Annotated in this window: 45 protein-coding genes, 1 tRNA gene and 1 pseudogene; 29 read left to right on the top strand and 18 right to left on the bottom strand. The window is 48.0% G+C overall.

Annotation, left to right across the window (positions count from 1 at the left end):
* The first annotated feature begins 357 nt into the window (after positions 1-357).
* On the top strand, positions 358-570 hold the full coding sequence (locus HMPREF1141_RS16255) for a hypothetical protein (protein ID WP_035317348.1): 213 nt from the start codon (positions 358-360) through the stop codon (positions 568-570).
* 569 nt (positions 571-1,139) lie between these two features.
* On the opposite strand, the gene HMPREF1141_RS16250 is transcribed toward HMPREF1141_RS16255, so the two are convergent.
* Positions 1,140-1,622 carry a GNAT family N-acetyltransferase gene (locus HMPREF1141_RS16250; protein WP_009066616.1) on the bottom strand — a complete coding sequence of 161 codons (483 nt, stop codon included), beginning with the start codon at positions 1,620-1,622 and terminating at the stop codon, positions 1,140-1,142.
* Between the two features lie 182 nt (positions 1,623-1,804).
* On the opposite strand from HMPREF1141_RS16250, the gene HMPREF1141_RS16245 reads away from it, so the two are divergent.
* Positions 1,805-1,881 (top strand) — tRNA-Met (locus HMPREF1141_RS16245).
* 815 nt (positions 1,882-2,696) lie between these two features.
* Complete coding sequence (locus tag HMPREF1141_RS16240; protein ID WP_009066674.1) at positions 2,697-4,292, top strand: RNA-directed DNA polymerase; 1,596 nt, start codon at positions 2,697-2,699, stop codon at positions 4,290-4,292.
* A gap of 389 nt (positions 4,293-4,681) precedes the next feature.
* On the opposite strand, the gene HMPREF1141_RS16235 is transcribed toward HMPREF1141_RS16240, so the two are convergent.
* Complete coding sequence (locus HMPREF1141_RS16235) at positions 4,682-5,512, bottom strand: EFR1 family ferrodoxin (protein ID WP_009066648.1); 831 nt, start codon at positions 5,510-5,512, stop codon at positions 4,682-4,684.
* Positions 5,513-6,413: 901 nt separating this feature from the next.
* Between HMPREF1141_RS16235 and HMPREF1141_RS16230 the strand changes: the two genes are divergently transcribed.
* The 5 genes from HMPREF1141_RS16230 (at position 6,414) to HMPREF1141_RS16210 (ending at position 11,524) form a co-directional block, all read left to right on the top strand.
* Positions 6,414-8,057 carry an ABC transporter substrate-binding protein gene (locus HMPREF1141_RS16230; protein ID WP_035317379.1) on the top strand — a complete coding sequence of 548 codons (1,644 nt, stop codon included), beginning with the start codon at positions 6,414-6,416 and terminating at the stop codon, positions 8,055-8,057.
* An 88-nt stretch (positions 8,058-8,145) separates the two neighbouring features.
* On the top strand, positions 8,146-9,135 hold the full coding sequence (locus HMPREF1141_RS16225) for an ABC transporter permease (protein ID WP_009066585.1): 990 nt from the start codon (positions 8,146-8,148) through the stop codon (positions 9,133-9,135).
* Entirely contained in the window at positions 9,125-9,976 is an 852-nt protein-coding gene (locus tag HMPREF1141_RS16220) for an ABC transporter permease (protein ID WP_009066552.1), read from the top strand. Before HMPREF1141_RS16225 ends, HMPREF1141_RS16220 begins: the two co-directional genes overlap by 11 nt.
* A gap of 8 nt (positions 9,977-9,984) precedes the next feature.
* On the top strand, positions 9,985-10,917 hold the full coding sequence (locus HMPREF1141_RS16215; protein ID WP_009066576.1) for an ABC transporter ATP-binding protein: 933 nt from the start codon (positions 9,985-9,987) through the stop codon (positions 10,915-10,917).
* Positions 10,907-11,524 carry an ATP-binding cassette domain-containing protein gene (locus HMPREF1141_RS16210; protein WP_009066607.1) on the top strand — a complete coding sequence of 206 codons (618 nt, stop codon included), beginning with the start codon at positions 10,907-10,909 and terminating at the stop codon, positions 11,522-11,524. Before HMPREF1141_RS16215 ends, HMPREF1141_RS16210 begins: the two co-directional genes overlap by 11 nt.
* Here HMPREF1141_RS16210 and HMPREF1141_RS16205 read toward each other — a convergent pair.
* From HMPREF1141_RS16205 to HMPREF1141_RS16195, 3 genes are all read right to left on the bottom strand, one after another.
* A complete protein-coding gene (locus HMPREF1141_RS16205; protein ID WP_009066641.1) occupies positions 11,505-12,824 on the bottom strand; it encodes a HAMP domain-containing sensor histidine kinase in 1,320 nt (439 codons plus the stop codon). The genes HMPREF1141_RS16210 and HMPREF1141_RS16205 overlap by 20 nt on opposite strands.
* Positions 12,817-13,518 carry a response regulator transcription factor gene (locus HMPREF1141_RS16200; RefSeq protein ID WP_009066781.1) on the bottom strand — a complete coding sequence of 234 codons (702 nt, stop codon included), beginning with the start codon at positions 13,516-13,518 and terminating at the stop codon, positions 12,817-12,819. Before HMPREF1141_RS16200 ends, HMPREF1141_RS16205 begins: the two co-directional genes overlap by 8 nt.
* 180 nt (positions 13,519-13,698) lie before the next feature.
* The gene (locus HMPREF1141_RS16195; protein ID WP_009066597.1) at positions 13,699-14,889 is read right to left on the bottom strand and encodes a YibE/F family protein; all 1,191 of its coding nucleotides are present in this window, start codon (positions 14,887-14,889) and stop codon (positions 13,699-13,701) included.
* Between the two features lie 258 nt (positions 14,890-15,147).
* On the opposite strand from HMPREF1141_RS16195, the gene HMPREF1141_RS16190 reads away from it, so the two are divergent.
* Positions 15,148-16,278, top strand: coding sequence for a YibE/F family protein (locus HMPREF1141_RS16190; protein ID WP_009066613.1), 1,131 nt, complete (start codon positions 15,148-15,150; stop codon positions 16,276-16,278).
* A 699-nt stretch (positions 16,279-16,977) separates the two neighbouring features.
* Here the strand turns inward: HMPREF1141_RS16190 and HMPREF1141_RS16185 are convergent.
* Positions 16,978-17,268 (bottom strand): helix-turn-helix transcriptional regulator, encoded by a 291-nt coding sequence (locus HMPREF1141_RS16185; protein ID WP_009066765.1) that lies wholly within the window; start codon positions 17,266-17,268, stop codon positions 16,978-16,980.
* Positions 17,269-17,320: 52 nt separating this feature from the next.
* Complete coding sequence (locus tag HMPREF1141_RS17750) at positions 17,321-17,527, bottom strand: type II toxin-antitoxin system RelE/ParE family toxin (RefSeq protein WP_242824623.1); 207 nt, start codon at positions 17,525-17,527, stop codon at positions 17,321-17,323.
* Between the two features lie 17 nt (positions 17,528-17,544).
* Here HMPREF1141_RS17750 and HMPREF1141_RS17745 point away from each other — a divergent pair.
* Positions 17,545-17,673 (top strand): annotated as a pseudogene (locus HMPREF1141_RS17745) (IS200/IS605 family transposase); the annotation flags it as partial.
* Between the two features lie 114 nt (positions 17,674-17,787).
* Here HMPREF1141_RS17745 and HMPREF1141_RS16180 read toward each other — a convergent pair.
* From HMPREF1141_RS16180 to HMPREF1141_RS16160, 4 genes are all read right to left on the bottom strand, one after another.
* The gene (locus HMPREF1141_RS16180) at positions 17,788-18,846 is read right to left on the bottom strand and encodes an NAD(P)H-dependent oxidoreductase (RefSeq protein ID WP_035317346.1); all 1,059 of its coding nucleotides are present in this window, start codon (positions 18,844-18,846) and stop codon (positions 17,788-17,790) included.
* A gap of 24 nt (positions 18,847-18,870) precedes the next feature.
* Entirely contained in the window at positions 18,871-20,109 is a 1,239-nt protein-coding gene (locus HMPREF1141_RS16175; protein WP_009066507.1) for a hypothetical protein, read from the bottom strand.
* Positions 20,110-20,187: 78 nt separating this feature from the next.
* Complete coding sequence (locus HMPREF1141_RS16170) at positions 20,188-24,981, bottom strand: hypothetical protein (RefSeq protein ID WP_009066589.1); 4,794 nt, start codon at positions 24,979-24,981, stop codon at positions 20,188-20,190.
* 826 nt (positions 24,982-25,807) lie between these two features.
* Positions 25,808-26,695 (bottom strand): LysR family transcriptional regulator, encoded by an 888-nt coding sequence (locus tag HMPREF1141_RS16160; RefSeq protein WP_009066696.1) that lies wholly within the window; start codon positions 26,693-26,695, stop codon positions 25,808-25,810.
* A gap of 410 nt (positions 26,696-27,105) precedes the next feature.
* Between HMPREF1141_RS16160 and HMPREF1141_RS16155 the strand changes: the two genes are divergently transcribed.
* The 3 genes from HMPREF1141_RS16155 (at position 27,106) to HMPREF1141_RS16145 (ending at position 30,892) form a co-directional block, all read left to right on the top strand.
* Entirely contained in the window at positions 27,106-28,542 is a 1,437-nt protein-coding gene (locus HMPREF1141_RS16155; RefSeq protein ID WP_009066619.1) for an aldehyde dehydrogenase family protein, read from the top strand.
* A 351-nt stretch (positions 28,543-28,893) separates the two neighbouring features.
* Positions 28,894-29,703, top strand: coding sequence for a MoxR family ATPase (locus tag HMPREF1141_RS16150; RefSeq protein ID WP_009066533.1), 810 nt, complete (start codon positions 28,894-28,896; stop codon positions 29,701-29,703).
* A 4-nt stretch (positions 29,704-29,707) separates the two neighbouring features.
* On the top strand, positions 29,708-30,892 hold the full coding sequence (locus tag HMPREF1141_RS16145) for a VWA domain-containing protein (RefSeq protein ID WP_009066501.1): 1,185 nt from the start codon (positions 29,708-29,710) through the stop codon (positions 30,890-30,892).
* A 105-nt stretch (positions 30,893-30,997) separates the two neighbouring features.
* On the opposite strand, the gene aroD is transcribed toward HMPREF1141_RS16145, so the two are convergent.
* Positions 30,998-31,759, bottom strand: a complete 762-nt coding sequence (aroD, locus tag HMPREF1141_RS16140; RefSeq protein WP_035317344.1) for a type I 3-dehydroquinate dehydratase — start codon at positions 31,757-31,759, stop codon at positions 30,998-31,000.
* A gap of 343 nt (positions 31,760-32,102) precedes the next feature.
* On the bottom strand, positions 32,103-33,029 hold the full coding sequence (locus HMPREF1141_RS16135; RefSeq protein WP_009066737.1) for a hydroxymethylglutaryl-CoA lyase: 927 nt from the start codon (positions 33,027-33,029) through the stop codon (positions 32,103-32,105).
* Between the two features lie 481 nt (positions 33,030-33,510).
* Here HMPREF1141_RS16135 and HMPREF1141_RS16130 point away from each other — a divergent pair, with 481 nt between their 5' ends.
* The 6 genes from HMPREF1141_RS16130 (at position 33,511) to HMPREF1141_RS16105 (ending at position 40,799) form a co-directional block, all read left to right on the top strand.
* Positions 33,511-34,317 carry a TIM barrel protein gene (locus HMPREF1141_RS16130; protein ID WP_009066564.1) on the top strand — a complete coding sequence of 269 codons (807 nt, stop codon included), beginning with the start codon at positions 33,511-33,513 and terminating at the stop codon, positions 34,315-34,317.
* Between the two features lie 48 nt (positions 34,318-34,365).
* A complete protein-coding gene (locus HMPREF1141_RS16125) occupies positions 34,366-35,277 on the top strand; it encodes a shikimate dehydrogenase (RefSeq protein WP_009066726.1) in 912 nt (303 codons plus the stop codon).
* Between the two features lie 307 nt (positions 35,278-35,584).
* Positions 35,585-37,051, top strand: a complete 1,467-nt coding sequence (locus HMPREF1141_RS16120) for an Nramp family divalent metal transporter (RefSeq protein ID WP_009066665.1) — start codon at positions 35,585-35,587, stop codon at positions 37,049-37,051.
* 296 nt (positions 37,052-37,347) lie between these two features.
* Positions 37,348-38,265, top strand: coding sequence for a LysR family transcriptional regulator (locus HMPREF1141_RS16115; RefSeq protein WP_009066599.1), 918 nt, complete (start codon positions 37,348-37,350; stop codon positions 38,263-38,265).
* A gap of 82 nt (positions 38,266-38,347) precedes the next feature.
* Entirely contained in the window at positions 38,348-38,887 is a 540-nt protein-coding gene (locus tag HMPREF1141_RS16110; protein ID WP_009066711.1) for a DJ-1 family glyoxalase III, read from the top strand.
* A gap of 85 nt (positions 38,888-38,972) precedes the next feature.
* On the top strand, positions 38,973-40,799 hold the full coding sequence (locus tag HMPREF1141_RS16105; protein WP_009066518.1) for a thiamine pyrophosphate-binding protein: 1,827 nt from the start codon (positions 38,973-38,975) through the stop codon (positions 40,797-40,799).
* Between the two features lie 531 nt (positions 40,800-41,330).
* On the opposite strand, the gene HMPREF1141_RS16100 is transcribed toward HMPREF1141_RS16105, so the two are convergent.
* Positions 41,331-42,140, bottom strand: a complete 810-nt coding sequence (locus HMPREF1141_RS16100) for an enoyl-CoA hydratase-related protein (protein WP_009066554.1) — start codon at positions 42,138-42,140, stop codon at positions 41,331-41,333.
* An 810-nt stretch (positions 42,141-42,950) separates the two neighbouring features.
* Positions 42,951-43,547, bottom strand: coding sequence for a helix-turn-helix domain-containing protein (locus HMPREF1141_RS16095; protein WP_009066681.1), 597 nt, complete (start codon positions 43,545-43,547; stop codon positions 42,951-42,953).
* A 411-nt stretch (positions 43,548-43,958) separates the two neighbouring features.
* On the opposite strand from HMPREF1141_RS16095, the gene HMPREF1141_RS16090 reads away from it, so the two are divergent.
* The 10 genes from HMPREF1141_RS16090 (at position 43,959) to HMPREF1141_RS16040 (ending at position 56,073) form a co-directional block, all read left to right on the top strand.
* Positions 43,959-44,873, top strand: coding sequence for a glycyl-radical enzyme activating protein (locus HMPREF1141_RS16090; RefSeq protein WP_009066548.1), 915 nt, complete (start codon positions 43,959-43,961; stop codon positions 44,871-44,873).
* A 43-nt stretch (positions 44,874-44,916) separates the two neighbouring features.
* Positions 44,917-47,289, top strand: coding sequence for a trans-4-hydroxy-L-proline dehydratase (gene hypD / locus HMPREF1141_RS16085; protein WP_009066783.1), 2,373 nt, complete (start codon positions 44,917-44,919; stop codon positions 47,287-47,289).
* 69 nt (positions 47,290-47,358) lie between these two features.
* Positions 47,359-48,153 carry a pyrroline-5-carboxylate reductase gene (gene proC, locus HMPREF1141_RS16080; protein ID WP_035317343.1) on the top strand — a complete coding sequence of 265 codons (795 nt, stop codon included), beginning with the start codon at positions 47,359-47,361 and terminating at the stop codon, positions 48,151-48,153.
* 28 nt (positions 48,154-48,181) lie between these two features.
* Positions 48,182-48,982, top strand: a complete 801-nt coding sequence (locus HMPREF1141_RS16075) for a threonine/serine exporter family protein (RefSeq protein ID WP_009066516.1) — start codon at positions 48,182-48,184, stop codon at positions 48,980-48,982.
* The gene (locus tag HMPREF1141_RS16070; RefSeq protein ID WP_009066667.1) at positions 48,979-49,473 is read left to right on the top strand and encodes a threonine/serine exporter family protein; all 495 of its coding nucleotides are present in this window, start codon (positions 48,979-48,981) and stop codon (positions 49,471-49,473) included. Before HMPREF1141_RS16075 ends, HMPREF1141_RS16070 begins: the two co-directional genes overlap by 4 nt.
* 135 nt (positions 49,474-49,608) lie before the next feature.
* The gene (gene pruA, locus HMPREF1141_RS16065; protein ID WP_009066631.1) at positions 49,609-51,237 is read left to right on the top strand and encodes an L-glutamate gamma-semialdehyde dehydrogenase; all 1,629 of its coding nucleotides are present in this window, start codon (positions 49,609-49,611) and stop codon (positions 51,235-51,237) included.
* Between the two features lie 27 nt (positions 51,238-51,264).
* Positions 51,265-51,573 carry a pyrimidine/purine nucleoside phosphorylase gene (locus HMPREF1141_RS16060; protein ID WP_009066723.1) on the top strand — a complete coding sequence of 103 codons (309 nt, stop codon included), beginning with the start codon at positions 51,265-51,267 and terminating at the stop codon, positions 51,571-51,573.
* A 575-nt stretch (positions 51,574-52,148) separates the two neighbouring features.
* On the top strand, positions 52,149-53,642 hold the full coding sequence (locus tag HMPREF1141_RS16050; RefSeq protein ID WP_009066535.1) for an oligopeptide:H+ symporter: 1,494 nt from the start codon (positions 52,149-52,151) through the stop codon (positions 53,640-53,642).
* 102 nt (positions 53,643-53,744) lie between these two features.
* Positions 53,745-54,944 carry an amidohydrolase family protein gene (locus HMPREF1141_RS16045; protein ID WP_009066523.1) on the top strand — a complete coding sequence of 400 codons (1,200 nt, stop codon included), beginning with the start codon at positions 53,745-53,747 and terminating at the stop codon, positions 54,942-54,944.
* A gap of 40 nt (positions 54,945-54,984) precedes the next feature.
* Complete coding sequence (locus tag HMPREF1141_RS16040) at positions 54,985-56,073, top strand: Xaa-Pro peptidase family protein (RefSeq protein ID WP_009066687.1); 1,089 nt, start codon at positions 54,985-54,987, stop codon at positions 56,071-56,073.
* Positions 56,074-56,084: 11 nt separating this feature from the next.
* Here HMPREF1141_RS16040 and HMPREF1141_RS17610 read toward each other — a convergent pair whose 3' ends face one another.
* The 3 genes from HMPREF1141_RS17610 to HMPREF1141_RS16025 all read right to left on the bottom strand — a co-directional run.
* Complete coding sequence (locus tag HMPREF1141_RS17610; RefSeq protein ID WP_009066502.1) at positions 56,085-56,399, bottom strand: hypothetical protein; 315 nt, start codon at positions 56,397-56,399, stop codon at positions 56,085-56,087.
* Positions 56,400-56,454: 55 nt separating this feature from the next.
* A complete protein-coding gene (gene sdaAA, locus HMPREF1141_RS16030; protein ID WP_009066703.1) occupies positions 56,455-57,348 on the bottom strand; it encodes an L-serine ammonia-lyase, iron-sulfur-dependent, subunit alpha in 894 nt (297 codons plus the stop codon).
* The coding region (locus HMPREF1141_RS16025; RefSeq protein WP_035317342.1) for an ACT domain-containing protein at positions 57,321-57,671 on the bottom strand (351 nt) is incomplete at its 5' end. The genes HMPREF1141_RS16025 and sdaAA, both read right to left, overlap by 28 nt.

Below are 57,671 nucleotides of genomic sequence, written 5' to 3'. Positions count from 1 at the left end.
TTTTTGTTTGTCAACAAGGTTTTCAAAAAAAATTCGACAATTTTTCTTTCGCCTCTCTTAATTCGACATTCGTGCAAAAGAACCCCGGAACGAATGCGGCCTAAGAGCATCTCAGAAAGAAAAGGATAAGATCAAAATCTTTGATTTGGCGAGAATTTTCGCTATCGATTCGTGGCACATTTTGGCAATTTCGGCATTCTTACCGAAAGGATTACAAATAAGCGCCTGATTATTCATAAAACCTCCATTTTTAATCAATTCAGGAAATAAACGTATATTTTGACAAGATTCACCATATGCATGCGCTATAATTAAAAACAGAAAATGAGTGATAAATAGAAAGGATGTATAACACTGATGAGAATAATGGTAACAAAAGAAGAGCTGGAACGCAAACTGACTCAAGTCAGTCATAATGATTTAATTGAGTTATGCATTGTACCGGCGCAAAAAGATGGAGCGGAATATAACCCCGCATTTTTGCATCTCGGTTTCATACATAATGGACAATATTATGATTTGGAATCGATCGATGCTTACTTCAATCAGGAAGGAATCAAAACCGCCTGATTCAAGAATCTGCCATCACATAAGTATCATTTAAAGTGACTGAACCATCCCCAAGATATGATTGTAAAAACCAAATATCCTAATCACCCGAAAGGGCCCGTCTGTAGAAAGACGGGCCCTTTCGGGGGTTCATTACATAGTAATATGGGAAAAGTGTGGCGTAAGCATCGGTAAGGCCGTTCTGCAGCCAGTGAAAGGTTCGCTGGCGCGTTGAGCAGCAAGGGAGGGTAGTTGTTCCGAAGTGCTGCCAAACCCTAAGAAATTCGGTTAAGAATCCGTCAAAGCAGCGTGCGTCCGGAATCTATGTGAATCATGAGTCATGTATTTTCCAGCCATTGAAATAACTTATTTGCATTCTATCACGTTGTTATTTTTTAGTCAATCTAATTTTTAGAAATAATTTGATTTTTTTTGAAATATTTCTACTTTCTGGCATTCAGAAAAAGACGTCATAAGCTCTTTCAGCCATGGAAAGCCGAAAGACAAATCCACAATCCTATAATAAAAATCCTCCTCTGTGCTTCGGTGATCCACAAAAACACAGGGGAGGAGAAAATGATTTTCCGTTTTTATAAAGTATGATAGAATAAGACAATATCCTGATAAGTACCGTCTTTCATCAAAAAACCGTGGGGAACGGTTCCGATTTCGATAAAGCCCAGCCTGCGGTATAAACGAATTGCATGTACGTTGCTTTTTACCACAGCATTGAATTGTAAAAGCTGAAAACCAAGGGCCTTGCTCTTTTCCAGTGAGTGCTTTACCAAAAGCTCCCCAATGCCCTTTCCTCTGGCCAAAGGCCGGATCATGTACCCTGCATTGGCCTGATGCCCGCATCGCCCTACGTTATTGGGGTGAAGAATGTACAAACCCACCACTTCACCATCTTCTTCTGCAACCGCGGTAAAGCTCTGCTGTGCAAAAAACTCTTCTGCCTGCTCCGGCGTCAGAAAGTCTGTTTGCGGAAATGTATTTCCCTCTTCGATGATAGTGTTCCATATCTCTGTCAACGCGGGAACGTCCTGTTTTTGATATTCTCTGATGATCGCCATCGTGCACTTCCTGTCTGCGGTTTTGCGCTGTATTGATTGAGAAAAGTATAGCACAAAGCAATTTTCCTGACAAGAAAACAGCTTGCCTTTCACATTAATTTACAATAAAATGTAAAAAAGTATTGACTTTTTCAAATGCCGGTGTTATTATAGTTAAGCGCTCTTGAAGAGCAACAAAATATCGCGGAGTGGAGCAGTCCGGTAGCTCGTCGGGCTCATAACCCGAAGGTCGTAGGTTCAAATCCTGCCTCCGCAACCAAACTTCTTAATACTCCGGCAAGCTCATAGCAATATGGGCTTGTTGCAGTATTAAGACAAAATTATATATAATGGGCGAAGACAACTGGAATTGAGATCGCCCTTATATACATCTTCTTTGAGTGTCATTAATAATCGGGTCTGGTCTGTCCTATATCTAGCTACTCTCACCAGATACGTATTTGCTCTTTCCTGCTATGCAGGACAGGCGCGCTCGCTTAACAGGTTCCAACTGTTAAGGTCGTGGCTGCACTATCTACCATAAGAGTATTACTACACCCTATACCGATTTTGGCATTTAGTTTTAAGGGGATCGCTACATCCACGATCTCATTCTTTTGTTGCAAGGCAAAAAAACAAGACCCTAGACGCAGCCGGTAAACTGTACGTCTAAGACCCTTGACAAGAATATGATAACCATGCTACCATTAGGTAACACAGAAAACCAACCCTGTTAATGACATTTAGTCTTCAAACGTACTTCGATTACGTTTTGATTAGTGTAAGAAATCTACCAAATTTCTTACAGCTAATGTGTTGTTAATGGGGTTAAATTATGTTTTTTCTTAAATTGTACCAATTGAGTGATTGGAAAGCAATAAAAACTTTAACTACTTAGTCATTATATATTTCAGTCGGACATTTTGTTCGACTGATTTTTTATTTATTTTAAATGGTAAAATTTCGTTCAATAATGATACTTACGAAGCTATAATGGGAGTAAATAGTAAATTTCTATTATAGCAATAATAGGAAATCGAAAAGGTACATATTCTATTACAACAGGTATTCAATGCAGAAGTAGGGGTGATAATTATGGAGGTTGAAAAAGCAATTGCACTGTCTATTAAAAATATCATTAAAGAGGGCTTAACGGATATTTTTGATAGGCCTTTTGAAGTTGACTTGTTATCGAAGAATCCAGAGTTTCAAAAAAAAATTCAAGATAATACCACCACTTGTATTCGCTCGGGATCTGTTCTGGGTCTGGGAATTAGTCCAATAGATTATATTCTAATGCCGAAAAACACTGCATTTAATTTCAGGAAATGTGCTTTGATTCAACCGCATGATACGATTAAGTATCTCGCAATTGTTTTGATTATTGCAGATACTATCGAAAAAGCGCGTATTCCCATATCACAAAAAAGAGTTTTTTCTTATCGCTTTAGGCCAAATGAGGGATATCTTTTTAATAAAAACTATACTATCACCAGCTTTAGATCTTATGTTTCAGAAAGGGCAAAACGTAAAAAAGTTAATCTAATCGTTTCATGTGATATCGCGAATTATTATGAGCGCTTAAATTTACACAGATTACAAAATACTCTCTTATCCATTGATTGCAATCGAAATATTGTAAATTTAATTAATGAACTTTTGCTTTTTTGGTCAAATAGAGACTCGTATGGATTGCCTGTTGGATCTAATGCTAGTCGTATTCTATCTGAGGCTAACCTGATTAGAGTTGATAATTATCTACTGTCAATAGGAGTCGATTTTATCCGCTTTGTAGATGATTATCGCTTTTTTGCCCCAGATGCCAGTACAGCACATTACTGGCTTACTATTCTTATTGATAGACTTGGACAGGAAGGGCTCTCTATTAATATGAGTAAAACCAAAATTGAGCCTAGTGAACGTTATAAAAATGATATCAAGAATCCGAACACAAATCGCAAATTGAAAAAAGACAAAAATCCCTTTGTAATCAAAGCTGGATATGGCGGTACGGTACCTACACGTTTTCGTGCATTATCAAACGGTGAAAAGGATAAATTGGTATCCTTGGACATTATGCATTCATTAAGTAAAGCAGATAAAGATAATTTAGTCGATGCTTCAGAGTTTATAAATATTATAAAAGCCTGTATTGCCCAACAGAAGTATTCTTTATTATTGAACATGCTTCCTATTATAGGCAAGTATTTACAGCTATCACCTTACTATATTGATGCGCTAACCAAATGCTCGGAATACTTTTCTGATGAAGAAATAGAAAAAATTAAGCATCACTTTTCTGAAAAGCTTAAAAGTAATAGATTTTTGCCTGAATATCTTAGAATCTCCTATATCAGACTGCTTGGAAGCAAACTATTTAATGACAAAACCTTGTTACTTGAGTGCTTTAGAAATTTGCGGCGAGACTCAGGAGCCTATGTTGGACGTGTTTTACTGGATTCTCTGTATGAATTAGTGGGTCGAGAGGATGTACTGGAAATTAGAAAGGGATTTTCTCGTTCTGATCTATGGGAAAAGAGGCAAATAATCAGAATTGTGAATAAATCCCTTTTAGAAGAGGAAAAAAGGCCTTGGATTAAAAATGTTCATCAATTAGATTCGAGAGAACTTTTCTTATTGGAGGTTGCAGAACCCACAAAATCTACTAAACTTAAGAAAAAGAAAAAATAACTTTTGTTTTTCCTTATAGTTGATGAAACGTGTGAACTCTTAAAGCTAGTCAATGCGGATGATTCCTTTTATAATTTATAACAGGTTGCACATTATGTTTATTAGTAGAATTGCTTTAAATCATTATATATCTAATAAATCGGACAATTGTTCGATTTATTAGATTTTTGGGGAAGATCAATCCGTATTTAGCGTTTGTTTTGTAGTGTACAATGCATCTGTTTTTCTTTAAATTATCGCCAGAGATATCCAAAATAGCTTCTACCATTGAAAAGGAAAAGAAATTACAGGGAGGGGTGGCACAATGCCATCACTCCCTGTAATTTCCTTGTCAATCCTGATGCCATATCAGGGAATGAACCATAAAATTAAAGAATTTGTTTTGACTACTATATAAAGAATAAAGGTTCTGCCCGTCGGGCGAAATCTCTTTCCAGCATTAATTTATGTGATGTGAATTGCTCATCGTCAAAATATTTTGCATCTTGTGGACACCATTTTACACAGGCATGACACTTAATGCATATTCCAATTATGTCGGAAGGGTCATTTGGATTGATAGACCCCATCGGACACCGGCGAATGCAAATACCGCAATGATTACACTTTTCCATATCGGTCTTTGGCTTGGCCTTCAAAAAGACCGTAGGCTTTCCATCAAGTCCTTTCGGAGTATAGTACACTTCTGGAGGGTTGGTGCCTTTTACGTCAATAGGCTGTGGTAGGGTTTTGAGTGTGTCGACCTTTTCAGCTATTTTTGTTGCAAATTCCTCAATCTTCTCCATATCGGTCTGATCCGGCCGACCGGCTGCCAGAACCGTTGAAAAAGCATGCTGAGCGGCTACACCAGCCCCTGCAATCGTATGAAATCCATTGGCTTCTAAAACATTTCGAAGTTCAATCAGAGCATCATCAAAGCTGCGGTTACCGAATACAGCAACAGGTACAGCGAGGGCATCATTTCCGATAAAGTGACTCTGTACATAAGGTAGCAATTTATTTGGTATTCTTCCTGCATAAACAGGGGTTCCCCATATAACCAAATCCGTTTTGTTAAAAGTATTCATTGCTTCCCTTGCAGCTGGAAGAGTATAGTCTAGCTTTTCCACTGGAAGATTTAGTTTTTCTCCGATGGCAGCTGCAAGAGAAACAACTGTTTTTTCGGTGTTTCCAACGGGGCTAAAATATACTGCCCATACCTTATTAATTTCCACTTTCATTTTCTCTCCCTTTAATGATAATTATGTAAATTATATCACACTACCTATATCTCACGAACTGATTTAAAGAAATATCAAAACAAACTGCTTTATAGGTAGACAATTAAACAAGCGTGATATTTGAGCATATTTAATACACTAAGAATCTTTGCTTTTCTCATTTCGAAGCTGCCAAACATTGATTTTATATCTCTTAATTTTGTTATAGCGGTTACTATGAGAAATATTAAGATGAGTTGCTGTCATAGTCAAATTAAGGTCACATTCCAGAAGAGCATCTTTGATGATTGATTTTTCATAATTTTCTACCATCTGTATTTCTGCGGCCCGGTGCTCAATATGGATGGACAGTTAAAATGAAATTAACAAAGAGTTTGCCAAAAATATTGTTGCAATACTTCGAATTTCATTGAGTTTGGCAGATGAATTCATTGGAGGTGCACTTTTGTCACAAGAAAACCTGTTTCCTCCAGAAGCTACATTCTGCCTTAAAATAATAACAGGACAAAAAGTTAAAGAATTTAAAATATCCTCCGACACTCGATGATTTGCCCAAAGCAATTTATAGTGTTTTCTGCTGTACGTGAAAAGCACCACACGTTGAGAATTAAAATCCAAAGTTAAGTAAGTAATCTTGTGTAGACCATATATCCGGGTTAGGACGATCTGAAATTTTACAGCGTTATGCAAGCAAAGTCTGTGTTTAAAAAATTAATTTCTGTGCCAAAGTTAGAAAGAAAAATATTTCCATCTGAAAGTCGGATAGGATTTCAAGAAAGAATCTTAAATAATCTGAAATTTGCTTGCTTAGTATTGTGATAACTGCATGATAATATTATAATTTCCAACGGGGTTAGAGAATGCTAACTACTTTTTTAATGGAAAGGTAGATTGAATGTCTATGAAAAAACGATGGAATAAAATAAGATTAGCTGCGGGGCTGATGAGCATCTTGTTGCTTGCTGCTGGTTGTTCCGCACAACCACAATCGAACTCATCGCAATCGTCCGCCAATCCAGCTACAGATGTAGCTGCAAAAGATGAAGTAATTGTTGCGGTTGGCGGGGAGAAGGAATCCGGATATGATCCCTGCACGGGATGGGGGAGCAGCGGTACTCCCATCTTTCAAAGCAAGCTGCTGGATACGGATACAAACAATCAGTTGAAAAATGACCTTGCCACCGAATATAGCGTCAGCGAGGACGGCCTTACCTGGACGTTCAAAATTCGCGATGATGTGGTTTGCCATGATGGTGAGAAACTCACCGCAAGCGATGTAGCCTTTACATACAACAAGACCAAGGAAAACGGCATTTCCACCATTGATCTGACGCTGTTGGACAAGGCCGAGGCAACTGACGACACAACGGTCGTGTTCCGCATGAAGTCTCCTATGTCCACCTTTATTTATCAGACGGCTGCCTTGGGGATCGTGCCAGAGCATGCTTACAGCGATCCGACAGCTTATGCACAAAAGCCTATCGGTTCCGGCCCTTATAAATTTGTACAGTGGGATAAAGGACAGCAACTGATCGTAGAAGCAAACGAGAATTATTACAATGGCAACCCTCCTTTTAAACGCCTTGTACTTTTGTTCCTCAGCGATGACGCGGCATACGCGGCACTGCAGGCCGGACAAGTTGATGTAGCAAAAATTTCAGAAAACCTCGCGGTAAAGGGAATGTCCGGCTATAATTTGGTGGATTGCAAAACCAACGATTTCCGTACGATAGCGCTGCCTGTCCAAAAGCCTGGTGAAACCAGCAAAGAGGGATACGCAATCGGCAACGAAGTGACCAGCGATCTGGCGATCCGCAGGGCACTGGCGAATGGCGTCAATCGCCAGAAGATCATCGACACGGTGCTTAACGGTTACGGCGAGGTTGCCTACACCATTTCCCAGGGTCTGCCATGGGATAATAAAGAGGTAATTCTCACCGACGGCAATGTGGAAGCGGCAAAGAAAATTTTGGATGATGCCGGCTGGGTGGATACCGATGGTGATGGGATCCGCGAGAAGAACGGCAGGAAAGCAGAGTTCAGTTTGATTTATGCTTCCGACGATTCTACCCGTCAATCGATTTCCATGGCATTCAGTGAGCAGGCAAAGACGTTTGGCATCAATGTGATTACCGAAGGTCTTTCCTCCGCAGACCGTAACCCCCGCAAACACAAGGACGCCTTTATGTTGGGTGGCGGTGACTATAACCCCACTCCTGTTTACAATGCGCTTTATGGTGCTTACGCAGCAAAAGGCGGCTGGTATAATATTGTAGCGTATAAAAACCCAACGGTTGACAAGTATCTTGAAGCAGCCATAGCGGCAACCACGCAGGAAGAAGCCAATCAGTACTGGCAAAAAGCGCAGTGGGACGGAACGACCGGTGGCAGCATTCTTGGTGATGCGCCTTATATTTACGTGGCAAATATCAGCCATCTTCATTTTGTCCGGGATGGAATCAGCATAGGCGAGCAGAAGATTCACCCTCACGATCATGGCTTTGCGGTATTGGGCAACATCATGGACTGGAGCGCTGTAAAATAGTCTGAATTCAGTATCAAGGTAAATGCGGCCATACCCGGTTGTGGTTTGGCCGCATTTTGCATGAAAAGAAGGGAGAAATGAGAGTGCGATGAAAAAAGGTGTAGCAAAAATAATCGCAGAAAATTTTTTACGCGGTGTCACATTGCTGATTGCAGTGGTCATCGTCACCTTTCTGCTGGCAAATGCATCACCCATCGATCCAATTAGTGCTTACGTCGGATCGGAAAGCGCAATCAGTGAAGAGCAAAGGGCGGCGATTGCCGAATACTGGGGCCTTAACGAGCCTCCGGCCGGCCGGCTCGTTAGCTGGTTAAAGGCGCTTGCAAATGGTGATATGGGCAGATCCTACTACTTTCAACAGCCTGTAACCGCAGTAATAGGGGAACGTTTCGCGCAATCCATTATGCTAATGGGGGTTGCATGGGTGCTGTCGGGAATTTTCGGATTTCTGTTGGGGGTCATTTCAGCGGCTTGCCGCAATAGTCCGATCGATAAGGCGATTAAGGCAATTTGCCTGCTGCTGTCCTCCAGCCCGGCATTTTGGCTGGGACTATTGCTGATGATGGTATTCGCGGTAAAGCTTGGGTGGTTTCCGCTGGGGCTTTCCGCACCGATCGGTAAGCTGGCGGGCGAGGTGACAATCTGGGAGCGGCTGCATCATTTGGTATTGCCGGCAGTCACGCTTTCCATCACCGGAGTGTCCAACATTGCGCTGCATACCCGGCAGAAGCTGATTGACATTATGGAAAGCGACTTTATGCTCTTTGCACAGGCACGAGGAGAGGGAAAATGGCAGGCGATCCGCCGTCATGGATTCCGCAATATTCTTTTGCCGGCTGTTACCCTGCAGTTTGCGGCGATCAGCGAGCTGTTCGGCGGCTCGGTGCTGGCGGAGAATGTTTTTTCCTATACCGGCATCGGACAGGCCGCCGTGCTTGCAGGAACTCACGGGGATACACCGCTGCTGATGGGAATTGCTTTGTTCAGCGCATTGTTTGTCTTTTGCGGAAATATGATTGCCAATCTGCTTTATCCCGTGATCGATCCTCAAATCAGGGAGGTAGCACATGCCAAGTAAAATCGTTGCAGTAGGAAAACCTTTGATCAATCGCCGCACATGGACTTTGGCGATCGTCATAGCGGCAATCGTGATTTTGATTGGTGTGGCGGCAGCAGGTGTTTTTATGCTGCCGGATGCCTATGCCACCAATTTTGAAAACAAGAATCTGCCGCCGTCATTCTCGCATCTGTTCGGCACCGACTGGATGGGCCGCGATATGCTTGCGCGCACAGTAAAGGGACTTTCCACCAGTATCCTCATCGGCGTATTGGCGGCAGGCATCAGCTCTGTGATAGCGGTCATTCTGGGTACCCTTTCGGCCGTTATGGGGAAAAAAGTGGATCAGGCTGTCTTGTGGCTGATCGATATGGTGCAGGGCATTCCTCACCTGATTCTGCTGATGCTCATCTCTTTTATGCTCGGCAAGGGCCTGCAGGGCGTTATGGTAGGTATCGCAGTCAGCCATTGGCCCAACCTGGCACGCGTTGTCCGTGCGGAGGTTCTGGCGGTAAAGAACGCACAGTTTGTACAGGCGTCCCGCAAGATGGGGCGCAGCCGGTTGTTTATCGCCGTGCGGCATATCCTGCCCCATGTAGTTCCACAATACATTGTCGGATTGATTTTATTATTCCCACATGCTATTTTACATGAAGCCTCCATCACTTTTCTGGGGTTTGGGCTGTCTCCGGAGGAACCGGCGGTCGGTGTCATTTTGTCTGAATCCATGCGGTATCTGACCTCCGGATTTTGGTGGCTTACGGTACTTCCCGGCGCGGCGCTTTTGTTGATTGTACTGCTGTTTGATGCGATCGGGGACAATTTACGAACCATTATAGATCCATACAGCGCACAGGAATAGGAGGAATTATGTCACAGAAAAAAGAAAAGCCTCCGGTTCTGGAGGTAACAGATCTGTCTATTTGTTTTCGGATGTATGACCGCGGATTGAACCAGAAGGAACTGAAGGTCATATCCAGCTTGAACATTGCTATTAATACGGGCGAAATTTTGGCAGTAGTAGGTTCGTCCGGAAGCGGCAAAAGCCTGCTTGCCCACGCCATTTTAGGAATATTGCCCCACAACAGCTCCTACTCCGGCTCCATGAAGTATTGCGGCCGGGAGCTGACCCCCCACCTGCAAAAAAAGCTGCGGGGAAAAGAAATCGCGCTGGTTCCGCAGTCGGTGGGCTATTTAGATCCCATGATGCGCGTCGGCAAGCAGGTCATTGGAATTCACGGAACGGAGCGGCAGCAGCAAGAGGTGTTCCGGCGGTTCAACCTTTCGCCGGAAACCGCACAGAAATATCCCTTTCAGCTTTCCGGCGGCATGGCACGCAGGGTTCTGGTATCTACGGCGGTCATTACGGACGCACACCTGATCATTGCGGACGAACCTACTCCGGGACTTAATCCGGAAGTGGCGGAGGAAACCATGCGCTATTTCCGCGAGATCGCCGATGCCGGAAATGCCGTTATGCTCATCACACACGACATTGATCTGGCACTCAGCATTGCCGATAAAATTGCTGTTTTTTACGCGGGAACAACCGTAGAAATCGCACCGGTACAGGATTTTCTTGAAGGAAAGGAGCGCCTGCGCCATCCATATACAAAAGCGCTGTGGGATGCTTTGCCGCAGAACGATTTTGTTCCCATTTCCGGGCTGCAGCCTTATGCGGGCAGCCTGCCCAGCGGGTGCCCCTTTGCGCCGCGCTGCCAGTACCGCACCGACGACTGCTCGGGAGAGGTGGAGATGCGTAAAATGCGAGGAGGAGAGGTGAGGTGCAAGCATGCTACTTGAGGTAAAAAACGTAAGCTTTGGATATTCCCCCAAAGAGCTGATATTAAAAAATGTGAGCTTTTCGGTAGACAAAGGCGAACGTGTGGGCCTAGTTGGCCCTTCCGGCTATGGAAAAAGCACGCTTTCGAAACTCTTAGCAGGCTACCTGGTGCCTACAGAGGGCGAAATCCTGTTCGAAGAGAAGCCCTTGCCTACCACAGGCTATTGCCCGATACAGCTTATTTATCAGCACCCTGAAAAAGCGGTAAATATACGGTGGAAAATGCGCCGGATTCTGGAGGAATCCTGGGCTCCCGACGATGCGTTCCTACAAAAGATCGGAATCGAAAAGCAATGGCTGGATCGCTGGCCCAACGAACTGAGCGGTGGCGAAATGCAGCGCTTTTGCATCGCACGGATCCTCGGGCCAAAAACCAAATTCCTTCTCGCTGATGAAATCAGTACCATGCTGGATGTCATTACACAAGCGCAGATTTGGCAGCTGGTGCTTTCGATCGTAAAAGAGCGCGATATGGGGATGATCGTGGTAACCCACAGCGAAGCGCTGGCTCAAAAGGTCTGTACGCGCATCATCGATCTTCCGGCTCTCAACGCAGCAGGGCGTTAGGGATTTCCGGTATCCAGAGAGTACATTGGAACAAATCGTCGCGCTTATCGATACGCAAGCATCCGCCGTTCCGTCTGATTAACTCATCGACACTTTTCAAACCGATACCGGCGCTGGAAACAGCGCCGGTCTTTTCTTGCCGGATATGATTGCCAAAGGATATTTCCATACGATCTTCCAGTTTGTGGCAGGATACCTCTATGACAAAAGCGGGATCAGCATATTTGAGTAGATTGGAGAAAATATTATCGAATATCCGCTGTAAAGAAGCTTTGCGAATAGAAAAGAACGTGAGTTCTCCTTCATCCCTTGAAACCGAGCATTGAAATAAATGTGATTCCAGAAGAACAAGCCCATCATCGATGAAGAGGTCTATGATAGAGCTGTCGCAAAAAACATCTTCTGATTTGAATTCATCCATACTGGTCAAAAAGTGATTGAACATATTTTCTGAAAGAGTCTTTAGTTGAATCGCCTTTTCTTCCGCCTTATAAAGATACTGCTCTCGTATTTCTTTGTTAGGGCAGCGCTTTTGATTCACAATATCCAGGTATCCAATCAGACTGGTAACAGGTGTGCGCAGGTCGTGGGACATGTGCACCGCGAATTGGTCGCGGTCCTTGCGTGCCTTTTGGAAGCGGATAATCTGCCCCAGCAGGGAATGACGCATTTTATTGACATCCTGCGCAAGGGATGAAAGCTCATCGTTTCCCTTTACTGTAATGGGAAAATTGAGATTTCCACTTTCAATGTTTTTTATCTCGTCAGCCAGGTGATGGATATAAACAACTTTTCTGCGTACATAGTAGAGCATAGTCAGAAGAAATGTAACAAAAAATATGGTCAGACAGAGAAGATTCACTCTATCGACATAGCGGTGACGGGCAAATGTACTGACAACGGCGGTTACCTCCGCGTCATAAAATCGCAGAGGATACGTTTTTTGCCATGGCAGGGGAGAAGTTAACCGACCGCTTGATAAATTCCCCGTACGATAAGAAATCGTTGAATCATAAATCAGATGGCTTCCATAATATAAGCACAAGGTCGTAAGCTCGCGCCCTTCTACCCATCTGGATATAAAATGATAATCCAAAGCAGAAACCTTGCTGTTATCGATATGTTCCTGTAGATTTTGTATTTCTAAATCCTGTTGTCGTTCTACAAAGGCAGGATCACTGAACTTGTCCTCGATCCATAGCTCACCGACTTTATGTATTGCTAAAAAAGCAACGGAAGCAATCAAAAAAGCAGATAATGTACAAAGAGCCAATTTTGAACTCAGTTTTATCTTAAACAATTTGGTAGCCCTCCCCCCAAACAGTAAGGATATATTTTGGACGTTGAGGGTCCGCTTCAATTTTTTGCCGCAGGTTTCGAATATGCACCATTACCGTATTGTTGGCAGAAGGGAGATAAGGTTCCCCCCAAAGCTGTTCATAAAGACTTTGCACAGAAAATACGGTTCCTCGGTTTTGTGACAGAAAGGACAATAGCTGGTACTCCTTATGGCGTAAAAGGATTGGCGTACCATTTAAAAAAACTTCTCCGGAAGTGGGATGCACAGCAAGGCTGTTGATCTGAATAAAGTCCTGATTCAAATTTAAGCTGTAATTTTTTCCTCGATAGATCTGGTAGCGGCGCAGGATCGCTTTGACTCTTGTTAAAAGCTCTGCTGGGATAAACGGTTTTGTCAAATAATCATCGCCGCCGGAATCGAATGCGGCTTCTTTATCGGAAATCAAGCTTTTGGCACTCAGGTACAGAATGGGAGCAGTGGTAAATCTGCGCATTTTTTTACAAATCGCAAAGCCGGAGTCCCCGGGTATCATAATATCCAAAATAATCAGATCGATATTGCCACTCAATAAGGACAACGCCTCTTGTCCATTGCAGGCCTGCAGTGTGAAGAACCCCTCACTTTGCAGCAGGGCGGAAATGACTTCACATATATCACAATCATCATCAACAATCAGAATGGTAGATGTCTGCATTTTAAATTGCCTCCAAATTGGTTTAACTTGTATCGGCAGTTAACCTCAATCAGAAAGATAAAAGAAAGCTTTGGACATAACTTATAGATTTGGTTCGCTGATGATGCCGAATGAATTTTATACGGGCACAAACGAATGTGTTTTAATCCAGGTAAGCTATAAATTTCTGAAAGGTTATCATCAGGAGTTTTCTTCTTTTCTCCGGAGATAGATAAGTCCACAGGTAAATACTGTAAATGGAATTGTAAGCATGATAGCCAAACTGCCGATTAACGCTTGTAAAAACTCAACAATGATTACCTCTCGGTTCAAAAGGTGCATGATGGAATTAGAATAAGTAAGCAGTAATATAATGCTTGATAAAGAGCTTCCGATATAGGCCAATACCAGTGTGTTTGCCATGGTACCCATGATATCACGCCCTATACGCATACCGCTTTTTAGTAATTTTTGAAATGTGATATTAGGAGCATGTTCGCATAATTCGAAAAGCGAAGAGGAAATATCCATAGCTACATCCATAATAGCGCCCATTGCACCAATGATAATCGCTGCAAAAATGATTGCAGTAAGATCAATTGGCTTGTCCGGATTGAGAAAAATTAAATAGACGGAGTGTTCATCTACAAATCCTGTGAGAAGAAGTATTTTGCTCATGATATTAGTAGCGATAGAGGCAAAGATGATTCCTGATACACAACCAATCATAGTTGCAAGTGTTTTTTTACTGATTCCGTTAATTAATACCAAAGTCATGACAATAGTGTAGAAGCAGGTAATTGCAGCGCCGATATAAGCGTTAAAACCATTCATAACAGATGGCACAAAAACCAGAAAAACAAATAGAAAGGTAAAAGTCAGTGAAAGTAGGGTGTTAATACCTTTCCCTCGCCCAATCAGTAAAACCAGTCCTGCAAATATCATTCCTAAAATCACAATTTTATCAAAACGATAATAGTCCCCGAACTGCCAGGCGGTGATAGAGGGATCTGATGGGTCTGTTTTGAAAAGCATAATACTATCTCCTGGCTCTACTTCCTTTATCAACTCACTTCCACTATACATACTGTCAATTGATTGTTGTGCATCAACTACCTGATCTTTATAAAGCCCGTTTTTAATCTTACAGGTAAAACGAATGATTGTGTTTGTAGAACTCTCCGTTTCGCCAAACGGCGATTCAACAGATGATCGATCGAGTATATCAATTACCTGTCCCTTAGCAACTTCTTCACCTGATTCATTGAATAATGAAAAGTCTTTCGTAACAATGTGATTGCCAACTAATATAGCTACAATAGAGAAAAACACCACTGATATCCATATGACAGCACCTTTTATGTAAAATTTATGTTCTTTCGTTCTAATCATTAAAACAGACTCCATTTCTCTAACAGATTTCTATACAAGCATTTTATTTCTGGTATACATATTCAGACAAACTCAGCTGTGGAACATAGCTTTTATTTCAATATTTCTACAGCGTTTTGATTTTATAGTCATTCGATTAAATTTCATATTGCTCTCCGCTTAGAACAAAAGTTGTATTTGTACATTCATCATATTTCATTACAATCAATCATAGATTTATAAAACATACCAAAGACAAGCACTCTTTTTGGAGGTAATATGAAAAAAATTGCAATTTGCTTTGAGTACATCATAATATGTGCTTTAGCAGTAATTACGATTTACTATGGGCATCAATATGCTGTGGATAAAATCCATTCAGGGATCATTTATGATAAAGAGACGGAAATAGATTCTATGCTTTATGGTCAAGTTGTTTCTATTGAATCATCTAACGAGAATGTACAAAATCCAGGTCAAATGGAGATCGTCTTTTTAGCTAAAATTTTTGAAGGAGAAAAGCATAAGAATGAAGTCGTTCAGGCGAAACAGATCATCAGCAGCGATGATAAGCAATCCATCCCAATCTCTATTGGTGAAAAAGTAGCGCTTTTATCTTATGGCGATATATATTTGTTTCAGTATTATTATCGATTGGACAAAATCATAATACTCGGAGCCGTATTTACAGTGCTTATCCTGCTAATGGGCGGAAGCAAAGGCTTTCGTACACTGCTGGCACTGGGGTTCACCTGTTTATCTATTTTTTATCTATTTATTCCTTTTGTTCGTGCTGGATATAACGTGTATATTTCTTGCGGACTTACCTGCCTGTACATTATTGCCACAACATATGCGATAGTCTATGGCATAAATCAAAAAAGCATCACAGCCGCCTTTAGCTGCATTGTAGGTGTTTTGGCCTCAGGTCTTATCACTTTTATCATGGATAAAGCAATGAAACTCACTGGATATATAAATGATGAGGCTTTCATGTTGGAAACATTGTTAGGGATTGAGAATGTGAGTGTGAAAGCGATCTTGTTTTCCATGATCACTATAGGAGCTTTAGGGGCTGTTATGGATGTCTCTATGTCTATTATTTCACCACTATGGGAATTGAAAGCCAATGATTCTTACATTACTGCCGGAGCGCTGATACAATCAGGATTTTCAATTGGACGGGATGTAATGGGAACAATGACCAGTACTTTGGTTCTTGCTTATATAGGGGGATCTCTTATTACGGTGCTCATGTACTCTGCATCTAACTATCCGCTGATTAGTTTGTTGAATAAGGAAGAGATTATCTATGAATTCTTACAATCACTTACTGGAAGTTTAAGCTTATTGGCCACAATTCCTGTAGCAGTATTACTTTCCACCGTAACGTTGTCAAAAAGCAGATAAAGGTTAAGACTTTTAATTAATCAATTGATGGAGAAAATCATTTTTTCTTCTCACATAACATAAAAATATAAACTGCCTTGACAGAAAGGCTATTCTTCTGTCAAGCAGTTTTTTTATAAACCCCAATATCTAAATCATTATATTTGCGATACGCGTACAGGTGTGTTCAACAAAAAAAGCATAGACACAAAAAACAAAGCTATAGAGGATCTTAAGAATTGTTTCCACTGAGTGGGCAGGATCGAATCTATGTCTTTCTTTTCTCATTTGTTCCTAACATTTTCACCGGCAATATAATATTAGTAAAATGAATAAATAATTGAATTTCAGTAAATAAGTTGCAACTGTTGTAAATTTCAATTTTGACCTTATTAAAATCTATCTCTATATAGATAAAATCATTTGTATAATTGACCTGCCTATCTTGGTATGGGCAAAAAAACTAAGCACTCAAATGCAAACGATATTCATTTGCGTTTGAGTGCATTATAATATTATTTACATTAAAAGTCAAGATTACACTTTTGAACAATGATATCAAATCTAATTAATAGAGGATCGATGGTTTGTAGAGGCGAAGAGGTAAGGTGGTTCTGATATCGGTCGATAAACTATCCGAATTCATTTTGTATTCTAGCTGGTATTATTAATAAAACTAAAAAGGCAGTCACAAATTGGGTGACTGCCTTTGATTTTTCTTTATTTATTTGTGGTTGGTACAAACTCTATCTTCAATTTCATACCCATACCAGCTGCAAGCCGTTGGAGCGTCCTTAAAGACGGGTTTGCGTTCCCGTTTTCGAGCTTGCTAATATCACCTTGTGCGATACCAGTTATTTCAGCAAGCTGTTTTTGAGTAATACCAGTGCCTTTCCGCGCATCAATCATTGCCTGAATCATCGCAAATTCAGGCTCTAATGCATCATATTCAGCCTTTATTTCCGGATCGCTCAGCTGATCCTTTAAAAAATCGTTAAAATTGGTGTTCATGCTTTAAGCCTCTTTCTCTTCAGGTATCCGGCACGGTACTGTTTTGCTCGTTCTATTTCAGCAGGAAATGTTTTCTGTGTTTTTTAACGAATCCGTTCGTAATAATCACTCGCCGTTCAACAAAAAAGAAATATAAAACGCGGGAAATATCTGAACCAGCCTTAGCACGTAATTCGAAAATACAATCACCCAAAGGCTTAGAATAAGGTTCCCTGAGTTCAGTTCCATTATCGGCCAGTATTGAAATTGTTCTTAACATTTTAGTGCGCATTTTCTTATGTAGATACGGTTGGAAAGAATGCAAAAAGAATAGTAGAATACATCCAAAATTAACTGGAAGAAGATAAGCTAGAGGATCAATTGACATCTAGAGAATATCAGGACCCTTTTAAGGGCAACAAGTAACAAGCCATTGCAAATGTCAGACCGTACCAGTCATTGCAATGGCTACCAGTAATAGCGGGTTATACCCGCTTCTAAAATACCACCGGCTAGTCGGTGGTATTTTATTGTAATAAATTAATCCAGCAGGGTGCTGCGGATTCGGGCCGCAAATTCATCCAGCCGCTCTCCGATCCCTGGCAGGGCCAAAGCTTCGCCGGGGTCGTTGGCCGTCTCCAGCATGGAAAACCGGCCGGGGAGAAAGAACGACTTGTTCATATTCAGTCCGGCAATCAGTTGCCGGGCTACGATATCGCCCCCGGAGTAGCCGGATACCACAATGGAGAAAAGCGCCTTATCGTAAAAGCGTGTCTGGCGAAACAGGGCGGTAAGACGGTTGATAAAAGCGGTCAGGTTGGCGGACAGCGCGTCATTATAATTGGGACAGAGCATCACTACCCCGGCACACCGGCGAACGGCGGGGTAGACCTCATCCTGCATCACGCCGCCGTAGAAGCAGCCCCCTCGTTCGCCAAAGTGGAGGCACATGGTGTAGGGGCAGCCCGAGCAGTCTGAGAGGGTGCCGTTGCGCAGCCCGATTTCGGTCACAGTGAACGCGTCGCCAAGGCGGGACCTGACTTCCTCCCACAGCGCCAGGGTGTTGGAGGTATGGTGGCTGGAGGCGTGGAGCACCAAAAGTTCCGGTTTCTCCGGCTTGGGGAAGATTTCCCGCTCCAATCGGTCGGCCAGTTCCCGTGCGGCCGCGCGGTAGGCTCCCAGAAAATCAGTATTCAGCTGCTTGGCCTGAACCTTAAAGTTGACGAGGGAACCGGTACCCTCTACCAGTGGGCGGCCCAAAAACGCACAGCCGGCCAGATTGGCTGCTAGAGCCAATTCTGCCGCCGCCGACTTGGTATAGAAAGGGGAGGTTCCGTCTACGATCAATCCGGCCGTGCAGCCCTCCAGCAGCCCGGGCTCTCGGCGCAGGCGAGCCAGCAGTTTGACATACTCTATATTTGTGCCGGTATCCCCAAGGGGTAAGGCGAAAAGGAGACGCTCGCCGGCCAGATCGATCAGATCCTCCGCCCGGCGCAAAGTGCGGGTCTCCCGCCCCTCCAGGGCATGATGTAAAATTCCGTCCAGACGCATGTCTGCTCCCTGGGCGTCCGGATAAGGACAGACTACTATCAGGGACATTCCATTAACCTTCTTCTCAAACAGTTATAAAATCTCTTTCAGATGCTGCGCCGCCTCACGAATATGGCCGAACAGGGCGTCCGGCATATGGGGCAGCAATTCGGTTTCGATGCCGGCGGTGGTAAAGCGGTTCTTCACACCCATATAAATGCCGTCCAAAAAAACAGAGCCGCAGTGCCACTCCCCCCGCAGGGCGAGCAACAGGGATAAAGCGCCGGAGGACAGGGCGGGAGCCACATAAGGCTTAAAGCCCAGCTCACGCATCTTTAAATTCGCCGTCACGGTGAGATGCGTCAGCTCCTGAGACAGCGCCTCGTCATAGTTCTGGATAGAGTTGGCAATGAAAAGCCCGGTGCCGTGGGGGCCAAAGGAACGCCCCTCCGACAGAAAGGAAGACAACCGTGCATCCCGCTTGGCATAGTAGGCGGCCCGGGCATTCATTACACCAAGGCCAAAGCCCTGAATCTGTTCGGGGCGCAGACCTTTGCCGTCCCACACGCCGGATTCATCGCGGTTGCTTTCCAAATAGGCGGTTTTGGCCAGGGGATCCACCGGATCGGACACGGCGCACCACAGGCCCTGGAATCGGGCATCGCGGGCCATTCTGGCATAATGCTTCACAATAGAGGCGTTCGCCTCGAACTGGGCCATGCGTACGTCCTTGACCTGAGACCCCACCGGAGGAATGCCTTTCGAAGCCACAAAGACAAACACATCACAGTCGAAGATGTGGTCGGGGGAGACGATCTCCACCTCGGGCAGGGCGTCGTAATCCCAGGGTAGCGCGACCTGACCCATCTCGAATTCCCAGCGGGCAGTGATCTGATCCGACAGATCGCAGATACCGATGGAAGAGATGACGTCCCCTCCCAGCAGCTTCAACCCGGTGAGCAAAGTGGAGCCTACATCCCCGATGGCCAGCAGATTGACCCGCCGCTTGCCAGATTTCGGGGCGGCGGTGAGCAATTCTTCCCATCCGGGACGGCCCGTGTTGACCGCGGTGAGCCGGCCCTCGGCGATGGCGGCCAGGGTAGGGTCGTCGACTTCTGCCTCGGTCAGACGAGAGGCGTCCAGCACCTCCAGCCCATGGGGGGCCAGCAGCTGTCCCGGATGGCCGATACGGAAAGAACCTCTGTCCAAAACCGCGTCCCCGGGAACCGGAGCAAAGAGCCTTCCCTCCGTCACCGGAGCAATGGGCGGGCCGAAGCCGTCCAGAGGGGTGAGAGACACCAGATGAGCGCCCTTGTAACTATAGTAATACATAGCATCACCTTCCAGAAAAATGAATTGTGGACAAACAGACACGAAAAGCGGAGAACAATCCTCTGCGTGCAGCATGATTTATTGATATTCACGCAGCAGCTGCTCCAGATCGTTTTCCAGATAAACGGAAGCGGACAGGTTGGGGTCGTAGCTCAGACAAGTGCCCTTGTCGGGGCACAGGGGCAGGATGACCGCCTCCGGCAGTCGGGACAGAGTCAAATTGCGGCCATAGAGAATCCGGTATTCCTGCTCTAAAGTAGAGATGACGTCGTGGGCGGCCTCCAGGCAGGTTCGGGACAGCTGGAACACCGCATCCCGACCGCACTCAGACAGATTGGAAGGGGCCGCGTAGGGCAGAATGTGGTTGATGCCCGGCAGCAGGCCGGGAACCGGGAAGCTGGGCCTGCGGATCGTGTTGCCGCCGATGAAGGGATACAAAGTGGATTCTACAAACCACTGCCGCAGTCGGGGCAGGAAGTATACACTGTCGATCGGCCGATCCCAGGAATGCATCAGATCCTTGCCATAGCCCGACAGCACGCCCACCAGCACCATGCGGATGGGAACGCCCTCCTCGCGCAGGATGGGATCCAGCACCCCCATACGAAGGCCGGGGTGCATCAGGTCATCTACCAGAATCACCGGCCGGTTAAAGGATTTGATGGTGCGAATCTGGCAGGGAATGGAGGCGTAATAGGGGAAAGCCTCGATGGTAGTCTCGGTTAGATCGGGAGAAAACACCCTGTCGGTGTGAACGGTTTTGGTCACCGTGTTCGGAACGCTTTTGCCCCGGAGCAGCTTGCCGAAAGGCACACACATATTTTCGCCGAGTGTCCGCGGAGTGGTGGACGTGGAAGGTACGTTGTTGTAGGCGGTGATCTTCTCCAGCAGCCGGTGGTGAATGATGTCGGCAGACAGCGTCAGAACCAAAGAGCCCGGATACAGCCCGGTCAGGGCGCGCTGAAGCTGCTCGTGGCCCCGGCGAATGGAGGACAGCACCCGGGAATTGCGGCACAACGGCTCCTGAATCGTAGTTTCCAGGTTTTGAATGAGCACCGTGGGGGCATGCATATCCACCTCCCGGATCGGGGCGTCTCCCTCTCGCGAGACAAAGCCCTGTCGGGACAGCGCGTCCTCCAAAGAGGGGGGCATGCGGCCGTCGTGGGGGCGGAAAACAGCGTAGACGCACTCCTCCTCCAGCGCCCGGGCAAGCAGCTCACTGAGAAGAAGCTGACCGTAATCCTTGTGCCGTTCAGAGGTATCGGCGCTCAGGGTGGTGATAAAAAGCACGTTGCCGGCGGAACGAAGACGAATCCGGTTGGCCAGCTCGTGGTCCTCCAGTGCGGCGAACAGCTGAGAGGTCGTCAGCAGGCGGTAGCTGACAAAGCCCAGATGCTTCTGGTGTCCGGTGCGGCGCAGCAGCAGGATGCGATCCTGCCGGCGGATGATCGCGGCGCAAACCGCTTCTCCGTCCGGCTGCCCGGCAGTCAGGCTGATCAGAAGGGCTGGGGAAGGGGTATCAATCCACTGAAATTCCAGATCCCCGGCATAGAGGAGGGGTTTGTCTGGCGTGTCTCGAAGATAGAGGCCGTTTTGATAGATAAAGTCCTGAATGACCGGGTCAGTAAAGGTAGAGATGTCCCGGTTGAGATCCACATTTTCCCGGATGCGGGTTGAGCTGATGTCCTCCAGATGGGGAGGCAGCTGCAGCTGGATGACCTTGCCGGTGATGGGCAGGCTGCGGGGCAGCTCGGCTTCCCCTGCCCGGCGGAAGATAATATGGTTCATCTGATGGATGGAATAAGGGGCCGGCTGGGCCCGGTAGGAGGAGGCGTTGAGCACCACGTCGCTCCCCACTACTACATAAACCTGCTGCTTTGGGAACAGCTCCGTCAGCCGCCGCAGGTCGGCGGGATTGGCAATGTTGACCGGAATGTCGTCCGGGAACAGGTGAACATGAAAATCCCCGGCCACTGACAAATTGACGATCTGCCGGCGGATCAGATGGGGCTGGGCCTTTTTAGACCAGGAGAACTCGTCTACCGCCAGATAGACTTCAAACCCCATATCCCGAATGGCGTGGACAATGCCTTTATGAGACAGAGTAAAAGGATCGAAGGTACCGGGGAAAAAAGCAATATTCCGGGGCGTGTCAAAGGAGAAAGGACCATGGTCCAGCCGCCGCACAGCAATAAAGCGGTTGATATGGGCGAGGGCGGCAGCCCGGTAGAAGAAGGTCAGGCTGTTGTGGCCCGGTACCTCCTGCATCAGGAAGAGCAGTTTGCGGTAACACAGGGAAAACAGCCGCCCTTTTTCTTCCATGTTCAGCACGGAAGATTCGAACAGCAGCTTGCCAATGACCAGCAAGGCTTCCTGATGCACTTCTTCCCGGTAATGAGCCAGCCCCTGAAGCAGCAGGCCAAGCAGCTCTTGGCGCCGGGCTTCATAGGCGGACTCCGACTCGGAAAATCGTTCCCGATAGGCGGGATAGTGCTGAAGGAGCACCCCGATGGTGTTCAGCGCACCGGAAACGGCGGAGTTGCTGGGGGAACCCAGCAGCCCCTTCAGCCACAGCACCTGCTCATCCAGTTCTTCCGGGTAGAGGTATAGGGCGGTCTTGCCCAAATATTCAGGGATGTATTTGGAAATTTCGTACTGGCCCATTTCCAGACCCTTGCCCAGTTCTACAACTACCTCGTTGCGTTGATCCCGGCGCAGGATTGGCAGAGTACGCACCAGGGCGGAGCCGGCAGTGTGCCGGACCACCACCCGTTCAGATACCTTTACCAGATTGGAGAAGTGGGTGGCAATATGAAGCGTATGCGTTTTCAGACCGTGTTCCACCTGGTCCCGCAAAAGCTCTACGCCGGCCACCTTGACTACCCAGGGAGTGGCGATTTTCAGATTATCCAAAAAGACCTCGCTGGTGATGTCCATGTGGTACAGGGTGTGCTCGAGGGCGGTGACATCCTCTCCGGCCCGGCGCAGAATCTTGTACTGAAGGAAGATGGTGGTCAGCTGATTCGATTCCAAATTCCGGGCGACCTGAACAATGTGGGCCATCTGTGGGTGGCTGCGGGAAAGGGAACGTTCGGCTTCCCGCAGAAACTCCAGAGCGGCGATGATCAGCCGCAATTCTCCGGAAGCGGCAAAATAGGCGGCAAAATCAATCAGTTTGCTCCGCGTTTCCTCCCCATAATATTGGGGGGGCAGATACCGGATGGCGTCCAGCAGAGTGAAGGCGGTATCGGGGACGATTCCCTCCGGCTTGTCATAGTAGTTCAGCAGGGCGCCTAAAAAGCGAGGCACATCTCCGGGCCGGGCGTAATCGAGCATGGCTCCGACCACCAGCTTTAAAGCGTAGCTGATGTGAGAACGCTCTTGGGGAGTGGTCTTATGGTCCGGAAAAATGATTCGATCCAGATATTGCGCCCACAGGGTGAAGGGGACTTCTTCCGCCGGGTCATTCTGAGCGTCGGCGGGAATCTCTTTGCGGTAAACCAGATAAAAGCGGGCGATCAGCTGGCCGATCAGGCTGCCGGCCTGGCGTCGGATATCGCCCTCGCGGTGAACCAGCAGTTCATACAGAAAAGACAGTGCCTGCGTTTTCTGCCGAACGGACAGATAGGTAAAATATTCCTCAAAAACGTTGAGGTAGGCCCGCAGCTGCTGCCAGCTTTTGGCGGAACGCGCTTCCTCGATGATATTGCCGAACTTTTGCTCGTTGGACAGCATATGCATCAGCCGCACGTTGTGATCCACCGACAAAAGGATCAGGCTGTTCAGCGTCTCCTCCGGGCTCATCAGGGCGGGGTCCTTGTGAGGAGTGGAAGGCTGCGGATGTCCTGTCAGATCGATATCCACTCCAAGGCTGCGCATATAGTCCTCGAAGTCGTGGAGCTTTCCATAGACGAATTCATACCGTCTGCGCTTATTCCGGTCCACATTGTCCAGCTTGGATAATATCACCTGATACGACTCATTCAGCGAGTAAAGAACAATAGCCTCTTTGCCGTCCGCGTCCCGGATTTGCTTGGAGCGAAAATCCGCGTAGATCAAAAGCAGGGATTCCACCGACAGGGACTCCAGCTCCAGATCCCAGGTGGAGTGGTTGGAGGCGATGTGACTGATCCCGTCCATCTTTCGGGCAAGGAGCCATTGGTCGGTATAGTAGTAGTGCAGATAGGGAACCCGCTCGCCGGGGCGGCAGCCGAATTTTCCAAAATCGTGGGTTGCGGCGGCTCCGGAAATCAGGGACAAGTCCACTTCCACCCCCGCTTCCTTCAGTCCGCGGGCGGCGATCATAGCGACGTAGTGGACGCCGGCGATATGGCTTAGGGTTTTATAGGGAGTGACCTCCATCCCAAGGCGCATCAGCTCGTAGAGATATTCCTCCCGCCAGGCATTCATCAGGCGGCGGTATTCTTTGGCATTGCCGCAGCGGCTGTATTCCTCTTCCGACAGGAACTGAAAATCCAGCATTGGGTCGAAAGGGAGGGCGGTACGCTCATAATCCAGAAGAATTTGAAGAATGGTCAGGTAGATACGGGCCCCCTGGGCATATCGGCCGGCTTTTGGCGCAAACCCGTTTTCCGGGAACATCAGACTGCAGATATATTGATAAGAAAAACGGAGCCAGCCTTCCTCTGGTGCGTTGGGGCACAGCTGACTGAGCACCGGGGTGCACAAATCCAGCACCTGGGTGCAGCGGAGCCGTTCCCGAATGGGAAACAGAGCGGTCAGTCCCTCGATCCAGTCAGGATTTTTGAATTGATCCAGGGTGGTTTTTCGGTTAGGAAGCACAGCCAGTCGGAGAGAGGCCAAAGCCTCGGTGATCTCGCGGTTTACCTGACGAATCGGTTTGTCATACATGGAGTGACCCACCTTTCTCTTGCCGTAAGAGAGAATAAAAACATGCGGATGAACTGAAAATACGCGTCCATTGGGGCGCGGCTGCATTTTTTTCATTGTAGCATAGTTCTTGCGGATTGAAAAGGGAGTAAGGATCAATGAAAATAGAGAGCGATCCTGCATTGGAGCGGGCTCGGATACGATTCTGACTGACGCTCCCAAAGAACCGCTTTGTCAGCATTCAGCTGCGCGCCCAACGGAAAGATACTTTACAGAGCCGTTTCCAATTTCTGATTTTAGCGGTAGTTTTTAAATGCCTGTTTGGACTTTGGATTTTCTTGACACAACGTCTTGACAATGTCAGCACAAAATTCCAAAAGAATCTCTCTTAACTTCATCTTGATTCTCCTAATATTTCTGTTAATGAGGAAAGCTTCAAATCAAGTTTTACTGTTCATAGCAACCAATCCATAAAATCGGCTATCTCTTCGTACTGTGCTTTGGGGCTTTCTTATAATGGAAAGCCATTCGCTTATTATTGCAAAGAAGTTGGCAGAAATGAAAAAACATTTCATTGTTTTGCCTCATTAAAAAAGCAAGTCGGACATTTTGTCCGACTTGCTTTTTTAATGAATCATAATCATTTACTGCTGCACCGTAGATAGATTCGAATTTTATACCGCTCAATCCGCCAACGTCAGCCATGGAAGAATGCGCTTCCATGGCTGTTTTTTTATTATCAAAGACGGGTCAGAAAAGCCGCGAGTTATACAGTGCTCTGACATATTGGGCAGACAGGTACAGTTATGACATGAATGTCGGATACTCCCGCTTTCGCTTTTTACTGTCAAGGCGTGGCATAGTGTTCCACTATGTAATTTTTTACCCTCAGAGCAGCAGGCGAAAGGGGACGGTTCTTTGCCCAAGAAAGATATACCGTTCTCACAAAGGCCTGATGATCGTCCATGATAGGGATGACCGACACCTTTTCGTTTTTCATCGCCGGAACCTGTGGAAGCACCGAAATTCCAAATCGCAGCGCCACATATTGAAGTGCCGCATTGCATTCCCGCACTTCGAATACCACGTTTGGAATGATTTCGTGCTGTGCGAAAATCTGATCCATCTGGGCGCGCAGGCTGCTGGATTTTTCGAGCATAACGATGGGCTCCTGAGAAAATTCTTCAAAGGTGACAAAGCTGCGCTCCGCCAGCGGGTGATTGTTGGGTACCGTTAAATAGAGCGGCTGCTTCATGATGGCGATTGACTCGACATTCTCATCCCGGTGCATACAAAAGGCCAAATCCAGCTTTCCATTTTTCAGCTGTGAAAAAATATCAAAGGAAGTAGCCTCGAGGAACTGGAACCGTACCCCGCGATTTTCCTCCTGGCTGTATATTCCCGCCATGATGGAGGGAATCAAAGAGGTCGAGATAGAGTGAAAGTACCCCAGGTTGACCACCTGCAATGCAGAACCCGCCATCTGCTGAAGAACACTGACACTCTCGTCCAACAATGCCAAAATCTTTTCCACATAAGTAAGGAATTGTTCTCCATACGCTGTTAACCGAATTTTCCGGTTTTCTTTGTCAAAGAGCTTCACGCCAAGCTCCTTCTCCAGTTCATTGATCGAGTAGCTCAGGCTGGGCTGAGCGATATGCAGCTCTTTGGCCGCTTTGGTATAGTGAAGTATTTGTGCCAACGCTTTGAAATACTGTAATTGTAACAGTGTCATTTTATAACACTTCCCTTCCGCCACGCTGCAAGACATAGCTCTCAGGCGCTTCGGCTTGCGCTGTAAGGTTATTATAACATGATGAATTCCGGATGCTTTTGCTCCACCAAAAGGATTTCGGCAGATGAGACTTATCATGTTTCAATGTTCTCTCAGGCGCCCGAAGCTTTTGCTTCGGCTTGCGCCGTGAGGTTATTATAACATGGAATGATTCTCAGAGGCCAATCAATAATGTTTTATGTTGTACTTGTTTTGTAATTATCAGACGAATTTGGCAGTTTTAATAGACAGTTTCTATAATTAAGAAAGAAACCTGGTATTGGACAGAAGCCCCAAAGCGACCTACAATAAAATCATAAAACAGCTTTACCCCCCAAAAAAAATAACTGTTTAGTGAGGAGATTGTAATTATGGCGAAAGAAGTTTCTGCAGAGCAAATTCAGATGCTGGATGAAATGGTGGCGCGTGCCCGGGCGGCCGCAGACATCATTGCAACTTATGATCAGGAGCGGGTGGATCGTCTATGTCAGGCTGTGGCCGCCGCTGTGTGCGATATGAAGGTTTGGGCCCCCATCTGCGATGAAGCAGTAGATGAAACCGGCCTGGGCGACAAAGTAACCAAGCGCAATAAGCGCAACAAAATCAAGCTGATTCTTCGTGATTGCCTGCGCAATAAAAGTGTCGGCATCATTGAAGAAATTCCTGAAAAGGGACTGGTCAAGTATGCCAAACCAGTGGGCGTCATCGCCACTCTGGTGCCTACCACCAATCCTTGTTTGACTCCTGCCGGTCAGATTGTTTATGCAATCAAGGCCAGAGACGTATTGATCTGCTCCCCTCATCCCCGCGCGAAAAATGTTACCAATAAATGCATCAATATCATCCGGGAAGCTTTGGTCCGTGAGGGCGCTCCCGCAGATATTATTCAGGGCATTCAGGAGCCCAGTATCTCTCTGACTCAGGAACTGATGAAGCGTTGCGACCTTGTTATCGCCACCGGCGGCCGGCCCATGGTGAAATCCGCTTATTCCTCCGGTGTTCCCGCATTTGGTTCCGGCGCCGGCAACGCCACCGTTATTATCGATGATACCGCCAATACGCCGGAGCGGCAAAGAGAAGCCGCGATGAACACCCGAATCTCCAAAACGTCCGACTTTGGCTCCGGCTGCTCCTGCGACGGCAACCTGCTGATTCATGAGTCCGTCTATGACGGCTTTGTGCAGGCACTTGTGGCGGAGGGCGCCTATCTGGCCAATGAGGAAGAGGCCGAAAAGCTGAAGAATGTGATGTGGGACGAAATCGGTCATCGCCTGCCGAATACCGTTGCGATCAGCCCGCAGAAGCTGGCGGAGATCGCTGGCTTTGAAATTCCCGCAGACCGCAAATTGATTGCTGTCACCGGCGGCGGGAAAGAAGGCGTTGGTAAGGAGCATTTCTTCTCCAGCGAGAAGCTGACCACTCTGCTGACGCTGTTCAAGTATGAGGGTGAGTTCGAAAATGCTCTGGACATGATGCGCGCTGTTTTTGAGGTTGGGGGCAAGGGCCACTCATGCGGCATTTATTCCTGGAACGATGAGCACATTCACCGTCTGGGCATGGCTGCGCCTGTTTCCCGCATTATGGTCCGCCAGCCGAACAACCGCGGAAATTCCGGTTCTTCTACCAATGGAATGCCCCCTACGTCCTCCATGGGCTGCGGTACCTGGGGAGGCAACATCGTTTCAGAGAACATTACTCTCAAACACTACATGAACACAACCTGGGTGGCTCGCCCGCTGCCTGAGGATATGCCCTCCAATCAGGAACTGTTCGGCGATTACTTCAAAGAAGGCATGGATGAGGAATAAATATTTTTAGTTACCGGTTTTTGCATTCTAATCGAATGATATTGCTATTTACCTGATCGAAACCGTCGTAAAACACGGTGAGATCATTTTGAAACGGTAAACTCTCTCCTTTTACTGAAAAATTCGGCGGAGCGGCATTCTGCCTGCCGCTTTCGCCGGGCTTTTCGCCCTTTATTACCATTGCCCTAATCAATTGCTTTGACAATGCTTTGGGTGCACAATGCCGCCACAGAAGGATATGAAGTCCTTCCTGGTGGCATTTTTGTCAATTCAGATCAAACAAAAATTCTTTCTTTTTATTACAAGACTGTATTACGAAGTGGAACAGAATCCACTGGAGAGGAACAGAAAATGAACGAATGGAAGGGAAGCCGGTTTTATGTTGCGTCAGAGGAGCTGATGCAGGCGGTAAACATTGCTGTGGCGCTGGAAAAGCCTTTGCTGATCAAAGGGGAGCCGGGTACCGGCAAGACAAAACTGGCCGAGGCAGTCTCCGACGCTTTGCGTAAGAAGCTGATCCTCTGGAACATCAAATCCACTACCAAAGCTCAGGAGGGGCTGTATGTTTATGATGTCGTCCAGCGCCTTTACGACAGCCAGTTTGGCAGCGAAGGCGTTGACAACATCGAAAAATATGTAAAACTGGGCAAACTGGGTGAGGCTTTTACTGCGAAAAGGCAGGTGGTTCTTCTGATCGACGAAATCGATAAGGCGGATTTGGAATTTCCGAATGATCTGTTATGGGAGCTGGACCGAATGGAATTCCATATTCCCGAAACAGGCCGAACCGTTACGGCAAAGCACCGCCCGGTGGTCATCATCACGTCCAATGCGGAAAAGGAGCTGCCGGACGCTTTCCTGCGCCGCTGTGTGTTTCACTATATCGAATTCCCGGATAAAGAACTGCTGGCCGAAATTATCCGAGTCCATTTCCCGGATTTAAATGATAAACTGCTGTCTCAGGTGTTGGAGGCGTTTTACCGCATCCGGTCTCTTCCTCAGATCAAAAAGAAACCTTCTACCAGCGAAGTGATCGACTGGATTCAGGCTCTGATCCACGGCGGTGTGAATCCTGAGAGGGTCGTGGAAGAAGTGCCCTATCTTGGGGTGCTGCTGAAGAAAAACGAGGATATAGACGCTCTGCGCCTGAATTGGCGGTGAGCCTGTGTTTGAAGAATTTTTGTTTCTTTTGCGGCGCAGCGGCCTGAATGTGTCCCTGACCGAATGGATGTCTTTGATAGAGGCCCTGAACAAAGGCCTGCATGGCTCCAGCTTTACCGGCTTCTACCACCTGTGCCGGGCGCTTCTGGTAAAGAGCGAAGCGGAATTCGACCTTTTTGACCGGATTTTTCTTGCGTATTTTCAGAAGATTCCTTTGGAACAGGAGGTCTCTCAGGAGCTGTTGGATTGGTTGGGCTGCAAGGATATCCCCATGGGTCTGTATGATGAGCAGCAGGCGGAATGGAATGAATCTTTGTCTGATGCAGAGCTGGAAACGATGCTTCGGGAGCGAAGGGGTGAGCAGAGGGAACAGCACAACCGCGGAAGCTACTGGATTGGCACGCACGGAATGTCTGTTTTCGGGAACACGGGTCTGTCGCCCAGGGGAATCCGGGTGGGAGGGGACAAAGGATACCGCAGGGCGATCCGGGTGGCGGGCGAGCGTCGTTTCCGCGATTTCCGGGAAGACAGCACGTTGGATCTCCGCCAGTTTCAGCTGGCCTTAAAACGTCTGCGGCAATACTCCGGCACAGCAAACCTTCCCGCTACCGAGTTTGATGTGGATGACACAATTCAACATACTGCGAAAAATGCGGGACGGCTTACTGTAAAATATCGAAGACCGCGGCAGAATACAATAAAGGTTTTACTGCTGATCGATTCCGGCGGCTCCATGGACTACTACACTCAGTTGATTTCTGCATTGTTTCAGGCCGTAAGCAAAACACATTTTCATGATTTGAAAACTTACTATTTCCATAACTGCATTTATACAAAGCTGTATACCGACCCTACGATCGACCCAAGAAAATCAGTTCCCACGGAATGGCTGCTGTCGAATCTTTCCGGCGACTATAAAACGATTTTTGTGGGGGATGCGCAAATGGCTCCTTATGAACTAAAGGGCAAATATCATGGCAGCCAGGAAGGAAAGCCATCCAGCGGGCTGGACTGGCTTTATTTGTTTCGGGATCGGTACCGGTACGCTGTTTGGTTCAATCCCGGTGAGCGGCCGGATTGGGGAGAATACTGGAGCCAAAGCTACGATATGATCGCGAAACTTTTCCCCATGTTTCCGCTCACCCTTGACGGCTTGGAAGAGGGGATGAAAAAGCTTTTGGCACATTAAAAAAGGCCGCACTTTAAAGTGCCGGCCTTTTCGATTCCTCGCAGAACGGGACCGTGAGTTTTTATTTATCGTTTCATCAATCTCATAATCCGCGTTTTTGCTTCTTTAAAGGACCTTGTGGATATCCTGCAGAATCTGATAGAGTGTTTCCGACTCAATCTGCCCGGGTGCGGATGCTTTTTTCACCGTTCCGAAGGTCAGCGCGGACCCGAATATCTCACCCGTAATACGGCTGACTACCCCCAGTTTTGCCATGGACATTGTAACAAGCGGTTTCTCTGCGTATTTCTGGCGCATGATGGATGTGGCTTCCAATAATCTGATAACATCCGTTTCATTTTGAGGCATAACTGCGATCTTACAGATATCGGCTCCCAGTTCCTGTATCCTTCTCAGCCGATCGACCATTTCTTCCTGCGAAGGCGTTCTGTCAAACTGATGGTTAGACCCAACTACTTTCACACCGGCTGCGTGAGCGCTTTCTATCATTTTTGTTGCAATTGTTTCCTTATCCAATACCTCTACGTCGATCAAGTCCACCCGGCCTGTCGCCGCGGCTGCCTGATTGATTTCCAGATAAGCTTCCGAACTCAGGTCAATTTTGCCGCCTTCTCTTGCGGTGCGCAGAGTAAACAGCAGGGGAATTTGATTCAGAACAGAAGACAGCTGCTCGAGAACATCCTTCATTTTTTCTATGTCCAGTGCACTTTCAAACCAGTCTACGCGCCACTCAACAATATCTACCCGGCTGTTCACGATATCCAATGCATCCGCGAGGATTTCCTCTTTTGTATTGGCCACAATGGGAACACAAATTTTAGGGATTCCATCCCCGATCGTCACATTCTTTACAGTAACTGTACTCATCAATTCCACCTCTTCCTGCCCCGCGAAGCTGCTCAGCAAAAGCACATGATTATGGGAACAGAGCTTTCTTCAATACTTCAGGCGATTTATCGCTTTAAATCGATACATCATATTTTACTTTCATTTTGTTCATTTGTCAATGCCGTCCTGAAGTTTATTCATGATATGAGTACTTTGGCGAAAGCGCTCCGCCAAAAAGGGGAACACAACAGCCGGCTATGCGGGGAGGGGTGGCTTAAATGATGCTGATGATCAAGTGAAGGGGAACAAAAAAACAAGAATGGCGTAGCAACAGCTACGCCATTCTTGTTAAAACTGCGGGGAATAAACAGCTTTTGTGGGCTTAATCGGACTGAGATTGAATCAGATCGCGGGAACGCCCAGCGCGCAGGACATAACTGTCCGTATCATGCCCGAGCAGCTGCTGCAGCCTGCGGGAAAGAGACATCACCTTCACAAGATCGATCCCTGTAGCAATACCGGATTCATCACACATATGGATGACGTCTTCCGTAGAAATATTCCCTGCGGCGCCCGGAACGAAGGGGCAGCCGCCCAGCCCCCCAAAGGAGCTGTCGAACTGGATCATACCGGCTTCCATAGAGGCCAGAATGTTGGCCATGGCAAGCCCGCGGGTATTGTGAAAATGGAGCCACCAGCTCACCTGGGGATATGCTTCCCGCACATGAGCGCACATGTCGTAAACCTGATTCGGAATCGCCATACCAGAGGTGTCCGACAAAGAAATTTCCGTAATTCCTACCTCAAGATAAGCCTTGATAATCGCATCTACGTCCGATAAAGGAACGCGTCCCTCCCACGGGGAGGCAAAGGGCATGGAAATGGAGCCGGAAATTGCGATCCCGTTTTCCTTTGCCGCCTCTACGCAAGAGGCAAAGCCCGCCACACTTTCTTCCGGCAGCATATTCAGGTTTTTCAGATTGTGCTGTCGGCTTGCGGATACATTCAGTTTTACTTTCTTACAGCCGCATGCAGCCGCACGCTGCACGCCCCTGAGATTGGGGATTAACGCCCGCAGCTCCACACCGGGCACATCACCGATTCTCCTGTACAGCTCGTCTGTATCTGCCATTTGCGGCACCGCTTTCGGGTGCATAAAGGAACCGAGCTCAATCACGGTGAAACCGGCGTCAATGAAGCCGCGCAGCAGTTCCAGCTTATCTTCAGTAGAAAGAAGCGTCTTTTCGTTTTGCAGACCGTCCCGTAATCCAACCTCACACAGGGTAATCGAGGAAGGTAAATTCATCATGGACAACTGCCCCCTTTTGTTGTATTTTACATCGCTTTTGTAACAGTCTTAAAAACCCCAAGGGAATGATTTTTCCTTTGCCGGTTTGGCGGATGCTACGTGGAACGGTGTCTTTTCCTATATCTTAAACGAAGACGGACGCAAGAATCCAATACATGTTTTATATCGAATGATAGAAGCGATTAATCGTTTGAAAGCACAATTGGAATGAAAAGGCTTGTACCAGCTCGAAGTGAAACGAAATAGGGAGAAGCAGCAGGTTTTTATCTTGCGTTTTTAGTTGATTGTCACAATTACATCAATTGTAATCAGGTGAAATTGATATAAACAAAATAAATCAAGTGGGTTGAACTATGAAAAATACTAATCGTTAGATAGAAATTGAACATTAGACTTTCTAAGGGATTTAAATATAAAATTTATTACGGATTCAAGAAAAATTAGATATATTACCAACCGTTGATGAAGGAGGTTCATAGTAATGGCTACGCAATTCTCACTGGCCTATCTTACGATTCCTGGCATTGATCCTGTAGAGCAGATCAAGATTGCGAGGGATGCCGGATATGACTATGTCAGTCTGCGAACGATTCCCATGGGGCTTTGTGACGAGCCGCAGGTCTGCCTGGAAAATAATCCGCAATTATTTCACACGATCCGCCAGACGCTGCAGGACTGCCAGATGAAGCTTCTGGATATCGAGCTGGTTCGGATCCGTGAGGATCTGCGGTCCGATTATCGAGGGGCGTTTGAAAAGGGAGCCGAGCTTGGGGCAACTCAGGTGCTTTCCAGTGTCTGGACAAAGGATCGTTCTTTCGCGGTGGATCGCTATGGCACGATTTGTGAACAGGCGGCGCAATACGGGCTGACTGTCAACCTGGAATTCGCGATTCTGTCCGATTTGACCACTTTGCAGGACGCAATCGCGGTACAGGATCAGGTGAAGGCTCCCAATCTGAAAATCCTGATGGATATGATTTATGTTCACTGGTCAAAGGTTACGCCGCAAGAAATACAAGCATTGGACCCGGAACGATTTGGGCTGATTCATCTGTGCGACAGCCCCAAAAATCTGGATGTTTCGCAAATTGTTCAGGTAGTGCGGGAGGGCCGGGCCTACTGCGGAGAGGGGGATGCAGATTTGAAGGGCCTGCTCAAAGTGCTTCCGCCGAATCCGTGCTCGATCGAGCTTCCGAATACCAAGCGTATTTCGGAGCTGGGGCCGGTGGGGCATGCCGCACGCTGCCTGGAAACAGCGAAAGCGTTGTTTGCAGATGTAAGGGTGTAGCAGGCCGCAGTACTTATTCCATTTTTACGACAGAAATGAGGTTACAGGATGATGATTGATATCAACACAAAGATGGTTACTCTGATCGGTACGCCGCTCAAACAGTCCTTTGCCGCACAGATGCAGAATACCGGGTACCAGGCCGCCGGATTAAACATGGTTTATTTCTATACGGAAGCGGATAAGGACCATTTGGGAGACATCGTCAACGGACTGCGGTATATGAATTTTGCGGGTTTTGCAGTCACGAAGCCCAACAAGGTTCGGGTGCTGCGCTATCTGGATGAGCTGGACCCGCTGTGCCAGAAGATGGGAGCCAGCAACACCGTGGTAAAAACCCCTGATGGTAAGCTTGTCGGCTATAACACCGACGGAATCGGCTTTTATACCTCTCTGACACAGGAGGGCGGGATCAAGGTGGATCAATGCGTGTTTTTCTGCTTCGGCGGCGGCGGCGCGGGGCGAGCGATGTGCTCTGTTTTGGCCTATCACGGCGCCAGAAAGATTTATATTACAGATGTCTTTGAACCCTGTGCGAAAGCTCTGGTTGCGGACATCAATGCAAACTTTGCCCCGGTGGCAGAATTTGTTCACCACGGGGATTTCTCAAAGCTGTCCGCCTGCGACGTTGTCATGAATGCCAGCGGGGTGGGAATGGGGGACAGCATTGGCCGCAGTCCTCTGCCAAAGGAATACATACAGCCCAGCCAGTTCTACTTTGACGCATGCTACAATCCCGAAAAAACTCAGTTTTTGCTGGACGCGGAGGAAAAAGGCTGCCGTGTTCTGAACGGATTAGGAATGTCTCTGTATCAGGGTGTGGCGCAGATCGAGCTCTGGAGCGGGCAAAAAGCTCCGGTAGAAGCCATGCGCCGGGAGCTGATGCAGATTGTAGAAGAGCAGAAGGCAGTTTCCGATTTCCATGAATCCTGCAGCGCGGTCCGTGTCTGCAGCAGGTAGGGCTTTTGCACCGGTACTTGCCTCTTCTTTCCGTGCAGAAAACGCCAATGCCCTTTGGTTACCGGAAATCCAGCTTGCGGGGTCCCGGCAAAGATGGTCTCAATAGTTCTCAAACTCTTTGCCATAGCGGTAGAAGCTTTGATTGTTGTTGCGCCAGTAAAACTGGTATGCGTTCGCCATGGAAACTCATCTTTTTCAGGGGGGTATCTTGTTTTGCGGTAGAACGATTACACTAGCGGGGCTGGCGGGTTTTCAACTTTCATTTGCCTAAATTACAGTACGATTAATATGAAAAGGAGTGTTTTCAATGACAGATTCAGCAACGAAATCTGTTGCAATGACAATGCCCGAACCCGATCCCAAATTGAAAGCCGGCAAATTTAAAGATCTTTTACGTTACCTCGGGCCGGGAATTATTGTGGCATCCGCATCGATCGGCAACGGAGAGATTTTCTTTGCCAGCCGTGAAGGTTCGCTGTTCGGCTTTTCTCTTCTCTGGACATTTTTGCTGTGCGCAATTATGAAAGGAAGCGTGGTCTACGCTGGTTCCAAGTTCGCAACGTTAACCGGCGAGCATCCTGCTACCCGTTGGGGACAGATCATTCCGGGCTCTAAAAACTGGGTGGCAATCTTCCTGGGCATCGTGGCGGCCATTGCCATTCCGTCGTCCATCTGCGGTTTCATTAAGGTACTGGGCCAGTGGACCTGCTGGACCTTTGGAATCGACACGGCCTACACCGTGCTATGTGGAACGATCTGGGCCATAGTTGGATTTTTGTTTGTCTTTTTCTCCTACGAAAAGATGGAGAAAGTATCTACCGGCATCGTCCTCATTCTGGTCATTTTTGCATTGCTCGCAATTTTTGTATCAAATCCGGACTGGCTGGCCCTGCTGAGCGGCTTTATTCCCACAATTCCGGCTCAGTACCCTGAATGGGTACAGACGAAAAATCCCGAAGTGCTTTCCGGGCCGATTCTGCTTGAAATCGTCAGTGCTGTTGGTATCCTTGGAGGAGGATGCCAGGATTACCTCGGATACATGGGCACGATGAGCGAAAAGAATTGGGGCATGTACGGAAATGAACATATTGCCGACATTCAGGCGTCTTTGAAGCGCTTGTCCAGCAAAGAGGAAATTCCGCTGCCAAAGGACGAGAATACAGTTTCGAATGCCAAGGGGTGGCTGAAAGCCGTTAAAATCGATAATGTTGCATCCTTCACCGCGGTCTGGCTGGTCGGATCGATCTTCATGATTCTTGGCAACGTCATTCTCGGGACAAACGGATTGCAGGTCGTTCCTTCCAACGACCAGATCATTCAGAATCAGGCCCACTTCTTCTCGGTGATCTCTCCCGGTCTGGTACTGCTGTATAAGATTGCTATTTTCTGCGCTTTCTTCGGTGGAATCGTAGCGCTCAGCACACAGGTTTATCCCGCAACATTCCGTGCATGCTTTTCTCCGGCATTCCCTGCCATTCAAAAGCCGGAAAATAAATTTAAGACTCGTTTATGGGTTGCGGTTTTTTGCATTTTCGGCGGTATCCTGCTGGCGTGGACCAATATTACGTATACCTTCGTTCTCCAGGTCGCAACTGTCATCGGCAGCGTTTTTGGAATCGGTCTCGTAGGGCTTTTACTGCTTTGGACCGAGAAGAAAAGCCTGCCGAAGGAATATCGTTTAAAGCCCGCTTGGTTTACTCTCACGCTTGTGAGCAGCATTATCATGGTTTTACTGGGCGTTATCGCATTTTTACAGCTGTTTAAGATCATCTGACGCACATTCAGGTTCAGGGGAATGTTGTCGGCATCAATATGACAGACAACGTGCAGCCGGGCTGTGCTCCTTCTGCCAGCACCAGCCCGGCCTTTGTTTTTTTTGTACGCTCCGAATCTCAATCGATTCGCACTTAGTATATAGGAATCCGGCTCCGAACGCTTTGGGGAGGAGCGATATTCAGTTCCGGGTTCCGATCTCTATCCTAAAGAATATGGACAGTTTCGACGCCGTGCCCGATAATAGAAAAGAAAACAACGCTGCGGTTCACTCAAAAAACCGGAAGGAGGTGCGTTATGAACCTGAGGCAGTTGTATTATTTTAGAACCATAGCAGAATTAGAGCACTATACTCGGGCGGCGGAAAAGCTTTACGTCAGTCAATCCAATTTAAGCCATGCGATTCAGGAACTGGAGGGAGAGCTGAACGTAAAGCTCTTTTTACGAAAAGGGCGCAGCATCAAGCTGACAAAATATGGTGAGCTGTTTCTGCCTTATGTGCAGAAGACGATTGAAACGCTGGAAAGCGGTATTTCTACTCTCAAAGATTATATCAATCCCAATTCCGGCACGGTCACGATTGCCAGCTTTCCCTCTTTGGCTCAGTTTGTGCCTGATATTATCGTACGTTACGTGTCCGAAACCAACCGGATGAATGTACATTTTCAGCTCGGGCAAGAGAGTTTTTACAACCTGCAGGAAAAGCTTTTAACCGGAAAGGTAGACTTACTTTTGTCTACCAAGATTGAAAATCCACAGGTGGAATGCTTTCATTTGGGAACGCACCAGTTAGTCCTGCTGGTTCCGCAGGGACACCGGTTGGCCCGGCAAAAGAGCGTGGATTTGAAAGAGCTGGATCATGAAAATTTCATCGACTTTGATGAAATGTCACAGCTGCACCATCAAAATAAAGAAATTTTTCAGGAGCTCGGCATCAGTCCCAATATTGTGATGGAAACACCTCAGGACGTGATTGTATATGGTCTGGTGGCGGCGCAGCGGGGGGTGGCGATCATCCCTTATCCATTGGGCGGAGCGCCGTACAACACGAAGATTCTTCCTATTTCAAACAAAATGTTTCAGCGGGATATCTACCTGATGTGGAATAAGAATCGGTACATCCCGCCTGCCGCGGAATACTTTCGTGATTTTCTGATCCGCAGCGGAAAGATGTTTGACCAGTTTCTGGCGCACAACGGCCCAAGCATTATTTGATCGTGGTCTCTATGTGCAGCTGCGCTGCTGCGAAAGCCGATGTTATCAGTTAGAGAAAAGAGTAAAGGGAGACGTTACAGCAATGACTTATGTTTTTTTGGCAAATGGGTTTGAAGAAATGGAAGCGTTGACAACAGTGGATTTGCTTCGGCGCGCTAATGTGCCGGTTCAGACCGTGGGAGTCGGCGGCAGACAGATTATGGGTTCACATCAGATCCCAGTCATTGCAGATATTGAGGAGCATGAGGTTACCCTGGAAGATCTGGAAATGGCGGTTCTGCCGGGCGGCCTTCCGGGCGCGCTGAATCTGGAACAGTCCGAAACCGTAAAAAACACGGTGAAGGGCTGCTTTGAAAGCGGCAGATATGTGGCGGCTATCTGCGCCGCCCCGTCCATTCTTGGACATATGGGGCTGCTTCAGGGAAAGCGCGCCACAGTCAGCGACGGTTTTCAAAGCGAAATCATCGGAGCGGAATATACCGGTGATCTCGTCACTGTGGATGGCCGCATTATCACTGGAAAGGGGCCGATGGCTTCCGTCGATTTTGCGCTGCAGCTGGTAGATTTGCTGGCGGAAAGAGAAACTGCGCAAAAAGTGAGAAGCGCTGTGCAGTGCCGGTGAAAATGCAAAAAGCTGGAAGCCGCTGGCTGTAATAAGGGCCATCTGCTTCAAGCAAAAACACTGTACTATTTAAGGAGGTACCTCTATGAGTAAAAAGCTGGTTTCAGACCTGATCGTCAATTATTTGGAACGCAGGGATGTGGAATATGTTTTCGGCTTATGCGGACATACAGTCATTGGAATGCTGGATGCGTTATCCCGCAGCAAAAAGGTTCAGTATATTTCCAACCGGCATGAGGCGATTGCGTCCACGGCAGCAGACGGCTATGCTCGTATCACCCATAAAGCGTCTGTCGTCATGTGCCATCTGGGCCCCGGCCTGACCAATGTGCTGACCGGCGTTGCAAATGCGGCGTTTGACTCGATCCCCATGGTACTCATTGCCGGTGATGTGCCCAGCTACTATTTTGGAAAGCACCCTCATCAGGAGGTCAACATGCATGGCGACGCCACTCAGTACCGGATCTTGGAACCGGTGGTAAAACGGGCATGGCGGATCGATGATGCAGAGGCTCTGCCTGAAATACTGGACAAAGCCTTCCGGCTGGCGGAATCCGGCCGTCCCGGCCCCGTTCTGATCGATATCCCGATGGATATGTTCTCCCGAGAGATGGACGAGGAGCTCTGGGCACGAACCTATAAGGACAGCCATTTGACCATGCGCCCGGCACTGGACCCCAAGGCTGGCAGAGCCATTGCAGAGAAACTGGTCGAAGCGGAAAACCCGCTGCTTCACGCAGGCGGCGGGATACTTCTGGCCCAGGCCTCTGAAGAATTGGCCGCTTTGGCAGAGCATCTGGATATTCCCGTTTCCCGTACGTTAATGGGACATGGCTGCTTATCCGATTGCCACCCGCTGATGATCGGTCAGACCGGCTTCTGGGGATTGGAGTTTACCCATTCTCTTACTGTCAACGCCGATGTGATTCTGGGCCTGGGTACCCGCTTCGCCGAGGCAGACAGCTCCAGCTGGTATCAGGGCGTTACCTTTGATCCGGATCAAACCGCCTTTTTGCAGATCGACATTGACCCCAGCGAGATTGGCCGCAACTATCCGGTGGAGATCGGGGCGGTCGGTGATCTGAAAATCGGCCTTGCCCAAATTCTCGAAGAGGTGAAAAAAATCTGCCCCGAGGGCAAACGCCGCCCCGCACTGCGCGAAAAAATCGCCGTTGCAAAGGCGGAATTCAAACAGCAGAATGAAGCCATTTCCAACGACAGCCGTTTTCCGATGACTCCCCAGCGCATTTTAAAAGATGTAAAGGCAGTAGTTCCTCAGGATGCCATCATCTTTACTGATGTGGGCTGGAATAAAAACGGTGTGGCCCAACAGTTTGATATTACTGTTCCCGGCACCATTCATCACACCTCCGGTTTGGCAAACATGGGCTTTGGTGCTTCCGCCGTTCTTGGCGGCAAGCTGGCCGCCCCTGACAAGGTTTGCCTGACGCTGACCGGAGACGGCGGATTCGGAGTAAATCCCTCGTGTTTGGCCACCGCTGTCGAAAAAGGGATTAACTGCGTGTGGGTCGTGATGAACAACTCGGCCTTTGGCACGATCGCAGGCTTGGAAAAAGCCAATTACCAGACGAATTTCGGGACCGTATTCCATACTCCCGACGGCAAATCATACAGCCCCTGCTGGGCTGAGGTTGCAAAGGCCTATGGTGTGGAAGCCATTCGGGTAGAATCCACCGAAGCGTTTCAGCCGGCATTGCAGAAGGCGATTGCGGCTCAAAAGCCGTTCCTGGTAGAAGTACCTATGGAAAACATTGTCGTGCCTACGCCCGGATGCTGGAATATTAATGACATATACAGCCCCAACGATCTGGTGAAGGAAGGCAAGCTGGTACGTAAGGAAAACGGCCGGTATGTCGCTCCCAGCCATTCCAAATCTCACAAAACGAATTGATATCACTTCTAATCAAACACAAATGATACTTGATATAAAGCTGCTTTTGGCCGTGACAGCTCTTTGACATTAATAGGGGATTGGAGTGCGTCCTGTCTGTAGATTTCCTTCGGTTAGGAGAGCAGGTGGTACCGGTATTCGCTACTAATGTCGGATGAAAGGACAGGAGCGCTTCATATGGCTAAAAGAAAATCGTTGGTTTATTAGGACGAAGATATGATTTCCAACCTTTTTTCATTGTTCCATTCAAAAAAGAAGAAATCCCCTTGCTTCATGCAAGGGGATTTCCCATTGATCAAACCGTCTATTTATCGCGCCAGTGGTAAGCGTGTTTTTCTGGAAAGCATTAATATGTCAGTCATGAAGGAAAAAGAGGGTGCCGGACTGTTAACCCGATTGCAGCTTCATAACATGGAAAATTCACTATAGAGATAAGTAAGTTAAATTAAAGTATCATATGCTGTGTATCCTTAATTTGAATACCCTTGTGGGTACAAACACGGTTTCCTATGTATCAATATTTATTTTTTATCAGGCTTTGGACTTTCTGTTTAAACGCTCCACCAAAGCCGCTGTCCGTGTATGGTAATCGTCGAGCTCGGTCACAATCCCCATAAAGGAAGATACCAAATCCAGTGAAGAGCGCAATGAACTTTGCTCGCTCTGGTCAATCGCGCGTTTTGTCAGCCGCATGGCCTGCTGCGGCGCATCCATCAGCCTCTGAATATACTGTTCAACATAATCGTCCAGCTGATCATCGGGCACAACATGTGTAACAAGGCCGATTTTTTCCGCTTCAGCACCTTTCAGTACCCGTGCCGTCAAAAACAGATCAAGCGCTTTGTCTCGCCCCACCAGGCGCGGCAGAAAGTAGGCGCCGCCATCGCCAGGTACAATTCCGGCGTTGAAATAGCTTTCGGAAAGCGATGCGCTTTCTGAAGCAATGCGGATGTCGCACATCAGGGCCATATCCAATCCGGCTCCCACAGCCGCGCCGTGAATCTTTGCGATAACCGGCTTGTCGATTTCCTCCAGAATCAGCGGAATGCGCTGAATTCCTCTCCAAAGGGCGTTCTTCCTGGCAAGTGCAGTGGAAGTAATATCGTTATTGCTCTCAAAAAAGCCTTCTCCGGCCGCCATGGCCTTTACGTCACCTCCCGCGCAAAACGCCTTGCCATTTCCCGACAAAAGAACAACATGGATATCATCCCGGTCACGGATGTCCTCCAGTGCAGCTGCCCAGAGCTGAATCATCTCCTCGCTGAAACAATTGAGATGCTCCGGACGGTTCATTGTAATGCGTGCCAAATGATTGTTCACCTCATAAATCAAATCCGGCATATCATTTTACCTCTCTTTCCCTTTGCAGTAGTTGAAAATGCAGTAATATAAAGCAAATATTGCCTTACCTTTGTGCCTCTCAGTAGAACTTCGTGCACTATTGTTGATTCAGGTTGTTCCGGTAAGCTGCATATCTCTTTTTCAGTTTTTGCGTCCTTCAAATAATTGGATATAGTTTCGTAAAACGAAAAGCTCTCTTTATCATTCGGTATATTTGATAATTTCATTTAAATGAAATTTCTGTGCCGAGATAAGATTACATTTATTTTTTGCCAATGTCAATACTGAAAATTACAAAAAAACTGAAAAAAATACAGATAAATGACCCTATATTTTGCAAATTTTCAGAATAACTTATGAGAGACTATCATTTGCAATGGCTTTGATTTTCACAAAAATGAATATATTTAAAGAGTGATTGCTATGTTGAGAAATGGATAGAGTAAAAAAGCAGGGGGCAGATACCGGTTAAAAGGTAAAATAAATTTTAAGAATTGAAAAAAACAAAAAGAAATACGGTTTGCAAATCTTTGGCGGAATGAACTTGCAATACAGTACTCTGAAAGAAGATAGCAAACTATGTCTAAGAAAAATGATGCGGTTAAATTATGAGCATAAAAATAAACCAAGGGGACAGGTCAGTAGAGATACTACCCAACTAACCCAACTAGAGATTCTGAAAAAGGCCAGTGAATAGGGCCAATACCTGATCGGAAAAATGTTAAAGAGGCGGTATTCTTCATTTGTGAAGAATACCGCCTCTTTTTATAAGATGTAATTGCCGTCAAGGAGTTAGAGTGTTTTTTCTGCTCAAAGATTTAAAAAATCCGGGCTGTTGCTTTTAAAAGGATTCGGATAATTGAGTGTTAATATTCTAGCGATCTTATTGGTAAAGTTAATCCAGTTGTGGGGGCGGTTGGAATGAATCTGAATGCTGTCCCCCGGATAAAGGCAGTATTTATTGTCGCCGATAAAGACAGTTACGATGCCTTCCAGCACATAGATGAATTCTTCCCCATTATGACAATACATCTCCAGCTTTTTCAGGTCTGCATTTGCCAGCGGCATCAGCTGAAAAATCCTTGGAAGCGCATCAAAGTCGGTCACTTCGTTGCTTAGAATAAATTGGATAATCTGCGGGCTTACTTGGGTGCACGTCATATCGAAACTGTGCACGACCGGGTCGGTGTCTTTCACATCGATTTCATCGAAGAAAACGGAGAGAGTTACTCCCAAAATTTCAGCAATTTTTGAGAGAGAGTCTATTGCGATGGAAGAAATGCCGCGCTCCAGCTGCGAAAGAAAACCAACAGAGAGCCCGGACTCATCACTTAATTGCTTCAGAGTCATTTCTTTTTCTTTCCGCAGAGCTTTTATTTTGGATCCGATCGTAATATTGTGATCCACAAGAAACCTCCCTTTCAGGATTAAAATTTAGATATGATTCAGCGGGCAGCGGAAAACATAAGAAGCGCTTTGGATTCCTTTCAATTTTCGGTCAGAAAGCTCCTGGTGAGCTCTGGTCGGTTTGAATATCTGCTGCAAGGCCACCGAACAGTGTATAAAATCCCATTTTAATTATTTTCTTTTACTTATATAAAATATGATATCTATCTTGTTCGAAAAAGTCAACAGAGATGTACGCTCTTTCCTATGGATTCGAGAATAAAATAGGAATCACTGACAAAATAGCGAAAATGTTCACAATTTCTTATATATGAAATTTTCAAGCGCTATTGACTTTTATATCGGAGGATAATATAATTACAGTGAAATTTATAGCAAATATTTTCATGATAATGAAAATATGGAGGCCGAATGAATCATACATATATTATCAATATTCAAAAATTTTCTATACACGATGGGAATGGTATCCGAACTACGGTGTTTTTTAAAGGGTGTCCGTTATCCTGTGTCTGGTGTCACAATCCGGAAAGTCAGCGGTTTCACCGTGAGCTGATGTTCGATGAGGAACGATGTACCGGCTGCGGCAGCTGCATCCCGGCTTGCCCGCAGCAGGCCATTTTTCGGACGGAATCCGGCAAAGTGGTAACCGACCGAAAAAAATGTACCGCTTGTGGGCTTTGCGTCAGCCGGTGTCTTTATCATGCAAGAAGCGTTGTCGGCACAGAGATTCCCGTTCAGGAGCTGGTCAAACAATTGGTGCGTGACCGTATGTTTTATGAGGTTTCCGGCGGGGGAGTTACGCTTTCCGGAGGAGAGGTCATGGCGCAGGACATGAATTATATTCAGCAGCTGGTCAAAGAACTGCACGATGAGGATATCAGCGTCAATATCGACACTTGCGGCGATGCGCCTTATGAAAATTTTCAAAAAATACTCCCTTATGCAGATACGTTTCTTTATGATCTGAAAGCCGTCACTCCGCAGATTCATCAGGAATACACCGGCAGGGACAATAAACGGATGATAGAAAATTTGAAACGATTGAGCCATGACGGCGCAAAAATCAATCTTCGGATTCCGGTTATCACCGGCGTAAACGACAGCGAAGAAGAAATGCAGGGGATGATCACCCTGATCCGAGACGGCAGTATCCATCTGACGCAGGTAAATCTCCTCCCTTACCATAAGGTGGGGATGGATAAAAATATTCGGCTGGGCCGGGCAGACTGTCAGGAATTTGATCCCCCGACCGCCATGAAGATGGAACAGTTTAAAAATATGTGGCTGAATGCCGGGATTTCTCCTGTTTTTATCGGTGGATAAGAATGAGCAGCAAAAATTAAATTTTAGATAGGAGGATTTTATTATGATGCAAAGAGGCATGAACGAACGCATTCGCAGGCTTCGTGAACAGAGCGAGAATACCCCGCCCCGGCTTTATCTGGAGCGGGCCGATTTGGAAACGGATGTCTATCTGAAATATGAAGGTACTGTTTCCGTACCGGAACTGCGCGCATTGACCCTGAAGCATGTGATGGAGAACAAAACACTCTGCATCAACGATGGAGAATTAATTGTCGGCGAAAAAGGCGACGGCCCCCAGTCTGCCCCTACGTTCCCTGAACTGTGCTGCCATACAATGGAAGATATGCAAGTCATGAACGACCGGGAGCTGATTTCCTTCAAGGTTTCACAGGCTGATTTAAAGCTGCAGAAGGAAAAAATCATTCCTTATTGGCAGAACCGTTCCATTCGCCACAAAATTCTGGAATCCGTTACCCCAAAGTGGAAAGAGTGCTATGAAAGCGGCATTTTCACAGAGTTCATGGAGCAGCGCGGCCCGGGGCACACCGTTGGTTCCGAGAATATTTTCCTCAAAGGCTTTCTGGAGCGGAAGGCAGATATTCAGCAGGCGATCGAGGCTCTTGATTTTATCCGTGATAAAGAGGCTCTTCAAAAAAAGGAACAGCTCAGCGCCATGTCCATCTGCTGTGATGCAATCATGATTCTTGGCCGCCGGTATGCGGATTATGCGCGGGAACTGGCAGCGAAAGAATCGGATGAGACCCGCAGAGCGGAATTGCTCCAGATTGCCGCCAACTGCGATGTGGTCCCTGCCAATCGGCCGCAGACCTACTGGCAGGCGATTCAGATGTACTGGTTTGTGCATCTGTGTGTGACCACTGAGCTGAACCCATGGGATTCTTACAGCCCGGGCCGCCTGGATCAGCACCTGAATCCCTTCTATCAGAAGGATACCTCTGAGGGCATTCTGGATGACGAAAAAGCCAAGGAGCTGTTAGAGTGCCTGTGGATCAAGTTCAACAATCAGCCGGCTCCCCCAAAAGTGGGGATTACCCTGAAAGAAAGCGGCACCTATACTGACTTTGCCAACATCAATACCGGGGGAATCACACCGAACGGCGAAGACGGCGTAAACCCGGTCAGCTACCTGATTTTGGACTGCATGGACGAGATGCGGCTGCTCCAGCCCAGTTCCAACGTGCAAATCAGCCGGAAAACACCTCAGAAATTCCTGAAAAGGGCCTGCGAGATTTCCCGGCAGGGATGGGGCCAGCCTGCTTTTTATAATACCGAAGAAATTATTCAGGAGCTGCTCAATGCCGGCAAGACCATTGAAGATGCCCGCAAAGGCGGAACCAGCGGCTGTGTGGAAACCGGTGCGTTTGGCAATGAAGCTTATATCCTGACCGGTTATTTCAATCTTCCCAAAATCCTTGAGCTGACTTTGAATAACGGGTATGATCCTGTGGCAAAAAAACAGCTGGGCCTGAAGCTTGGGTACGCAGCGGATTTCCATTCCTTTGAAGAACTGCTAAAAGCGTATAAAAAGCAAATTCATTATTTTGTGGATATCAAAGTAGAAGGCTCCAATATCATCGAATCTATCTACGCCAAATATATGCCGGTGCCGTTTTTATCCATCATCACCAACGACTGCATCCAGAAGGGCAAGGACTACAATGCTGGCGGTGCCCGTTACAACACCAGCTACCTGCAGGGCGTGGGGATCGGTACGATTACAGATTCCCTTTCCGCCATCAAGAGCCATGTCTATGATAAAAAGGACCTTGACATGCCGCGCCTGATGGAAGCGCTGCATGCGAACTTTGAAGGATATGAGGATGTCCGCCATCTTCTGTTGAATGAAAGCCCGAAATACGGCAATGACGACGATTATGCCGATCACATTATGCGGGAGATCTTCCAGTATTACCGCACCTGCGTAACCGGCCGGCCGAATATGCGTGGGGGCCAGTATCGGGTCAACATGCTGCCAACCACCTGCCATGTATATTTCGGCGAGGTCATGGAGGCCAGCCCGGATGGACGTTTGGCTCATAAGCCTGTTTCTGAAGGTATTTCTCCGGTACAGGGCAGCGATACCAACGGCCCCACCGCTGTCATCCGTTCCGCCGCGAAGATGGATCACATCAGCACGGGGGGAACCCTTCTGAATCAGAAATTAACTCCCTCGAGTGTGTCGGGCGAAAAAGGACTGAGCCACATGGCAGACCTGATCCGAGCGTATTTCAACCTGGACGGCCACCACATTCAGTTTAACGTTATCGATCGGAAAGTCCTGCTGGAGGCGCAAAAGCACCCTGAAGAATATAAAGACCTGATCGTACGTGTGGCAGGGTACAGCGACCATTTCCGGAACCTCAGCCGTGCGCTTCAGGATGAAATCATCGATCGAACCGAGCAGGCCATTTAATCCGGAATAGAATCACTTTTGGGGAATTGAAAACGAACCATTCCTGAAAACAGGAGAAAGGACACTGGTATGCTAGAATTAGGAGTTATCGGTTATGGCAATATGGGCGGGGCGATGGTCAAGGGAATCATTGGAACCGGCCTGATCAAACCCGATCAGATTCAGGTTTCTGATGTCAATCGGGCGTACGTGGAATCGGGAGAGAAAGAACTGGGCTTTCATGCCGCCGACAACAAGTCGGTGGCGGCAAACAGCCGGGTGCTGGTGCTGGCGATCAAGCCGCAATTTTATAATCGGGTGATCAAAGAGATTGCCGCGGAGATCGGTTCCGAAACCATTGTGGTTTCCATTGCGCCGGGAAAGACCATTGAGGATTTGGAGCATAGCTTCCAACGTCCGCTGAAGATCGTACGCTCTATGCCGAACGCTCCGGCTATGGTGGGGGCGGGTATGACTGCAATCTGCGGAAACAGCCTTGTCACTCAGGAAGAGCTGCAGCATATTCAGTACTTAATGGAAGGCTTTGGCCGTGCAGAGATCGTTCCAGAATATATGATGGATGCGGTAGTGGCGGTAAGCGGCAGCGCACCGGCGTATGTCTGCCTGTTTATTGAGGCACTGGCGGATGCCGCCGTTAAGGAGGGGATGCCTTATCCGCTGGCTTATGCATTTGTGGAGCAGGCGGTGTTCGGCACGGCAAAAATGCTGTTGGACACAAAGCTTCATCCCGCGCAGCTGAAAGATACGGTATGCTCACCGTCGGGCACTACGATTGAGGCGGTTCATGTTCTGAAGGAAAGCGGATTTCGCAGTGGTTTGATCAGCGCGGCAGAAGCCTGCATTCAAAAGGCACGGCAGCTGTAACGGAGGGTTCCGTCTGGAACAAACAAGAATGGATGCTTCGAATTTTGATCAAAAGCAATCGGAAAAAGAACGCTTTGATCTGGTTGTGGAGATGGGGGAGCTGATTCTGCTCAACGGTGGGGAAATCTACCGCGCCCATGAAACAATGCTGTATGCTGCCAATCAATTTGAGCTGAACGGGTTTCAGGCTTTTATCATCGCGAATGGCATTTTCGCTTCCGCGGTTGTGGACCAATGTATTTATTCCTGTCAGGTGCGCAGTGTTCCCCTGGCACCCATTGAACTGTGCAGGATCGAAGCGCTCAACGAACTGTCCAGAGACGTGGCTCAGGGCCTTTGCACTCCCGCACAGCTTCGGGAACGGCTGGACCACATCAAAGTCATGAAGGCATCCGGAACAAAACTGCAGATTTTCGCTTCCGGCTGCGGCAGCGCCTGCTTCTGCTATCTGTTTCAGGGGACATGGGCCGATGCGATGGTAGCTTTTGGAGCCGGGGTTACGCTGTACTGGTTTATTTTGCGGGTGCTCGACCGAATCGGCCTGCCGAAAATTATGAGGACCATCCTCAGCAGCGCAGAGGTTGCCCTTTTCTGTTTTGTGTCCTATTATCTCGGCTTTGGCGATAGTCTGGACCACATCATCATCGGTGCTATTTTTCCGCTGGTTCCGGGAGTTCCATTGACGAATGCGGTGCGCAACCTGCTGGAAAACGATTATTTGTCCGGGCTGGTTCGAATGGCGGACGCATTGCTGACAGCGGGCTGTATCGCCATTGGTGTCGGGATTGCGCTGTCTTTGGGCCACCTGCTTCTGGGAGGGAGCATATGACGGGAAAGGAAATGTTGCTTCAGGTATTGATGGCTTTTCTGGGAACGGCTTCTTTTTCCGTTCTATTCGGGGTATCCCGCCGCCACTATTTGGCCTGCGGCTTCACCGGAGGTGTCGGCTGGCTGGTCTATCTGCTGGTGCTGAAAGTCGGATGGTCCAACGCGGTGGCAACCTTTTTTGCCACGCTGGTTCTGGCCACGCTTTCCCGGGTCATCGCAGCCCGTTTTCGGACGCCGGCCACGCTCTTTCTGCTTTGCGGAATTTTCACTCTGGTACCCGGCGCAAGTATTTACTATACGGCTTACTATTTCTTTATCGGTGATGAGTCGGCTTCTCTGTTAAAAGGAGCGGAAACGTTACAGCTGGCAGTTGCCATTACTCTGGGAATTGGTGTCTGTTATTCCATTCCTGCCCGTGTGTTCGGGTGGAAAAGCTCCCCGTCCGTTTGGAACAATGGGGATCGCTCCCGGACCGGATACTTTCACCGCTGACCGTTCTGTTCCTTGGGTACAGTCAGACATTCGGCAGGGCAATACCGGGATTCCCTTTGTTTTATATACAATCAATCAAAAAGAGAAATCAACCCGTTGGATCAAGAAATCAATTTTGAAAGGATGAGAGAAATTATGAGTAATGCGTATTTTAAGTTGCAGATGCCCGACAATGAACCGGTTAATTCCTATCTGCCCGGTACCCCTGCCCGTGCCAGCCTGAAGGCGGAATTGGCGCGCCAGGCTCAGACCCAGGTGGAAATTCCGCTGATTATCGGCGGGAAAGAAATCTTTACCGGAAAAACAGGCAAAAGCGTTATGCCCCACGATCATCAGCATGTGCTGGCAACTTTCCATATGGCAGGGGAGAAAGAGCTGAAAGAAGCGGTAGAGGCCTCCATGCAGGCAAAGGCCGAATGGGAAGCAATGCCCTGGGAGCACCGCGCCGCTATTTTCCTGAAAGCGGCAGACCTGCTGGCCGGGCCATGGCGTGACCGCGTCAATGCCGCCACCATGCTGGGGCAGAGCAAGACCGCGTTTCAGGCGGAGATCGATTCTGCCTGCGAATTGGCGGATTTCCTGCGTTTCAATGTGTATTTTGCCCAGCAGATTTACACAGAGCAGCCGAACAATACGCCGGGCGTGTGGAACCGTACCGAATATCGCCCGCTGGACGGCTTTGTCGCTGCTATCTCTCCTTTCAATTTCACCTCCATCGGCGGCAATCTGTGCACCGCTCCCGCCATTGCCGGCAATACAGTAGTGTGGAAGCCCGCTTCCACCGCTGTTTTGTCCAACTACTATTTCTTCAAAGTACTGGAAGAGGCTGGCCTGCCTGCCGGTGTCATCAACTTTGTACCTTGCCGCGGAACAGATGTCAGCAAGTATATTCTGACAGATCCCAGACTGGCCGGCTTCCATTTCACCGGTTCTACAGAGGTGTTCCGCGGCGTGTGGTCTCTGGTAGGGGAGCACATCAATTCCTATATCAACTATCCCAGACTGGTGGGTGAAACCGGCGGCAAGGATTTCGTGTTTGCGCACAGGTCCGCACAGGTCATCCCTCTGGCAACCGCTTTGGTGCGGGGTGCCTTTGAATATCAGGGTCAGAAATGCTCCGCGGCCTCGCGTGCGTTTATTCCCGCCAGCCTGTGGCCTCAGGTGAAGAAGCTGATGCTCGATGAAATTTCCAAAATCAAGGTGGGCGATATTCAGGATTTCAGCAACTTTATGGGTGCTGTCATTGACGCGAATTCTTTTGAAACCATCAAAGGCTTTATCGACAGAGCGAACCAGTCCCAGGAAGCGGAAGTCCTGTGCGGCGGTTACGACGATTCAAAAGGCTGGTTCGTTTATCCCACCGTGATTCAGGCGCAGAAGGCGGATTATGAATCTATGGTAAAAGAAATCTTTGGGCCGGTTCTTACCGTTTATGTCTATCCTGATGAAGAATTTGAGAAGACCCTGAAGCTGTGCGACACGGCGACTCCTTATGCGCTCACCGGTGCAATCTTTGCGCAGGACCGTCAGGTGATTGTGGAGATGGAGCGTAAGCTGAACAACGCGGCGGGCAACTTCTATATCAACGACAAACCTACCGGGGCAGTCATTGGTCAGCAGCCCTTTGGCGGTGCCAGAGCTTCCGGTACCAATGACAAGGCAGGCAGCATTTTGAATATGTATCGCTGGATCAGCCCGCGCACTTTGAAGGAAAGCTTTGTCCCCGCAGAAACAGTGTCTTATCCTTTTATGGATGAAGCCTGATTCGATTCCGTAAAGGAGGTGTATAAGATGGATTTTACCAATGCGACCATTATCAAAAAAGCAAATGTGTATTTTGACGGAAAAGTCAGCAGCCGTACGGTTGTGCTGCCGTCCGGTGAGCGGAAAACGCTGGGATTTATGATGCCGGGCGAATATGTCTTCGGAACCGACGCACCGGAACTGATGGAGCTGCTGGCAGGCCAAGCGGAAGTGCGTTTGAAGGAAGAAGACCCACCTAAGACATACCGTGAGGGGGATACCTTTTCCGTACCGGGAAAATCCAGCTATTCTATCCGCGCAATCACTTGCCTGGATTATTGCTGCTCTTACCTGTAATACTGATAAAGAACAATAGAATGCAATAGTCAAAGATGCTTTCAAAGAGGGGAGTATTGTTTGCCATCGTTTTGGTGGCGGGCGATATTCCCCTTTCTGTTTTGCATTCTGAACAGACGTTGCTGCAGAAAACGGCCTGGAAACGGCCGGTGAAAATAGTGAAACCAAATCAGCAAAGAAACGGAACTCCATGCCGGCGGCTTTCGTTCCTGAAAAGCAGATGTATTCCAAAGGAAAATGATTTTTTCTGTGAGCTGAGATTCAAAATACCTAAAAAACAATCGGTATTTTTGTATTGTAATGATATCTATAATTTTTATTTTCATTGACAGTATTTCATGTAAATGATATAATTTAATTACTAAATTCATATAAATGAAATATTCAAACGATTGTGGCCTTGATGATGAAATGAAACGAAAGCGTGCAGCAGTACAAAAAAGGGAGTTTTCTTTATTCCCGCAAAATGAAAGGGGGATTATGCCAGCCTGAATTGACATACTTTCCAGCGGTTTTCCTACATCTTTGCCCATGGGTGTCGGGGCAAAACAGAAACAGGACGAGGAGTGATAGTTGTGGTTACAAAAGAAAAGGAAGCTACTTCCGATGCAATTGATTTTTCTCAGGATAAACGGTTTTTTGGTCACCCCAAAGGGCTAGGCGTTACCTCAACAGTTATTTTGTCACAGGCCTTTGGTAACTACGGTATGTCCGCGATTTTAATCTATTATCTTTATACTGCAGTGGCGCAGGGCGGGCTTGGCTTCAGCCAGACCAACGCGGCGCAGTTCGTGAATGTTTACAGCTCGCTTTCGTTTATGGCAGGTATTTTAGGCGGGTATATGGCGGACCGCTTTTTGGGAATTCGAAAAGCTTTGGGCATTGGCTATCTGGTCAAGACAGTGGGATATTTGCTGCTCGCAATCCCGGGCGGCGGCACGGCTCTGTATCTGGCCAGCCAGTTCTTACTTCTGGTTGCCGGTATGTGCATGGGCAACAGCCTGAACGCGCTGGCGGGCAAAATGTACAGCAAGACGGACGAGCGCCGCGATTCCGGATTCAGCTTAATGTATGTGATGAACAATGTAGGGGCCATAGCGCCTATCGTTACCGGTACTGTGGCACTGATGCTGAATTACAATGCGGGCTTTCTGGTGGCAGGCATCGTTCAGGGCCTGGGATGGCTGCTTTACATATTAACGGCGAACAAGGTGTTCGGAGATGCCGGAGTGCAGCCGGATGACCCGGCAGAGCCCGCACACCGGAAAGCAACCATTACGAAAGTGGTCGGCATTCTGGTAGTCTTAGTAGGCGCTTTTGCAGGGCTGCTTCTGTCGGGTACCATCACCCCGACTATGTTCTGCAACGGTGTCAGCACCATCAGCATTTTTGTGCCAATGGCTTATCTGATCTACATTTATACCAGCAGAAAGACCAGTCGTGAAGAAGCAAGACGCATCATACCTTTTGTGTTTGTTTTTGTGGCAAACTGCTTTGCAATGATGATCTGGAACCAGTCCACAACAATTTTGGCTATTTACGCGGCAGAACGTGTCAACATGAATTTCTTCGGCTATGAGATGACCCCTGCTGCATTCCAGACGGTTCCCGCCATTTATGCGGTACTATTTGGTCTGTTGTGCAGTGCCCTTTGGAACAAGATGGGAAATCGTCAGCCCTCTACGCCGCTGAAGTTTGGCATCGGCACCGCGTTTTGGGCCTTTGGTCCTCTGTTTATGGTGATTCCGTTCCTGCTGTATCCCTCTAATGTCCGGGTCAGCCCCATGTGGCTGATGATCTTTTATGCTTTGATCATTTGGGGCGAAGCGATGACCTCTCCTGTTGGCATGTCTGCGGCTACCAAGGTGGCACCCACGGCTTTTACCGCGCAGATGGTAACGGTCTGGCAGCTCAGCCAGTCAACCGGCTCAGGACTTAGCGCGCTCGCTGCAAACTTTTATGTGGAAGGCTCTGAAACCGGATATTTCCTGTTTATCGGCGGCATTACACTTTTGGTTGGTCTGGTTCTTTGGATCGGCAATAAAAGGCTTGGCAGGATGATGGAGTAAGAATTTCTGGAAAGTGATTTTCTGAGGAGTTGTATCAATCGGAAGTGCCAGAAATTTGCACACAATCCATAGGATGCTTTTTCAAGAAAGGAAGCGGTTGTTGTGATCTTAAAAGCAGAACATCTTATTTTGGGGGACGGAAAGACCGTTTTGGAACAAGGCGCTGTCTGCGTGGATTCCGAAGGAAAAATCAAAAGCGTTGGCCCTTCTGACCAGGTCGTACAGCAAAATCCCGGAGAAGAAATTCGGGATTATGGGGAGGCGACGATCCTGCCCGGGCTGTTTGATATGCATGTCCATTTTGGCTACTATTACAGCCAGCCCGGCCTGTCGGAGTATGACGACTATATGGTTGCCTACTACGCGCTGAAACAGGCGGCATATGCCTTGGACCTGGGTATCACCACGGTGAGAGACCTTGCTTCTCCGTATAATCTGTGCAAAAAAATGCGTATGGCGGGGAAAACGGGCTTTATAGAGGTTCCGCGGATTTTCCATACGCATACAGGAATTTGTATGACGGGCGGTCACGGACATGAGGACGGTATTACAGAGGTGGACGGTGTCTGGCCGCTGCGCAGGGAAATTCGCCGCCAGCTTCGTGACGGGGCAGACTGGATTAAGATTTTGACAAGCAACCGGGAGAATTTTCCGGAATTTACGCAGGAAGAGCTGGAGGCCGCGGTGGACGAATGCCACCGCAGGGGTGTTAAAACAGCGGTTCATGCCGGTACGCAGCCCGCAATTCAAATGTGCATTGACGCCGGGTTTGACACCATAGAGCACGGCACCTTTATGACTTTGGCCCAGGCGGAACAGATGGCTGAAAACAATCAGGCTTGGGTTCCCACCATAACGGCGTACACCTATCTTTATGAGTACACCAAGCGCCTTATTGAGGAAGGCGGGGATCTGTCCAATCCGATTTCCGCCCGCGCGGTCAAGGATCAGGCTTTCTTCGAGCCGGCTGCGAATGCATACAAGAACAATTTCAAAAAGTTTTACGATACGGGCGTTACGGTTCTGGCAGGCTCCGACATGGTGCTTTATGGAGCGCCGCCGCTTCCGATTCATCAGGAGCTTGCTTATATGGTAGAGTACGGTATCACGCCGGTACAGGCGATTGCCACGGCTACCGGAAATCCCTCTCGTGTCATGGGTTTGGAGAAGATCACCGGATTCTTGCATCCCGAGCTGCAGGCGGATTTGCTGGTAGTGCAGGGAAATGCCGCAAAAGACATCCACGCGCTGGATGAGGTGCTGGGCGTTTATCTGGGCGGCCGCCTTGTCAGAGGAGATTGAAGTTGGGTATTGCTGTGGAAGAAAGGAAGCGTAATCGTTAATGAGCAAGCTGAGTGAAGAAAAACTTTTCAGCTATTTGGAGGAAGAAAAGCTGGATGCGTTTTTCGTGTCCAAAGAAGTGAACGTGCGGTTTATCAGTGAATTTACCGGGGATTGCAGTTTCCTGCTGATTACCAGAAGCGGAAAAAAGTTTTTCATTACGGATCCGCGTTTCACAGAACAGGCATCCATCGAATGCCCGGAATATGAAATCTACATTTGGCGCAAGCCGGGGATCGCCGGCCTGACGGTAGGCGATGCCATTGGGGAATTGGCAAGGCAGGAGGGCTTAAAGCAGGTGGCTTTTGAGTCGGAAGCGGTTTCTTACGAAACCTATCTGAGCCTGCAGGAACGCTCCAAAGCAGAGCTCGTTCCGGTATCCGGCGTGCTGGATCAGTTGCGGGTGATCAAAACTCCCCAAGAGATTGCCTGGCAGCGTGCTGCCTGCGAAATTTCCTGCCGTGCGCTGGACCGTCTTCTGTCGGAAATCCGCGTGGGCGTGACAGAGAAGACTCTGGCTGCAAAGCTTTCCCTTTATATGGTGGAGGAAGGCGCAGACACCATGCCTTACGGCAATATCCTGATTTCCGGTGCGCGAACCTCGCTGCTGCACGGCATCCCTTCGGCGAAGTCCATTGAATACGGCGATTTCGTACTGATGGATTTCGGCTGCCAGGTGAATGGCTATATGTCCGACATGACACGCACTGTGGTTGTGGGAAAGGCCACGGAAAAACAGCGTGAAGTTTATGAACTGGAAAAGCAGATGGTGGCGGACAGTCTGGCAGTTACCAAAGCGGGTACTCCGTGCAAGGAGGTCTATCTGGCGTCCCTCAAAGCAATTAAGAATACGGAATACTTTGGATACCACTACACCAATATCGGTCATGGGATTGGCCTGTTTGTCCATGAAATGCCCATGTATACGGAAACCAGCACGGATATTCTTCAGGCAGGCAACGTAAGAACCATTGAGCCCGGCATTTATATCCCCGGATGGGGCGGCGTTCGTATTGAGGATCAGATTCTGGTGACGGAGGATGGTTACGAAAATATGGTCCGCTTTACCCATGACCTGATTGAACTTTAAAAGAGCTTACGTCAGAAAAGCTGAATTCCCCCGGATTTTGTCTCCTTTTGCCCTTTCTCTGCCGCACCGGGCCTTTCGACTCTCCACGTAGTCCGGTGCGGTGAGGTGAGGGCAAAATGGAAATGTAGCCTGTCGGAACAGCAATTTGTAATAGACCAAAAAGGAGCCAGTAGGCGTCCCTTTTCTGCTTGATTTGAGGAATACCGGCGCAGAAAAGTCACTAAATTATAAAACGGAAAGAGTGTTTTCAGGCGCTCTTTCCGTTTTTTCATTTGTATTGGGAGCTCGGCAAAAAATAAAATGATATATTTGAATAAGCTTTTCATTCATTTTTCCTCCTGTTTCTAATAAAAATCCACCGGTGTAGCCGGTGGATTTTTATTAGAAAGCTTTATTTTCCTCATGCTTGATAAAGATATTTTCAAAGATGCTCTTCGCAGCCGGTGTGGCGGCCAGCCCGCCCTGTGCGGTTTCGCGCAGCTGGGTGGGGAGCATTTTGCCGGTGTGGTACATAGCGGCGATCACCTGATCCGGCGGGATGACGCTGCGCTGGCCCGCGAGCGCCCAGTCTGCGCTCAGCAGAGCGTTCACGGTTTGGGAGGCGTTGCGCTGCGCACAGGGCACCTGAACCAGCCCGGCCACCGGGTCGCAGACCAGCCCCATGGCGTTCATCAGGCAGAAGCTTCCGGCGTGCAGGGCGGCTTCCGGCGAGCCGTGGCAAAGCTCTACCGCGGCGGCCGAGGCCATTGCGGCGGCTACACCGCACTCCGCCTGACACCCGCCCTCCGCTCCGGCCACCGTTGCATTGCGCGTGATGATCGCACCGAGCCCTGCGGCGGTCAGCAGGCCGCACAGAACCTCCCGCAGCGTCAGGCCGCGTTTGTCCCGCACAGAGAGGAGCACCGCCGGTAGAATCCCGCAGGCGCCCGCGGTGGGCGCCGCACAGATTTTTCCCATAGCCGCGTTGACCTCGCTGCACGAAAAGGCCAGCGCCATGGAGTGGTTCATCCAGGAGCCGCACAGAGAAGAATCCAGATTGGAATATTCATTCTGAATCTGGCTGACGCCGGTAATCAGGCCGCCGATGGCGTGCTGGGGGCTAGAAAGCGCTTTTGTCGCAGAGCGTTCCATGACCCCATAGGTTTTCTCCAGCCGATCAAAAACCTGCTGTTCTGTTTTTTCGGTCAGTTCCATTTCGTTTTCCAGAACGATCCGCCAGAGGGGAACGGACCGTTCCTGCGCCTGACTCAGCAGCTCTTCTGCGGTTCGATACACGGCGATTCCTCCTCTCTGAAAAGATTGATGGCGCGCACCTGAAACACCTTGGGGATAGTCCTGAGCTGTTCAGCGGCCTGCTCTGGAATAGCCTCGTCGGTTTCGATCGTGCAGAGCGCGGTGCCACCCTTTTTCAGGCGGCTGACCTTCATCACTGCGATGTTGATCCCGTATTCCGCCAGAACGCCGGTCAGCTTGCTGATGGCCCCGGGGCGGTCCTGATAGCTTAAAATCAGTGCCGGGGACTGTGCGGTGAAGTATGTGGGGAAATCGTCGATCTGCGTAATGATGATCTGCGCGCCGCCGATGGAGGAGCCGATCAC

This window comes from Clostridium sp. MSTE9 (assembly GCF_000277625.1).
Taxonomy (GTDB): Bacteria; Bacillota; Clostridia; order Oscillospirales; family Acutalibacteraceae; genus Faecalispora; species Faecalispora jeddahensis.
The sequence above is the reverse complement of the archived record's forward strand: the minus strand, read 5'-3'. Positions and strand labels throughout refer to the sequence as shown.

Coding starts and splice junctions, on each gene's coding strand:
- HMPREF1141_RS16255 (WP_035317348.1), top strand. CDS start 358: ATGAGAATAATGGTAACAAAAGAAGAGCTGGAACGCAAACTGACTCAA.
- HMPREF1141_RS16250 (WP_009066616.1), bottom strand. CDS start 1,622: ATGGCGATCATCAGAGAATATCAAAAACAGGACGTTCCCGCGTTGACA.
- HMPREF1141_RS16240 (WP_009066674.1), top strand. CDS start 2,697: ATGGAGGTTGAAAAAGCAATTGCACTGTCTATTAAAAATATCATTAAA.
- HMPREF1141_RS16235 (WP_009066648.1), bottom strand. CDS start 5,512: ATGAAAGTGGAAATTAATAAGGTATGGGCAGTATATTTTAGCCCCGTT.
- HMPREF1141_RS16230 (WP_035317379.1), top strand. CDS start 6,414: ATGAAAAAACGATGGAATAAAATAAGATTAGCTGCGGGGCTGATGAGC.
- HMPREF1141_RS16225 (WP_009066585.1), top strand. CDS start 8,146: ATGAAAAAAGGTGTAGCAAAAATAATCGCAGAAAATTTTTTACGCGGT.
- HMPREF1141_RS16220 (WP_009066552.1), top strand. CDS start 9,125: ATGCCAAGTAAAATCGTTGCAGTAGGAAAACCTTTGATCAATCGCCGC.
- HMPREF1141_RS16215 (WP_009066576.1), top strand. CDS start 9,985: ATGTCACAGAAAAAAGAAAAGCCTCCGGTTCTGGAGGTAACAGATCTG.
- HMPREF1141_RS16210 (WP_009066607.1), top strand. CDS start 10,907: ATGCTACTTGAGGTAAAAAACGTAAGCTTTGGATATTCCCCCAAAGAG.
- HMPREF1141_RS16200 (WP_009066781.1), bottom strand. CDS start 13,518: ATGCAGACATCTACCATTCTGATTGTTGATGATGATTGTGATATATGT.
- HMPREF1141_RS16195 (WP_009066597.1), bottom strand. CDS start 14,889: ATGATTAGAACGAAAGAACATAAATTTTACATAAAAGGTGCTGTCATA.
- HMPREF1141_RS16190 (WP_009066613.1), top strand. CDS start 15,148: ATGAAAAAAATTGCAATTTGCTTTGAGTACATCATAATATGTGCTTTA.
- HMPREF1141_RS16185 (WP_009066765.1), bottom strand. CDS start 17,268: ATGAACACCAATTTTAACGATTTTTTAAAGGATCAGCTGAGCGATCCG.
- HMPREF1141_RS17750 (WP_242824623.1), bottom strand. CDS start 17,527: ATGTTAAGAACAATTTCAATACTGGCCGATAATGGAACTGAACTCAGG.
- HMPREF1141_RS16180 (WP_035317346.1), bottom strand. CDS start 18,846: ATGTCCCTGATAGTAGTCTGTCCTTATCCGGACGCCCAGGGAGCAGAC.
- HMPREF1141_RS16175 (WP_009066507.1), bottom strand. CDS start 20,109: ATGTATTACTATAGTTACAAGGGCGCTCATCTGGTGTCTCTCACCCCT.
- HMPREF1141_RS16170 (WP_009066589.1), bottom strand. CDS start 24,981: ATGTATGACAAACCGATTCGTCAGGTAAACCGCGAGATCACCGAGGCT.
- HMPREF1141_RS16160 (WP_009066696.1), bottom strand. CDS start 26,695: ATGACACTGTTACAATTACAGTATTTCAAAGCGTTGGCACAAATACTT.
- HMPREF1141_RS16155 (WP_009066619.1), top strand. CDS start 27,106: ATGGCGAAAGAAGTTTCTGCAGAGCAAATTCAGATGCTGGATGAAATG.
- HMPREF1141_RS16150 (WP_009066533.1), top strand. CDS start 28,894: ATGAACGAATGGAAGGGAAGCCGGTTTTATGTTGCGTCAGAGGAGCTG.
- aroD (WP_035317344.1), bottom strand. CDS start 31,759: ATGAGTACAGTTACTGTAAAGAATGTGACGATCGGGGATGGAATCCCT.
- HMPREF1141_RS16135 (WP_009066737.1), bottom strand. CDS start 33,029: ATGATGAATTTACCTTCCTCGATTACCCTGTGTGAGGTTGGATTACGG.
- HMPREF1141_RS16130 (WP_009066564.1), top strand. CDS start 33,511: ATGGCTACGCAATTCTCACTGGCCTATCTTACGATTCCTGGCATTGAT.
- HMPREF1141_RS16125 (WP_009066726.1), top strand. CDS start 34,366: ATGATGATTGATATCAACACAAAGATGGTTACTCTGATCGGTACGCCG.
- HMPREF1141_RS16120 (WP_009066665.1), top strand. CDS start 35,585: ATGACAGATTCAGCAACGAAATCTGTTGCAATGACAATGCCCGAACCC.
- HMPREF1141_RS16115 (WP_009066599.1), top strand. CDS start 37,348: ATGAACCTGAGGCAGTTGTATTATTTTAGAACCATAGCAGAATTAGAG.
- HMPREF1141_RS16110 (WP_009066711.1), top strand. CDS start 38,348: ATGACTTATGTTTTTTTGGCAAATGGGTTTGAAGAAATGGAAGCGTTG.
- HMPREF1141_RS16105 (WP_009066518.1), top strand. CDS start 38,973: ATGAGTAAAAAGCTGGTTTCAGACCTGATCGTCAATTATTTGGAACGC.
- HMPREF1141_RS16100 (WP_009066554.1), bottom strand. CDS start 42,140: ATGCCGGATTTGATTTATGAGGTGAACAATCATTTGGCACGCATTACA.
- HMPREF1141_RS16090 (WP_009066548.1), top strand. CDS start 43,959: ATGAATCATACATATATTATCAATATTCAAAAATTTTCTATACACGAT.
- hypD (WP_009066783.1), top strand. CDS start 44,917: ATGATGCAAAGAGGCATGAACGAACGCATTCGCAGGCTTCGTGAACAG.
- proC (WP_035317343.1), top strand. CDS start 47,359: ATGCTAGAATTAGGAGTTATCGGTTATGGCAATATGGGCGGGGCGATG.
- HMPREF1141_RS16075 (WP_009066516.1), top strand. CDS start 48,182: ATGGATGCTTCGAATTTTGATCAAAAGCAATCGGAAAAAGAACGCTTT.
- HMPREF1141_RS16070 (WP_009066667.1), top strand. CDS start 48,979: ATGACGGGAAAGGAAATGTTGCTTCAGGTATTGATGGCTTTTCTGGGA.
- pruA (WP_009066631.1), top strand. CDS start 49,609: ATGAGTAATGCGTATTTTAAGTTGCAGATGCCCGACAATGAACCGGTT.
- HMPREF1141_RS16060 (WP_009066723.1), top strand. CDS start 51,265: ATGGATTTTACCAATGCGACCATTATCAAAAAAGCAAATGTGTATTTT.
- HMPREF1141_RS16040 (WP_009066687.1), top strand. CDS start 54,985: ATGAGCAAGCTGAGTGAAGAAAAACTTTTCAGCTATTTGGAGGAAGAA.
- HMPREF1141_RS17610 (WP_009066502.1), bottom strand. CDS start 56,399: ATGAAAAGCTTATTCAAATATATCATTTTATTTTTTGCCGAGCTCCCA.